Source organism: Afifella sp. IM 167 (genome assembly GCF_020144925.1).
Taxonomy (GTDB): Bacteria; Pseudomonadota; Alphaproteobacteria; order Rhizobiales; family Afifellaceae; genus Afifella.
Genome location: NZ_NSLC01000002.1, coordinates 114,473 through 170,636, shown reverse-complemented (window position 1 = coordinate 170,636; position 56,164 = coordinate 114,473). Strand labels below are relative to the sequence as shown.

At 65.4% G+C, this 56,164-nt stretch carries 52 protein-coding genes and 2 tRNA genes (1 of these 54 only partly in view); 4 read left to right on the top strand and 50 right to left on the bottom strand.

Annotation, left to right across the window (positions count from 1 at the left end):
- Both gltX and gltA read left to right on the top strand, forming a co-directional pair.
- Nucleotides 1-574 carry the final stretch of a glutamate--tRNA ligase gene (gene gltX, locus CLD20_RS03395; protein WP_224405190.1) on the top strand. It extends 842 nt beyond the left edge of the window, so only the last 574 of its 1,416 coding nucleotides appear in the window; the start codon falls outside the window, past its left edge; its stop codon occupies nucleotides 572-574.
- 193 nt (nucleotides 575-767) lie between these two features.
- Nucleotides 768-2,060 (top strand): citrate synthase, encoded by a 1,293-nt coding sequence (gene gltA, locus CLD20_RS03390; protein WP_224405189.1) that lies wholly within the window; start codon nucleotides 768-770, stop codon nucleotides 2,058-2,060.
- A 58-nt stretch (nucleotides 2,061-2,118) separates the two neighbouring features.
- Here the strand turns inward: gltA and lpxB are convergent, their stop codons facing one another.
- The 15 genes from lpxB to dnaE form a co-directional block, all read right to left on the bottom strand.
- The gene (gene lpxB / locus CLD20_RS03385; RefSeq protein ID WP_224405188.1) at nucleotides 2,119-3,288 is read right to left on the bottom strand and encodes a lipid-A-disaccharide synthase; all 1,170 of its coding nucleotides are present in this window, start codon (nucleotides 3,286-3,288) and stop codon (nucleotides 2,119-2,121) included.
- Complete coding sequence (locus CLD20_RS03380; protein WP_224405187.1) at nucleotides 3,285-4,133, bottom strand: LpxI family protein; 849 nt, start codon at nucleotides 4,131-4,133, stop codon at nucleotides 3,285-3,287. Before CLD20_RS03380 ends, lpxB begins: the two co-directional genes overlap by 4 nt.
- The gene (lpxA, locus tag CLD20_RS03375) at nucleotides 4,134-4,934 is read right to left on the bottom strand and encodes an acyl-ACP--UDP-N-acetylglucosamine O-acyltransferase (RefSeq protein ID WP_224405186.1); all 801 of its coding nucleotides are present in this window, start codon (nucleotides 4,932-4,934) and stop codon (nucleotides 4,134-4,136) included.
- Nucleotides 4,935-4,937: 3 nt separating this feature from the next.
- A complete protein-coding gene (fabZ, locus tag CLD20_RS03370) occupies nucleotides 4,938-5,396 on the bottom strand; it encodes a 3-hydroxyacyl-ACP dehydratase FabZ (RefSeq protein ID WP_224405185.1) in 459 nt (152 codons plus the stop codon).
- 36 nt (nucleotides 5,397-5,432) lie between these two features.
- Nucleotides 5,433-6,488, bottom strand: coding sequence for a UDP-3-O-(3-hydroxymyristoyl)glucosamine N-acyltransferase (gene lpxD, locus CLD20_RS03365; RefSeq protein ID WP_224405184.1), 1,056 nt, complete (start codon nucleotides 6,486-6,488; stop codon nucleotides 5,433-5,435).
- A 47-nt stretch (nucleotides 6,489-6,535) separates the two neighbouring features.
- A complete protein-coding gene (gene bamA, locus CLD20_RS03360; RefSeq protein WP_224405183.1) occupies nucleotides 6,536-8,890 on the bottom strand; it encodes an outer membrane protein assembly factor BamA in 2,355 nt (784 codons plus the stop codon).
- A gap of 160 nt (nucleotides 8,891-9,050) precedes the next feature.
- Nucleotides 9,051-10,184, bottom strand: a complete 1,134-nt coding sequence (gene rseP / locus CLD20_RS03355; RefSeq protein ID WP_224405182.1) for an RIP metalloprotease RseP — start codon at nucleotides 10,182-10,184, stop codon at nucleotides 9,051-9,053.
- Nucleotides 10,185-10,228: 44 nt separating this feature from the next.
- Nucleotides 10,229-11,413 (bottom strand): 1-deoxy-D-xylulose-5-phosphate reductoisomerase, encoded by a 1,185-nt coding sequence (gene dxr / locus CLD20_RS03350; RefSeq protein WP_224405529.1) that lies wholly within the window; start codon nucleotides 11,411-11,413, stop codon nucleotides 10,229-10,231.
- Nucleotides 11,410-12,312 (bottom strand): CDP-archaeol synthase, encoded by a 903-nt coding sequence (locus CLD20_RS03345; RefSeq protein WP_224405181.1) that lies wholly within the window; start codon nucleotides 12,310-12,312, stop codon nucleotides 11,410-11,412. Before CLD20_RS03345 ends, dxr begins: the two co-directional genes overlap by 4 nt.
- Nucleotides 12,305-13,060: an isoprenyl transferase gene (locus CLD20_RS03340; protein WP_224405180.1), complete on the bottom strand. Its 756-nt coding sequence runs from the start codon at nucleotides 13,058-13,060 to the stop codon at nucleotides 12,305-12,307. Before CLD20_RS03340 ends, CLD20_RS03345 begins: the two co-directional genes overlap by 8 nt.
- A gap of 163 nt (nucleotides 13,061-13,223) precedes the next feature.
- Complete coding sequence (gene frr, locus CLD20_RS03335) at nucleotides 13,224-13,784, bottom strand: ribosome recycling factor (protein ID WP_224405179.1); 561 nt, start codon at nucleotides 13,782-13,784, stop codon at nucleotides 13,224-13,226.
- A gap of 15 nt (nucleotides 13,785-13,799) precedes the next feature.
- A complete protein-coding gene (pyrH, locus tag CLD20_RS03330; RefSeq protein WP_224405178.1) occupies nucleotides 13,800-14,531 on the bottom strand; it encodes a UMP kinase in 732 nt (243 codons plus the stop codon).
- 90 nt (nucleotides 14,532-14,621) lie between these two features.
- Entirely contained in the window at nucleotides 14,622-15,548 is a 927-nt protein-coding gene (tsf, locus tag CLD20_RS03325; RefSeq protein WP_224405177.1) for a translation elongation factor Ts, read from the bottom strand.
- A 22-nt stretch (nucleotides 15,549-15,570) separates the two neighbouring features.
- Complete coding sequence (locus tag CLD20_RS03320) at nucleotides 15,571-16,764, bottom strand: 30S ribosomal protein S2 (RefSeq protein ID WP_370636791.1); 1,194 nt, start codon at nucleotides 16,762-16,764, stop codon at nucleotides 15,571-15,573.
- A 254-nt stretch (nucleotides 16,765-17,018) separates the two neighbouring features.
- Nucleotides 17,019-20,564 carry a DNA polymerase III subunit alpha gene (gene dnaE, locus CLD20_RS03315; RefSeq protein ID WP_370636790.1) on the bottom strand — a complete coding sequence of 1,182 codons (3,546 nt, stop codon included), beginning with the start codon at nucleotides 20,562-20,564 and terminating at the stop codon, nucleotides 17,019-17,021.
- A 57-nt stretch (nucleotides 20,565-20,621) separates the two neighbouring features.
- Here dnaE and CLD20_RS03310 point away from each other — a divergent pair, with 57 nt between their 5' ends.
- Nucleotides 20,622-21,725, top strand: a complete 1,104-nt coding sequence (locus tag CLD20_RS03310; protein WP_224405175.1) for an esterase-like activity of phytase family protein — start codon at nucleotides 20,622-20,624, stop codon at nucleotides 21,723-21,725.
- Between the two features lie 28 nt (nucleotides 21,726-21,753).
- Here CLD20_RS03310 and CLD20_RS03305 read toward each other — a convergent pair whose 3' ends face one another.
- Nucleotides 21,754-22,200, bottom strand: coding sequence for a MarR family winged helix-turn-helix transcriptional regulator (locus CLD20_RS03305; RefSeq protein WP_224405174.1), 447 nt, complete (start codon nucleotides 22,198-22,200; stop codon nucleotides 21,754-21,756).
- Between the two features lie 146 nt (nucleotides 22,201-22,346).
- On the opposite strand from CLD20_RS03305, the gene CLD20_RS03300 reads away from it, so the two are divergent.
- Entirely contained in the window at nucleotides 22,347-23,378 is a 1,032-nt protein-coding gene (locus CLD20_RS03300; protein WP_224405528.1) for a sialidase family protein, read from the top strand.
- Nucleotides 23,379-23,849: 471 nt separating this feature from the next.
- Here CLD20_RS03300 and CLD20_RS03295 read toward each other — a convergent pair whose 3' ends face one another.
- The 34 genes from CLD20_RS03295 to CLD20_RS03130 form a co-directional block, all read right to left on the bottom strand.
- Nucleotides 23,850-24,551 (bottom strand): ABC transporter ATP-binding protein, encoded by a 702-nt coding sequence (locus CLD20_RS03295; protein WP_224405173.1) that lies wholly within the window; start codon nucleotides 24,549-24,551, stop codon nucleotides 23,850-23,852.
- Nucleotides 24,548-25,774 (bottom strand): lipoprotein-releasing ABC transporter permease subunit, encoded by a 1,227-nt coding sequence (locus CLD20_RS03290; RefSeq protein WP_224405527.1) that lies wholly within the window; start codon nucleotides 25,772-25,774, stop codon nucleotides 24,548-24,550. The genes CLD20_RS03295 and CLD20_RS03290 overlap by 4 nt, the downstream gene beginning before the upstream one ends.
- Before the next feature lie 135 nt (nucleotides 25,775-25,909).
- Nucleotides 25,910-27,235: a proline--tRNA ligase gene (gene proS, locus CLD20_RS03285; protein ID WP_224405172.1), complete on the bottom strand. Its 1,326-nt coding sequence runs from the start codon at nucleotides 27,233-27,235 to the stop codon at nucleotides 25,910-25,912.
- Between the two features lie 372 nt (nucleotides 27,236-27,607).
- Nucleotides 27,608-27,859, bottom strand: coding sequence for a DUF1467 family protein (locus tag CLD20_RS03280; protein ID WP_224405171.1), 252 nt, complete (start codon nucleotides 27,857-27,859; stop codon nucleotides 27,608-27,610).
- A gap of 7 nt (nucleotides 27,860-27,866) precedes the next feature.
- Entirely contained in the window at nucleotides 27,867-28,271 is a 405-nt protein-coding gene (gene mce, locus CLD20_RS03275; protein ID WP_224405170.1) for a methylmalonyl-CoA epimerase, read from the bottom strand.
- A 7-nt stretch (nucleotides 28,272-28,278) separates the two neighbouring features.
- Nucleotides 28,279-29,955 (bottom strand): ribonuclease J, encoded by a 1,677-nt coding sequence (locus tag CLD20_RS03270; protein WP_224405169.1) that lies wholly within the window; start codon nucleotides 29,953-29,955, stop codon nucleotides 28,279-28,281.
- A complete protein-coding gene (locus CLD20_RS03265; RefSeq protein ID WP_370636789.1) occupies nucleotides 29,955-30,698 on the bottom strand; it encodes a biotin--[acetyl-CoA-carboxylase] ligase in 744 nt (247 codons plus the stop codon). The genes CLD20_RS03270 and CLD20_RS03265 overlap by 1 nt, the downstream gene beginning before the upstream one ends.
- Before the next feature lie 90 nt (nucleotides 30,699-30,788).
- Nucleotides 30,789-32,225 (bottom strand): NADH-quinone oxidoreductase subunit NuoN, encoded by a 1,437-nt coding sequence (nuoN, locus tag CLD20_RS03260; RefSeq protein ID WP_224405167.1) that lies wholly within the window; start codon nucleotides 32,223-32,225, stop codon nucleotides 30,789-30,791.
- A gap of 13 nt (nucleotides 32,226-32,238) precedes the next feature.
- A complete protein-coding gene (locus CLD20_RS03255; RefSeq protein ID WP_224405166.1) occupies nucleotides 32,239-33,753 on the bottom strand; it encodes an NADH-quinone oxidoreductase subunit M in 1,515 nt (504 codons plus the stop codon).
- A gap of 6 nt (nucleotides 33,754-33,759) precedes the next feature.
- Nucleotides 33,760-35,805, bottom strand: coding sequence for an NADH-quinone oxidoreductase subunit L (gene nuoL / locus CLD20_RS03250; protein WP_224405165.1), 2,046 nt, complete (start codon nucleotides 35,803-35,805; stop codon nucleotides 33,760-33,762).
- Nucleotides 35,806-35,810: 5 nt separating this feature from the next.
- Nucleotides 35,811-36,119 carry an NADH-quinone oxidoreductase subunit NuoK gene (gene nuoK, locus CLD20_RS03245; RefSeq protein WP_224405164.1) on the bottom strand — a complete coding sequence of 103 codons (309 nt, stop codon included), beginning with the start codon at nucleotides 36,117-36,119 and terminating at the stop codon, nucleotides 35,811-35,813.
- Entirely contained in the window at nucleotides 36,116-36,730 is a 615-nt protein-coding gene (locus CLD20_RS03240; RefSeq protein ID WP_224405163.1) for an NADH-quinone oxidoreductase subunit J, read from the bottom strand. Before CLD20_RS03240 ends, nuoK begins: the two co-directional genes overlap by 4 nt.
- Nucleotides 36,731-36,839: 109 nt before the next feature.
- Nucleotides 36,840-37,328, bottom strand: a complete 489-nt coding sequence (nuoI, locus tag CLD20_RS03235; protein WP_224405162.1) for an NADH-quinone oxidoreductase subunit NuoI — start codon at nucleotides 37,326-37,328, stop codon at nucleotides 36,840-36,842.
- Nucleotides 37,325-37,801, bottom strand: a complete 477-nt coding sequence (locus CLD20_RS03230; RefSeq protein WP_224405161.1) for a GFA family protein — start codon at nucleotides 37,799-37,801, stop codon at nucleotides 37,325-37,327. Before CLD20_RS03230 ends, nuoI begins: the two co-directional genes overlap by 4 nt.
- Nucleotides 37,801-38,025 carry a hypothetical protein gene (locus CLD20_RS03225; protein WP_224405160.1) on the bottom strand — a complete coding sequence of 75 codons (225 nt, stop codon included), beginning with the start codon at nucleotides 38,023-38,025 and terminating at the stop codon, nucleotides 37,801-37,803. Before CLD20_RS03225 ends, CLD20_RS03230 begins: the two co-directional genes overlap by 1 nt.
- A gap of 10 nt (nucleotides 38,026-38,035) precedes the next feature.
- Nucleotides 38,036-39,097 (bottom strand): NADH-quinone oxidoreductase subunit NuoH, encoded by a 1,062-nt coding sequence (gene nuoH, locus CLD20_RS03220; protein WP_224405159.1) that lies wholly within the window; start codon nucleotides 39,095-39,097, stop codon nucleotides 38,036-38,038.
- 7 nt (nucleotides 39,098-39,104) lie between these two features.
- The gene (nuoG, locus tag CLD20_RS03215) at nucleotides 39,105-41,210 is read right to left on the bottom strand and encodes an NADH-quinone oxidoreductase subunit NuoG (RefSeq protein WP_224405158.1); all 2,106 of its coding nucleotides are present in this window, start codon (nucleotides 41,208-41,210) and stop codon (nucleotides 39,105-39,107) included.
- A 25-nt stretch (nucleotides 41,211-41,235) separates the two neighbouring features.
- Entirely contained in the window at nucleotides 41,236-41,934 is a 699-nt protein-coding gene (locus tag CLD20_RS03210; RefSeq protein ID WP_224405157.1) for a hypothetical protein, read from the bottom strand.
- Between the two features lie 26 nt (nucleotides 41,935-41,960).
- On the bottom strand, nucleotides 41,961-43,268 hold the full coding sequence (nuoF, locus tag CLD20_RS03205) for an NADH-quinone oxidoreductase subunit NuoF (protein WP_224405156.1): 1,308 nt from the start codon (nucleotides 43,266-43,268) through the stop codon (nucleotides 41,961-41,963).
- 3 nt (nucleotides 43,269-43,271) lie between these two features.
- Nucleotides 43,272-43,910, bottom strand: coding sequence for a hypothetical protein (locus tag CLD20_RS03200; RefSeq protein ID WP_224405155.1), 639 nt, complete (start codon nucleotides 43,908-43,910; stop codon nucleotides 43,272-43,274).
- Nucleotides 43,911-43,996: 86 nt separating this feature from the next.
- The gene (gene nuoE, locus CLD20_RS03195) at nucleotides 43,997-45,151 is read right to left on the bottom strand and encodes an NADH-quinone oxidoreductase subunit NuoE (RefSeq protein WP_224405154.1); all 1,155 of its coding nucleotides are present in this window, start codon (nucleotides 45,149-45,151) and stop codon (nucleotides 43,997-43,999) included.
- Nucleotides 45,151-46,341 carry an NADH-quinone oxidoreductase subunit D gene (locus CLD20_RS03190; protein ID WP_224405153.1) on the bottom strand — a complete coding sequence of 397 codons (1,191 nt, stop codon included), beginning with the start codon at nucleotides 46,339-46,341 and terminating at the stop codon, nucleotides 45,151-45,153. Before CLD20_RS03190 ends, nuoE begins: the two co-directional genes overlap by 1 nt.
- 71 nt (nucleotides 46,342-46,412) lie before the next feature.
- Nucleotides 46,413-47,021 (bottom strand): NADH-quinone oxidoreductase subunit C, encoded by a 609-nt coding sequence (locus tag CLD20_RS03185; protein ID WP_224405152.1) that lies wholly within the window; start codon nucleotides 47,019-47,021, stop codon nucleotides 46,413-46,415.
- A 9-nt stretch (nucleotides 47,022-47,030) separates the two neighbouring features.
- Nucleotides 47,031-47,609 carry an NADH-quinone oxidoreductase subunit B family protein gene (locus CLD20_RS03180; protein ID WP_370636788.1) on the bottom strand — a complete coding sequence of 193 codons (579 nt, stop codon included), beginning with the start codon at nucleotides 47,607-47,609 and terminating at the stop codon, nucleotides 47,031-47,033.
- On the bottom strand, nucleotides 47,600-47,965 hold the full coding sequence (locus CLD20_RS03175; RefSeq protein WP_224405150.1) for an NADH-quinone oxidoreductase subunit A: 366 nt from the start codon (nucleotides 47,963-47,965) through the stop codon (nucleotides 47,600-47,602). Before CLD20_RS03175 ends, CLD20_RS03180 begins: the two co-directional genes overlap by 10 nt.
- Nucleotides 47,966-48,103: 138 nt before the next feature.
- Complete coding sequence (locus tag CLD20_RS03170) at nucleotides 48,104-48,805, bottom strand: CPBP family intramembrane glutamic endopeptidase (RefSeq protein ID WP_224405149.1); 702 nt, start codon at nucleotides 48,803-48,805, stop codon at nucleotides 48,104-48,106.
- Between the two features lie 98 nt (nucleotides 48,806-48,903).
- The gene (locus tag CLD20_RS03165) at nucleotides 48,904-49,461 is read right to left on the bottom strand and encodes a helix-turn-helix transcriptional regulator (protein ID WP_224405148.1); all 558 of its coding nucleotides are present in this window, start codon (nucleotides 49,459-49,461) and stop codon (nucleotides 48,904-48,906) included.
- The gene (locus CLD20_RS03160) at nucleotides 49,461-50,084 is read right to left on the bottom strand and encodes a cytochrome b/b6 domain-containing protein (protein ID WP_224405147.1); all 624 of its coding nucleotides are present in this window, start codon (nucleotides 50,082-50,084) and stop codon (nucleotides 49,461-49,463) included. Before CLD20_RS03160 ends, CLD20_RS03165 begins: the two co-directional genes overlap by 1 nt.
- 274 nt (nucleotides 50,085-50,358) lie before the next feature.
- Nucleotides 50,359-50,435, bottom strand: a tRNA-Asp gene (locus tag CLD20_RS03155).
- A 184-nt stretch (nucleotides 50,436-50,619) separates the two neighbouring features.
- A tRNA-Val gene (locus CLD20_RS03150) sits at nucleotides 50,620-50,695 on the bottom strand.
- Between the two features lie 133 nt (nucleotides 50,696-50,828).
- Complete coding sequence (locus CLD20_RS03145; RefSeq protein WP_224405146.1) at nucleotides 50,829-51,104, bottom strand: HU family DNA-binding protein; 276 nt, start codon at nucleotides 51,102-51,104, stop codon at nucleotides 50,829-50,831.
- 167 nt (nucleotides 51,105-51,271) lie between these two features.
- On the bottom strand, nucleotides 51,272-53,701 hold the full coding sequence (gene lon, locus CLD20_RS03140; protein WP_224405145.1) for an endopeptidase La: 2,430 nt from the start codon (nucleotides 53,699-53,701) through the stop codon (nucleotides 51,272-51,274).
- 210 nt (nucleotides 53,702-53,911) lie between these two features.
- Nucleotides 53,912-55,192, bottom strand: a complete 1,281-nt coding sequence (clpX, locus tag CLD20_RS03135; RefSeq protein ID WP_224405144.1) for an ATP-dependent Clp protease ATP-binding subunit ClpX — start codon at nucleotides 55,190-55,192, stop codon at nucleotides 53,912-53,914.
- A gap of 149 nt (nucleotides 55,193-55,341) precedes the next feature.
- A complete protein-coding gene (locus tag CLD20_RS03130; protein ID WP_224405143.1) occupies nucleotides 55,342-55,974 on the bottom strand; it encodes an ATP-dependent Clp protease proteolytic subunit in 633 nt (210 codons plus the stop codon).
- Between the last annotated feature and the right edge of the window lie 190 nt (nucleotides 55,975-56,164).

Genomic DNA, 56,164 nt, shown 5'->3' with positions numbered 1-56,164 from the left:
CGAACAGGCCACTGAATGGTTCGACCTCGACGCCATCGGCAAGGGGGCGGCGCGCTTCGACTTCGTCAAGCTGCAGAACGTCAACGGCCACTACATGCGCCTCGCCGAGGACGACCGGCTCGTGCGCGACCTCCTCGCCGTCCTGCCGGAGATGGAGGACAGGCCGGCGATACCCGCCTCGCTGTCGGCCGCCGAGCACGACAAGCTCCTGATGCTGATGCCGGGCCTCAAGGAGCGCGCCAAGACCCTCGTGGAGCTCGGCCATTCGGCCGCTTTCCTCTTCGCCTCAAGGCCCCTCGCGCTCAACGAGAAGGCCGAGAAGATCCTGGACGCGGAGGCGCGCGCCCGTCTCGGCCGGCTCGCCGCGAAGCTGAAGGCCGCCGAATGGAAGATGGAGGCGCTGGAGGAGGCGGTCCGCGAATTCGCCGAGGCCGAAGAGGTCAAGCTCGGCAAGGTCGCCCAGCCGCTCCGCGCCGCGCTGACCGGCTCCAATTCATCGCCCGGCATCTTCGAGGTGATGCTGGCGCTCGGCCGCGAGGAGGCGCTCGCCAGGATCGCCGACCAGGCCGCCTGAGACGGGGCGCGCGGCCCCTCTCCCGCGCGGCATCGCGCCCTGCGGGTGCGACCTCTCGTCTTGCGATGCAGTGCAAAAACCGATAGCAGTCTCCCCAGCCAATACCACGAGGCGTGGGGCCTTTTCCGAGCGGAACACCTGCCCGCTCCCAGGCGAAAAGGCCTCGTGTCGATCCACAACAGGGGTGAAGCGTATGAGCGAGTCGAAGGCGACGTTGAGCATCGGCAATGAGAGCTGGGACTTCCCGGTTCGTCACGGGACCGTCGGCCCGGATGTGGTCGACATCGCCTCGCTCTATCGCCAGACAGGCCGCTTTACCTACGATCCGGGATTCACCTCCACCGCCGCCTGCGAATCCGACATCACCTATATCGACGGCGACGAAGGCATCCTGCTCTATCGGGGCTATCCGATCGAGCAGCTGGCCGAGCACGGCGACTTCCTGGAGACCTGCTACCTGCTGCTCTACGGCGAGCTGCCGACGCAGGCGCAGAAGGACGACTTCGACTACCGCGTCACCCACCACACCATGATCCACGAGCAGGTGTCGCGCTTCTTCGCCGGCTTCCGGCGCGACGCGCATCCGATGGCGATCATGGTCGGTTCGGTCGGCGCGCTCTCGGCCTTCTATCACGACTCCACGGACATCACCGATCCGTATCAGCGCATGGTCGCCTCGCTGCGCATGATCGCCAAGATGCCGACGCTGGCGGCGATGGCCTTCAAGTACCATATCGGCCAGCCCTTCGTTTATCCGAAGAACGACCTCGACTACGCCTCGAACTTCCTGCGGATGTGCTTTGCCGTCCCGGCTGAGGAATATGAGGTCGATCCGGTGCTGTCGCGCGCGATGGACCGCATCTTCATCCTGCATGCCGACCACGAGCAGAACGCCTCCACCTCCACGGTGCGGCTCGCCGGCTCCTCCGGCGCCAATCCCTTCGCCTGCATCGCGGCGGGCATCGCCTGCCTCTGGGGCCCGGCGCATGGCGGCGCCAACGAGGCGGCGCTCAACATGCTGCAGGAGATCGGCACGCCGGACCGCATTCCCGAGTTCATCGCCCGGGCGAAGGACAGCAACGATCCGTTCCGCCTGATGGGCTTCGGCCACCGCGTCTACAAGAACTACGATCCGCGCGCGAAGATCATGCAGCGCACCTGCCACGAGGTTCTGGAGGAAATCGGCGTCAAGGACGATCCGCTCCTCAACGTGGCGATGGAGCTGGAAAAGATCGCGCTGACGGACGATTATTTCCTGGAGAAGAAGCTCTATCCGAACATCGACTTCTATTCGGGCATCACGCTGAAGGCGCTCGGCTTCCCGACGACGATGTTCACCGTCCTCTTCGCGCTCGCCCGCACGGTCGGCTGGATCGCGCAGTGGAAGGAGATGATCGAGGATCCCTCCCAGCGCATCGGCCGTCCGCGGCAGCTTTATACGGGCGCGACGCAGCGCGACTACGTCGATCTCGGCGCCCGCTCGTAAGCCTCAGGCTTCAGACCGAAAAGTCCGACCTTGGCCGCCCCCTCGGGGGCGGCCTTTTTCATGTCCCTGCTGCAGCGTGGGCAAGCACGATCGCGGCAGCGCGCTCGCTCGGCGTGCGTCCGTCATCGGCCACCATGATCGCGTCGAGGCGATCAAAGGCGCGCAGCTGCGCCCGCCGGGCGGGGCCGTCGGCCAGGAGCGGCAAGAGGTTGCCGGCCAGCACTTCGGGAGGCCCCTCTTCATCGATGAATTCGGGCACCGCATTCTCGCCGAGAACCAGATTGGCGAGCACGATCGAAGGCACGCGCAGTAGCCACCTCAGCCGCCGCGCCAGGGGGTCGACCCTGTAGGCCACGACCATGGGGACTCCCGCCAGGGCGAGCTCGAGCGTCACGGTGCCGGAAGCCGCGAGCGCGGCATGGGCGCGCCGGAATGCCTTCAGCTTGTCGGCCTCGCCCAGGACAATCTCCGGAGCGACCGGCCAGGCGGCGGTACGCGCGCGAATCTCGTCCGCAAGATGGCTGACGGCGGGAAGGATGAACCGCGTCTCGGGGCGGTGGCTGGCGATCCGCGCGACCGTCGCTCCAAAAGGCTCCATGAGCCGCTTGATCTCGCTGTGCCTGCTGCCGGGCAGGATGAGGACGACCGGCTCTCTGGCGAGGTCGCCGCGCTCTCCCTCCGCCGGACGGATCTGCGCGCGGCGCTCGATCAGCGGGTGGCCGACATAGGTGCATGGCGGCCCCCCGAGCTTTTCGTGGACCTCGGGCTCGAAGGGAAGCAACGCCAGCACGTGATCGACATAGCGCGTCATGCGCGGGGCCCGGCCCGGATTCCAGGCCCAGACGGAAGGCGAGACGTAGTTCAGCACCGGCAGATCCGGCAGACGCTTGCGCACGCGCTTTGCCACCGAATGGGTGAAGCCGGGGCTGTCGATGATGACGAGGACATCGGGTGCTCCCGCGACGACATGAGCCACCGTCTCGCGGATGCGCCGCAGGATCGTGGGCAGCCGCGCGACGACGGCGACAAAGCCCATCACCGACACGTCCTCTATCGGAAAGAGGCTCTTTACGCCCAGTTCCTCAAGCCGCTCGCCGGCAAGGCCGAAAAATTCCGTGTCGGGGCGTTCCCTGCGGATGGCGGCGACAAGCCCGGCGCCAAGATGATCGCCGGAGGCCTCGCCGATGACGAGGGCAATGCGGAGCGGGCGCGCGCTGCCGTCGCTCACGAGCGGGCCCGGATCCCGTAGAGGAAGAGGCGCGCGCGACGAAAAGCGTCGAGCGTCTCCTCGCGGCCGACCAGCATGGTGCGCCCCGCCTCGCACACGATGCCATCGAGACCGGCCAGAACCGCCCGTTCGACCGTCTCCGGGCCGATTGTGGGAATGTCCAGCCGCGGATCCTGGCTCGGCTTCATGCATTTGGCCATCACCCCGCCCCGGCGCGGGATTCGCCGCATCGTGCGCATCTCGCCGACGCGCTGCAGCAAACCGTTGGTACCTTCCGCGCCCTCCAGCGCCACGACGCGATTACCGCAGGCGACGGCCGCCTGGCCGATATCGAGGTCGCCGATGGCCCGCGCGGCTTCGACTGCCTTGCCGATCTCTTCCTCGTCGATCGGCTCCCTTCCTTCAACGATCAGGCCCGCCGGGCAGGCAAGCTCCGGCGCGACGGAAAGCGGGTCGATGAGCGAGAGACCATGCTCCTCGAAGATGCGGGCGGCCGAGCTGAGCGCGCTGTCGTCGCCGCTGCGGATTGCCGAAATGACGCGCGGCATCAAACGCAGAGCGCCGAAATCGGGGCGGATATCCTTGATTTCCGGGCGCTTGACGGCCCCGACGAAAACGACCTCGCGGCAACCGCTCTCGTTCAACAGGCGTTCGAGCCTGCCGACCTCGCCCCAGCGAATGCGAAACAGCGGAAAGCCACCGGTGTTTTCCTCCTCCGCGTCGCCGGCAAGACCGAAGATGAACGGGCTGCGACCCGCCCGCGAAGCGGCCTCGGCCAGAAGGCCCGGCAGCCTGCCGCTGCCGGCGAGGATTCCGAGCGGCTCGCCCGCCCGTCCCGGCGTCAACTAAACCTCCCGACCACCGCGCGGCGTGCAGATGGCTCGATCTCCTCCGCTCCGGATGAAGGCGACGATCCTCTGCACGTTGACGTCATCCGGGAAGGCCGTATCCACGTCGGCCAGCCGTTCCTTCAGGGTGCCTTCCTGGGCGAAGAGCAGCCGGTAGGCGCGGCGCAGGGCGTGAATCGACTCGCGCTCGAAACCGCGCCGCTTCAGCCCGACGATGTTGAGCCCGCCGAGATTGGCCCGGTTACCAATGGCCGAGCCGAAGGGAATGACGTCGTTTTCAAGGGCCGACATGCCGCCGACGAAGGCGTGCGTGCCGATGCGCACGAACTGGTGGACGGCGGCGCCGCCGCCAACGATGACGAAATCCTCCAGCACCACATGGCCGCCAAGCAGGACATTGTTGACGAGAATGACCTCGTTGCCGATGACGCAATCATGCGCCACATGCGCGCCGACGAGAATCAGGCAGCGCTCGCCGATGCGCGTCACCAGACCCCCACCCTGCGTGCCCGGATTGATCGTGACATGCTCGCGGATGATGCAGTGCGCGCCGATGTCGAGCCGGCTCTCCTCTCCCTGATACTTCTTGTCCTGCGGCGGCAGCCCGATGGAGGCAAAGGGAAAGATCGTCGTGCCCTCGCCCACCGTGGTCGTGCCCTCGACGCATACGTGCGAGCGAAGCGAGACGCCGGCGGAAAGCTTCACATGAGGACCGACGACACAGAACGGACCGATCTCGACGTCGTCAGCAATCTCGGCTTCGTCCGCGACAATGGCAGTCGGGTGGATGGAGGTCACGCGCTACTCGTCCAGGACCATGGCGCTCACCTGCGCCTCGGCCACTTTCTTTCCGTCCACCTCGGCGACGGCAGCGTATTTCCAGATCGTGCCGCGCCGCTTCATCTTGGTGACGTGATATTCGACCGTATCGCCCGGAATGACCGGGTGGCGGAACTTGGCCTTGTCGATCGTCATGAAGAAGACTCGCTTGGGCACTGAGGTCGCCGAGGCGAGCACGCAGAGCGCGGCCGCCGTCTGGGCCATTCCCTCGATGAGCAGTACGCCCGGCATGATCGGGAAGGAAGGGAAATGACCGACAAAATGCGGCTCGTTCATGGTCACGTTCTTGATGCCGACACCGCTCTCGTCACCGCGAATATCGCGGATGCGGTCGACCATCAAAAAAGGATAGCGGTGCGGGAGGGCTTTCAGAATCGCATGGATGTCTGCCGCTTCCAGCCGCGTCGGCGTCTCGTTCATCGACCTCTCCGGTACCGGCCCCCCAGCGAGGTGCCGTCAATCCTTATCGTCCAGACCCAGTTCGCGCCGCGCCATGCGAATCATGACCATCTCTTCCCGAAGCCAGTCCTTCGCCGCCCTGGCAGGCACTCCGCCCCAGCGCACACCTGGCGGAACGTCGCTGTGTACAACGCTGACCGAGGCGATCTGGGCGCCGTCACCGATGGTGACATGGCCGTTTATGCCTGTTTTGCCGCCAATCGCAACATAGTCGCCAAGCTTGGCGGAGCCGGAAATCCCGACCTGCGCGACGATGACGCAATGACGACCGATCTCCACATTGTGCCCGATCTGCACCTGGTTATCGATCTTGGTGCCTTCACCGATGACGGTGTCTCGGTTGGCGCCCCGGTCGATCGTGGTGTTGGCGCCGATTTCCACGTCGTCCTGGATGATGACGCGACCGATCTGTGCGACCTTCAGATGGCCGCCGGGGCCCATGGCGAAGCCGAAGCCGTCCTGGCCGACCTGAACGCCAGGATGAATCATGACGCGGTTGCCGATCAGGGCGTGCTGGATGGTCACGTTCGGCGCGATGCGGCAGCCGCGCCCGACGGCAACCGCCCTGCCGATGACGGCGCCCGCGCCGATCAACGTGCCGGAGCCAATCTCCGCGAGCGGGCCAATGACAGCGCCGGCTTCCACACGCACCCCGTCTTCCAGCCTCGCAGTCGGGTGGACGGTGCCCGCGATCGCAGCGTCTTCCGCGGCTGAGCCAAAGCCCGTCGGCGCGACGGCCTCGGGAAAGGCACCGGCGAGAACCCGGGCGTAGGCGCGGTAGGGTTCAACGGACTGCAGAAGCATGAGGCCGTCCGGCACCTTGGCGGCATATTTCGGCGCGCAGAGGCAGGCAGTCGCCTGCGTCGTCTGGAGGTGCCTGGCGTATTTGGGGTTGTCCAGGAAGGTGAGATCGCCCTCCCCGGCCTGCTCGATCGGCGCAACGCCCGTGATCTCGGCGGATGGATCGCCGCGGACGAGTTCCGCGCCGGAAAGCCTTGCGACCTCGTCGAGGCGCAACGAGGCGAAAGACGGAAAGAAGCGCGACCTATCCATTGGACCCAGCAAGAACGCGGGGCCGGCCCGAGGGCCGGCCGGCAGGATCAGAAGCGCGTGCCGCCACCGATGCGGAAGAACTGCTGCTTGTCGTAGTCCTCCGAGGTCAGCACGTAGGCGAAGTCGGCCCGGATCGGTCCGAGCGGCGAGGCCCACAGCAGGGAGGCACCGACGGAGGAGCGAAGGGTCGCATTATCGTTCACGGTGACGCCCGGAATCTTCGTCGCATCCGTTTCCCAGGCAGTGCCCGCGTCGGCGAAGAGGCCGGCGCGAAGCCCGAGCTCGCGCGGCAGGACCGGGAACGGGAAGATCACTTCCGCCGTACCTGCGATGAAGTAGTTGGCGCCGAGCGCATCGCGGGTGGAGGCGTCACGCGGGCCGATGCCGGAGGGCTCGAAGCCGCGGATCGTCTCGCCGCCCTTGTAGAAGGCGTCGAGCAGGCGGACGTCTTCACCGATACCGGTGATGTTGCCGCCCTGGACCTTCAGCATGCCGACGACTTCCTGGTCGACCCACAGCTCGCGGTAGGCCGCAGCCATGAAGGTGGAGCGCAGGAAGGAGACGTCGCCACCGACACCGGTGAACTCCTGCGTGAACTTGGCATACATGCCGTCGCGCGGGTCACGCTTGTTGTCGAGCGTGTCGTAGATGAGGCTCCAGACCGCGGTCGACAGGATGGCATCGCCTTCCGCCTGACAGACGGCGCGCGACACGTTGGTCGGGCAGCTCGTCAGACCCTGGGTCTTCAGGTCGAAGCCGGGGACGTTGATCTCCTGCTTTTCGATCTGGTAGCCGAGCTGGACCGTAAAGTCCTCGGTGATCGGAAGGCCGAAGGTGATGCCGCCGCCGTTCGTCTCGTAGTCGTAGGAGCGGTAGTCGTTGTCGTCATACGTCTTGCGGTAGATGTTGAAGCCCGCAGAAATGCGACGTCCCAGGAAATAGGGGTCCGTGAAGGCGAATTCGTAGGTCCTCGACGACTCGCCGCCGCCAACGGCTGCGCGCACATAATAGCCGCGTCCGAGGAAGTTCCGCTCCGTCAGCGACACGTCGCCGATGATGCCTTCGCTCGTCGAGTAGCCGGCGCCGAAGGAGAACTCGCCCGTCGCCTTTTCGGTGACCGCCACGTTGACGACGACGCGATCGGGCGCGGTGCCCGGCTCGGCGCTGATGGCGACCTTCTCGAAATAGCCCAGGTTGTTCAGACGACGCTCGGCGCGGTCGATCAGCACGCGATTATAGGCGTCGCCCTCGGCGATATCGAACTCGCGGCGGATGACATAGTCGCGGGTCCGGTCGTTACCGGTGATCTCGATCCGCTCGATGTAGGCGCGCGGACCTTCGTCGACGACGTAGGTGACGCCGATCGTCTGATTGACCGGATCTCGGTCAATACGAGGACGGACCTGCGCGAAGGCGTAGCCGGAGCCCGCAAGCTCGATGGTGATCGCCTCCATCGACTTCTCGACGTCCTCGCTGGAATAGACGCGGCCCTCGTGACTGACCGCTAGGCGGCGCAAGGCCTGCGGATCGATGCCCGGGATGATCGTGTCGACGTCGATGGCGCCGAAGCGGTACTGCTGACCCTCGTCGATCGTGTAGGTGACGAAGAAGGCGTTCCGCTCGCGGTCGAGATCGGCGATCGAGGAGACGATGTTGAAGTCGGCGTAGCCGTGATTGAGGTAGAAGCGGCGCAGGCGCTGCTCGTCCGCGGACAGCTTGTCCGGATCGTAGGTGTCGCTGGAGCGCAGGAAGCTCAAAAGGCCCGTCTCGCGCATCTCCACGACGTTGCGCAGGCGCCCGTCGGAAAAGCTCTTGTTGCCGATAAAGGTGATGCGCGAGACGCCCGTCTTCGGACCTTCGGAGATCTCGTAGACGAGGTTCACGCGATTCTGCGGCAGGTTGATCGTCTTCGGCGTCACCGAGCCCTGGAAGCGTCCGGCGCGCCGGTAGAGCTCAAGGATTCGCTGGACGTCGGTCTGCACCTTGGCGCGCGTGAAGACGCCGCGCGGCCTGGAGGTGACGGCGGAGCTGAGCTGCTCGTCCTTGTACTTCTTGTTCCCCTCGAAGGAGATCCGATTGATGATCGGGTTTTCCTCGACGGTGACGACGAGCGTGCCGCCGCGCTGGTTGATCTGCACGTCGGAGAAGAGGCCCGTCTCGAACAGGGCCTTCAGGGATTCATCCACGTCCTCGGCGGAGAAGCTGCGTCCGGGCTTGACCAGAAGGTAGGCGCGAACGGTTTCGGCATCGACGCGCTCGTTGCCCTGCACGGCGATCGAACTCACCACCGCCGCATGGGCCGGCGTCACGCTCGCCTGCACCGAGAATACCGCGACCGCGAGGATCGCCAGCAGCGCGAGGGTCCTGACGCGGATCGTACCCGCCGAAATACTATGTCTCATATGCCGTTGCCCGGTCTCTTGTGTGCGGTGACCGCCCCAAAACACAGAGGCGGCCCTTGGAGTCGCATCGTCCGTATCGCAATCTTTCCTGACCCACGCAACCAGACACCCCCGGCCCGATGGCGTTTTTGCTGGTCAAGTGGCGATTCGGCAACGACGCTCAAATGCCCGTCATTCTTACGATATCGTTGAACGTGACGAGCACGAACAACATGATCACGAGGGCGAATCCGATGCGGAAGCCCATCTCCTGAGCCCGTGCCCCGAGCGGTCGCCCGCGGGCCGCCTCGATGGCGTAGAAAACGAGATGCCCGCCGTCGAGCATCGGCACCGGGAAGAGGTTGAGGAGCCCGATGCTGACGGAAAGGATGCCGACGAGATGGATGAGGCCGATCGCCCCGCCCGACTCGGCAACGATGCCGGAGACCTGCGCCACCCGCAGCGGGCCGCTCAGCTGGTCCGTGGTCTCGCGGCCCGCAAAGAGGCGCCCGACATAGGTGAGCGTGCGCTCGATGATCGTGTAGGTCTCCCTCACGCCTTCCACGACGGCGCCGCCAGGGCCGTAGCGCTCCAGCTTCATGTCGGCGGAGCGCGAGACGCCGAGGACGCCGACCCGCTGGGTGCTGCCGAGCCCGTCCGGTATCTCCTGGCGCCGCGGCGTGGCGACGAGGTCGACCGTGCTGCCGCCGCGCTCGACGGTGAAGGTGAGCTCGGTACCGGAAGCCAGTGCCACGACACGCTGCACGTCGGTGAAGGTGGAAACGGCATTGCCGTCGATGGCGAGAATCGTGTCGCCCGGCTGAAAACCCGCCTCCTCCGCGGCACTGCCAGGATTGACCACCTCCACCGTCGGCGTCGTCACCGGCTTGCCGACAAAGCCGAAGATCGCGGCGAAGACGACGATGGCGAGGATGAAATTGGCGACCGGGCCGGCGACGACGACGAGTGCGCGCTTCCAGACCGGGGCAAAATGGAAAAGGCCGAAACGCTCTTCCGGCGGCGTCTCCTCCAGCATCTCCGCATCGGGAATGGAGGCGCCATTCTCGTCGCCGACAAACTTCACGTAACCGCCGAGCGGGATGAGGCTGACGCGCCAGCGCGTGCCGCGCCGGTCGAAGAAACCAAAGAGTTCGCGCCCGAAGCCGATCGAGAAGGTCGCGACGCGGATGCCGCACCAGCGTGCGACGAGGAAATGGCCGAGTTCGTGGATGAAAACGACGACGGTGAGGACGATCAGGGCCGGAACCGCGTAGCCGATGAGGCCCCCACCCGTAGAGGTCAGGAATTCCAGCATGTGTTCGGCTTCCTTCTCTGTCCCTGCGCCCTTGTGCGAGCCCTTCAGGCCGCCTTCAGGCGCCGCCTGGCGAGCGCACGTGCCTCGCCATCCAGCCTTAATGCCGACTCAACGCTTTCCGGCTCATTAAGCAGGCCAGCCTTGTCCGCATCTTGCAGCACGTCTTCCACGAGGGCCGGTATCGCCATGAAGGCGATCTGACGGCCGAGGAAGGCGGCGACGGCGATCTCGTTGGCCGCATTGAGCACGGTCGTCGATCCCCTGCCCGCCGCAAGCGCTTCCTGCGCCACCCTCAGGGCCGGAAAACGCCGCAAATCCGGCTTTTCAAAGGTGAGCGTGCCGATTTCGGCAAGGTCGAAGCGGCTCGTCGCCGTCTCGGCCCGGTCCGGCCAGTTCAGACAATAGGCGATCGGGCGGCGCATGTCAGGGGCGCCGAGTTCGCCGTGCCAGGAACCGTCCTTGAAAACCACGAAAGCATGCACCTTCGACTGGGGATGGATGAGGACGTCGAGCTGCTCCATCGGCACCGCAAAGAGATGATGCGCCTCGATCAGTTCCAGCCCCTTGTTCATCAGCGTCGCCGAATCGATGGTGATCTTCGGGCCCATGGACCAGGTCGGATGGCAGAGCGCTTCCTCCACCGTCACCCGCTCCAGCTCCGCCGCGCTCTTGGCGCGGAAGGGGCCGCCGGAGGCCGTCAGGACGATCTTTTCGATCGCGGACGTCTCGTTGCCGTGCAGGAGCTGGTGGACGGCGTTGTGCTCCGAATCGACGGGGAGAATCTCCACACCGTATTCGCGCGCCAGCGACATGAAGGCCTTGCCGGCGCAGATGAGGCATTCCTTGTTGGCGAGCGCGATGGTGTTGCCGGCGCGGATGCCGGCGGCCGTCGGGGCGACACCCGCGGCGCCGACGATCGCCGAGATCAGGCGATCGGCGGGCTCGGCGGCGGCTTCGCACACGGCCTCCTCACCCGCGGCGACGCGGATGGAGGTGCCGGAGAGCGCTTCCTTGAGGTCGCCGTAACGTGCCTCGTCGCTGATCACGGCGAGCTTTGCATCGAGGCGCCGGGCGACGGCGGCGAGTTCCATCGCCTTGCTGCCGGCGGTGACCGCATGCACGCGGAAGCGGGCACCGTCGCCGAGCCCGCGATCGCGCTCAAGGATATCGGCGGCGCTGTCACCGATCGAACCGGTGGCGCCCAGAATCGAGACTGTTCGCAAGATCAGGAGACCCAGTCGGGCAGTGGAGCGCCGAGGCCGAGGAAAGCGAGGATGAGGGCAAGGATGGCCGCGGCGTAGAGGCCGTCGACGCGATCCATGAAGCCGCCATGGCCCGGGATGAGCGAACCGGTGTCCTTCACGCCAAAGCGCCGCTTTAGCCAGGATTCGCCGAGATCGCCCGCCTGCGCCGCGACGGAGAGAAGGAGCGCCGCGAAGATGGAGGCGAAGAAGCCGGCCGAGGTGGCGATCGAGAAGATCACGCCCATGACCAGAGCTGCGCCAAGGCCGACGAGCGCACCGGAAACCGTCTTCGACGGCGAGATCGCCGGGGCGAGCTTCTGGCCGCCCAGCGCCCTTCCGCCGAAGAAGGCGGCGATGTCCGTCACCCAGACGACGAGCAGAACGAAAAAGATGGCGAGGAGGCCGTGGGCCTCATCGGCGCGGATCGCCAGAAGCGCCGCACTCGGCAGCCCGGCATAAAGGACGCCGAAGGCGAGCCAGCGCGGGCGCGGATCGGATTTGGGATCGGCAAGCCCCTCTTCGAAGACGACCGTCCCGGAAGAGACGAGAGGGATGGCGAGAAGAGGCAGGAGGCAGATGATGAGTGCGCCGGCGAAAAGGCCGCCGGAAGCGACGATCAGCGCGAAAGCGAGGAGAGCGCCCATGCCGATGCGCCACGCCATCGGCTCCTCGGCACCCGTAAGCCGGGTCCATTCCACATAGACGAGCGCGGCAAGAGCCAAAACGAGCGCCAGAAACCAGATGCCGCCGAGCCAGGCGGGAATGATGGCCACTGGAAGGAGAAGAAGAGCGGAGATGACGCGCGTCTGCACGTCCTGCGGGCGCGGGGCGGTGGTTGCGCCCTCTTCCGGCTGGGCCAGCGCCGGGTCTGTTTCCTCAACCATGGAAAAGTCCTCCGAAACGGCGTTCTCGGCTGTGGAACTCGGCAATGGCCGCATCGAATGCCGCTTCATCGAAGTCCGGCCAGCAGACCGGCAGGAAGACAAATTCGGTGTAGGCGAGCTGCCACAGCAGGAAATTGGAGATCCGCGCCTCACCAGAGGTGCGGATCAGAAGGTCCGGATCACTCACTCCGGCGGTATCGAGGTGCTCCTCGAAAACCTTCTCGGAGAAATCCGCGGGATCGAGCTCGCCGGCAAGCATTTTCTCGCCGACGCGGCGAACTGCCCTGACCAGCTCGTCGCGTCCGCCGTAGTTGAAGGCGACCTGCAGGATGAGGCCGTCGTTATGCGCGGTTTCGGCCTCGGCGGAGCGCACCAGATCGAAGATGTCGCGCGGCAGCCCCTCCCGGCGGCCGATCACCTTGATCCGCACGCCGTTCGCCTTGAGCTGGGCAAGGTCGTTGCGGATGAAGAAGCGCAGGAGGTTGAAGAGGTCGTCGATCTCCGATTTCGGGCGCGACCAGTTCTCCGAGGAGAAGGTGAAGAGGGTGAGGACGCGGATGCCGCGCTCGCCGGCGTGGCGAACCGTGCGGCGGACCGATTCGACGCCGCGGCGGTGGCCTTCGATGCGCGGAAGCCCGTGGCCCGCCGCCCAGCGGCCGTTGCCGTCCATGATGATCGCCACATGAGCCGGAATCTCGCAGCCGGATTCGGCAAGCGGCAACGATTCGATCTGCGCTACTTTGCCCATCGCCTTCCCTGCCGCCTCCGGGCGCGCTCGAACGCGCCTTATCGTAGAGCGATTTCCGCCCGGATAGGTCCCTCTCATTGACGCACCGCCAAGCGCGGCGCGGGGCCGGATCGCCGGCCGCGCAGGTCCTGAATGTCTGCGCCGCAGTGGCCGCGGGCGCCGCTCAGACCTGCATGATCTCCTTTTCCTTCTGGGCGAGCATCTCGTCGATCGCCGAGATGTGCTCATCCGTCAGGCCCTGGATCTTCTCGCCCTCGGCATGGCTCTCGTCCTGGCTGACGCCGCCTTCCTTCTCGTGCTTCTTCAGCGATTCCATGCCGTCGCGGCGCACATGGCGGACCGCCACGCGGGCGTTCTCGGCGTATTTGTGGGCGATCTTGGCCATCTCCTGGCGCCGCTCGGCGTTGAGCTCCGGAATCGGGATGCGCAGGAGGTTGCCCTCCATGATGGGATTGAGACCGAGGTTGGAATCGCGAATCGCACGGTCGACGGCGTTGACGAGGGACTGGTCCCAGACCTGGACCGAAAGCATGCGCGATTCCGGCACGCTGACGGTGCCGACCTGGCTGATCGGCATCTGCGAGCCGTAGGCCGGGACCGTGATCGGATCGAGAAGGTTCGGAGAGGCCCGGCCGGTGCGCAGTCCCGCCAATTCGGTGCGCAAGACAGATACGGCGCCGTCCATCCGCCGCTTGATATCCTTGAAATCTACGCCTTCACTCATGTTTCGTCCCCGAGATCAGCCCGGGTCGCCGTCGGAGACAAGCGTCCCGACGGGCTCACCCGCAATAATGCGAGCGAGCGCCCGTGGCTCATGGATGTTGAATACGATTATCGGCAAGCGGTTATCACGGGCAAGGGCGAAAGCCGCCGTGTCCATGACGGCAAGGTTCTTCTCCAGAACCTCCTTGAAGCTCACCCGCTTGTAGAGGGTCGCATCCGGCACTTTGCGCGGATCGGCCGAATAGACGCCGTCGACCTGGGTCCCCTTCAACAGGGCGTCGCATTCGAGTTCGAGCGCGCGCAGCGCCGCACCCGAATCGGTCGTGAAGAACGGATTGCCGGTGCCGCCGGCCAGGACCACCACCCTGCCCTCGTCCATGTGCCATGCGGCGCGGCGGTGGATGTAGGTCTCGCATATGGACGGCATCTCGATGGCCGACATGGCGCGTGCCGGTATGCCGAGACGCTCCAGGGCCGCCTCGACGGCGAGCGCGTTCATCACGGTCGCCAGCATGCCCATATGGTCGCCGGTGACCCGGTCGCCGCCCTTGGCGGCGATGGCAACGCCGCGAAAGATGTTGCCGCCGCCGATGACGAGAGCGATCTCGGTGCCGTCGTTGCGGACCGCCGCGATCTCCTCGGCGAAACGGCGGACCGTGTTGTCGTCGATGCCGAAGGCCTGATCGCCGATCAGGGCCTCGCCGGAAAGCTTCAAAAGGATACGCTTGGGTCGCGGCCTGCCGGTCATGAGTGCTCTCGTCCTTCTCGCGGCATCCGCGTCAGCACCTTAAGCCCCCACTTTTCAGGCAGCGCCCGTCAGGCCCGCACCGGGCGCTTTTCAGCGCCCGCCTGCTGCAGCCGCCACTTCGGCGGCGAAGTCTTCTTCCTCACGCTCGACACCTTCGCCGAGACGGAAGCAGACGAAACCGGTGATCGCGATCGCCGCGCCGGCATCCTTCTCGGCCTCGGCCATCGCAGCCTCCACCGAGTGGTCCGGATCAATGACGAAGGCCTGCTTCAGCAGCACCGATTCCTCATAGAACTTGCGCATGCGGCCATCGACCATCTTCTCGATGATGTTCGCCGGCTTGCCGGACTCGCGCGCCTGCTCGGCGAAAACGGCACGCTCGCGCTGCACCGTCTCGGCGTCGAGGCCGTCGACATCGACGGAGAGCGGGTTGGCCGCGGCGATATGCATCGCCACCTGCCGGCCGAAAGCCGCAAGCTTGGCCTTGTCGCCGTTCGACTGCAGCGCCACGAGAACCCCGATCTTGCCAAGGCCGGGCGCTGCCGAGGCGTGCGCATAGCTCGCCACGACACCGGGTTCGGCGGAAAGCATCGCCGACCGGCGCAGGATCATGTTCTCGCCGATGGTGGCGACCGCGTCGGTCAGCGCCGTCTCGACATTCTTGTCGGAGCCGGCCATGGAAGCCGCCTTCACCGCATCGACCGAACCGTCCGTGGCGAGCGCCGCCTTGGCGATCTCCAGAACGAGCGACTGGAACCGCTCGTTGCGGGCGACGAAATCGGTCTCGGAGTTGACCTCGACCAAAGCCGCTTTGCCATCGGCCTCGGCGATGCCGATGAGGCCTTCGGCCGCGACGCGGTCGGCCTTCTTGGCAGCCTTCGAAAGGCCCTTGGCGCGAAGCCAGTCGACCGCGGCCTCCATGTCGCCATCTGTCTCTTTCAGCGCGGTCTTGCAGTCCATCATGCCGGCGCCAGTCTTGTCGCGCAGCTCCTTCACCATCTGGGCTGTGACAGCCATCGGTCCGTCCTCTTTATCTGTCTCAGGCGGCCTTGGAGGCGGCCTTCTGTTCCTTCACGAGCGCCTTGGCCTGGGCAACCCAGTCCTCGCGCTCAACGCGTCCCTTGGAGCCGAGCGCGTCGTTGAGGCGCTCGATCTCGGCCTTCTTCAGGCCGGCGACCTGGGCAAACTGGGTGATTCCGAGCGCGTTGAGGCGCTCCTCCACCTTCGGCCCGACGCCGGTAATCTTCTTCAGGTCGTCCGCATCGCCTTCCGGGCGCTCGAAGAGAGGCGCGTCGACGTCTGCCTCGCCAGCACCGGCCTGCGGCTCGCCTTTCGCCGGGGACGGCGGCGCCTTGTCGGCCTGCACGCCCGATTCCGGATCCGGGTTGGCCGCCTCTGCCTCGGCGGCCTGGAGCGTCTCGCTGTTGGCGGCGCTCTCCTCGGTGACGGCGCTCGCTTCCGGAGCGGCCTCGAAGGCCGGCTCGTCGTCGAGCGCGGCCTCGGTCACCTCCTCGGCGGCCCCGATATCGACACCGATATCGCCCTGACCGCGGGAAATGCCGTCAAGCACGGCGCGCGCCACGAGATCGCAATAGAGCGCCAGCGCGCGGCCGGCGTCGTCGTTGCCCGGGATCGGGAAGGAGATGCCTTGCGGATCGGAGTTCGTGTCGACGATGGCGGCCACCGGAATGTTCAGGCGGCGTGCCTCGGCGACGGCGATCGATTCCTTGTTCGTGTCGATGACGAAGAGGAGGTCGGGGATGCCGCCCATGTCCTTGATGCCGCCCAGCGCCCGCTCAAGCTTCTCGCGCTCGCGCGTCAGCGACAGGAGCTCCTTCTTGGTGAGGCCCTGCACGCCCTGCTCGACCATCTGCTCCAGCGTCTTCAGGCGCTGGATGGAATTGGAGATCGTCTTCCAGTTGGTCAGCATGCCGCCGAGCCAGCGGGAATTGACGTAGTACTGCGCCGAACGTCGCGCCGCGTCGGCGACGACCTCGGAGGCCTGCCGCTTGGTGCCGACGAAGAGAACGCGTCCGCCCTGGGACACGACATCGCTGACGGCCTGCAGCGCGCGATAGAACATCGGCACCGTCTGGGCGAGATCGATGATGTGGATGTTGTTGCGCTCGCCGAAGATGAACGGAGCCATCTTCGGATTCCAGCGGTGAGATTGATGACCGAAATGAACGCCAGCCTCGAGCAGCTGACGCATAGAAATATCAGGAAGCGCCATTTTCGTCTCCGGTTATGCCTCCGCAGGGTAGGACGGGAACCGCCACCGGATGCTCCACGTGGAGCAAGAGTTTCCCTGCGTGTGTGATGGGCGGCCGTATAAGTGGAAGGCCGCAGGATTGCAACGTCCAAATGGTGCGGCGCGGCAATGACCGCAAGCTCGCTACCCCGGAACGGCACCCGTACGCCCGGCCTATGCACCCGGGCGCGCACTCGGTTCCTCTTCGCGGCGGGCGCCTTGCGAGTGTCTTCCCGCTACTGAAGTTCGACGTGAACCACGCCCGGCATTGCCTTGATCGCACTGGCGATCTGGGGCGTCACCTGATAGTGGCCGGGCAGCCGTATCTCGATCTCACGCCTTTCGGCGCGGCGCATCAGCACGAGCGAGACGTTCGCCTCCCCTTCGGATCCGAGCCGGCCGGCGACCCGGTCCACCGGGCCGCTGTCCTCCAGATAGACGGTGAGGGAGCGCGACAGGCGCGCCGCCGCATCCTCCAGCGGCTCGATGCCAAGGACGCGGGTTCGCAGGTCGTCGGTCTCGTCTTCCATCTCGGCGGAGAGGCGGAAAAGGTAGGAATGGCCGGGTTCCAGCCGGTCGCGCCATTCAAAAAGGCTCTCCTGGTAGAGGACCGCTTCGTACTGGCCGGAAGGATCGGAGAGCGTCAGGATGCCGATGCGTCCGCCCGAGCGGGTGCGCTTTTCCTGCTTCCTGACGAGCGTCGCCGCCACCAGGCCCGCCTCCGCGCCGAGCCGGCGCACCGAATGGGCAAATTCTTCCCAGCTCTTGCCGCCCTTCTTGCGCACGACATCGGTATAGGCGTCGAGCGGATGGCCGGAGAGATAGGCGCCCACGGCCGCGAGCTCGCGCATCAGCTGTTCCGGCTTCGGCCATGATTCGGCGGGAAGCAGCGTCAGATCCGGCGCGTCGGTCGGCGCGGCGAAGAGATCGACGACGCCCGCCTCGCGGCGGGCATGATGCTCGGAGCCGGAACGCACCATGCGCCCGACATTGGCGAAGAGCGTGGCGCGGTCGAGTCCCATGCAGTCGAAGGCGCCGGCCTGGATAAGGCACTCAAGCGCGCGCCGGCCGATGAGGCGCGGATCGGTGCGGGCGACGAAGTCGGCCAGGCCCTCGAAGGGGCGATCGCCGCGCCGCTCCACGATATGCTCCACCACCTGGTGGCCGACGCCCTTCAGGGCGGAGAGCGCGTAGACGATGTCGCCATCCTCCACGTCGAAGACGATGCCGGAGCGGTTGATGTCCGGCGGCAGCACGGAAATGCCGAGGCGCTTCGCATCCAGGCGGAATTCACCGAGCTTGTCGGTGTTGCCCATGTCGAGGGTCATGGAGGCGGCCAGGAACTCGGCCGGATAATTCGCCTTCAGATACGCCGTCTGGAAGGCGACGAGCGCATAGGCGGCGGCGTGGGACTTGTTGAAGCCGTAGGAGGCGAATTTGGCGACGAGGTCGAAGACGGTGGCGGCGTCGGCGGCCTTGACGCCGCGGTCCTTGGCGCCCTCCACGAAACGCTCGCGCTGGGCGTCCATCTCCGCCTTGATCTTCTTGCCCATGGCGCGGCGCAGCAGATCGGCCTCGCCGAGCGAGTAGCCGGAGAGGGTCTGCGCGATCTGCATCACCTGCTCCTGGTAGATGATGACGCCGTAGGTCTCCTTCAGCGTCGGCTCCAGCTCCGGCAGCAGATAGTCGGGCTCCTCCTCGCCGTGCTTGCGGCGGTTGTAGGTCGGGATGTTGTCCATCGGGCCCGGCCGGTAGAGGGCAACAAGCGCGATGATGTCCTCGAAGCGGTCGGCGCGCATGCCGACAAGGGCGCGGCGCATGCCCTGGCTTTCCAGCTGGAAGACGCCGACCGTCTCGCCGCGGGCGAGCATCTGGTAGGTCGCCGGATCGTCGAGCGGCAGGGCGGAGAGATCGCAGGCGATGCCCCGCTTGGCGAGAAGCCGGATCGCCTTGTCGAGGACGGTCAGGGTCTTGAGGCCAAGGAAGTCGAACTTCACCAGGCCCGCCTGCTCCACCCATTTCATGTTGAACTGGGTGACGGGCAGCGGCGAGCGCGGATCGCGGTAGAGCGGCACCAGTTCATGCAGCGGCCGGTCGCCGATGACGATGCCGGCAGCGTGCGTGGATGCGTGGCGGTAGAGCCCCTCCAGGCGCGTGGCGATATCGAGGAGCCGTTCGACGACCGGCTCGCGCTCGGCCTCCTCGGCAAAGCGCGGCTCGTCCGCGACGGCCTGCTGAAGCGTCACGGGGTTGGCGGGATCGGCCGGCACCAGCTTGCAGAGCCGGTCCACCTGACCGTAGGGCATCTCCAGGACGCGCCCGACATCGCGCAGGGCGGCACGCGCCTGCAGCGTTCCGAAGGTGATGATCTGCGCCACCTGCTCGCCGCCGTAACGCGACTGCACGTAGGCGATCACCTCGTCGCGCCGCTCCTGACAGAAGTCGACGTCGAAATCCGGCATGGAGACGCGTTCGGGATTGAGGAAGCGCTCGAAGAGCAGGTTGAAGCGGAGCGGATCGAGGTCGGTGATGGTGAGCGACCAGGCGACGACGGAGCCGGCGCCCGAGCCGCGGCCCGGCCCGACCGGGATGCCGCGATCCTTCGCCCATTTGATGAAGTCGGCGACGATGAGGAAGTAGCCCGGAAACTTCATGCTCTCGATGATGGAGAGCTCCAGGGCGAGGCGGTCCCGGTAGTCCTTTTCCTCGCGTCCGGGAGCGGTGCCGAGCTTTTCGAGCCGGCGCGTCAGCCCCTCCTCGGCCTGGCGGCGCAGTTCGCCCGCCTCCTCGGCCTCGGCGGCATGCTCGTCCGCCACTTCCCCGGCGACGAAGCGCGGCAGGATCGGAGCCCGCGTCTTCGGCCGCGTGTGGCAGCGCATCGCCACCTCGACGGTGTTTTCCACCGCCTCCGGCAGATCGGCGAATCGCGCGGTCATCTCGGCCGGCGACAGGAAGGCGTGGTCCGGCGTCAGCTGGCGGCGGTCGTCTTCCGAAAGCACCCTGCCCTCGGCGACGGCCAGCAGCGCGTCATGCGCTTCGTAATCGTCGGCGGCGGCGAAGAAGGGCTCGTTGGTGGCCACGATCGGCAGGCGCTCGCCATAGGCGAGTTCCAGCACGCCCGCCTCCCCGATCCGCTCGGCCCTCATGCCGTGGCGCTCGACGGAGACGTAGAGCCGATCGGAAAAGATGCGCTTCAGGCAAAGCAGGTGCTCGCCGGCTTCCTCCCCCCTTCCCTCCGCGAAGGCGCGGTAGAGGATGCCGTCATGGCCGCCGGTCAGCGCTATGAGGCCCGCCCCGTGCTCGGCCAGAAGCTCCGGTGTCAGCGGCAGGCCGCCGCCCTCGGCGCCGAGATAGTGCCGGGTGACGAGGGCGACGAGATTCTGCCAGCCCTCGTCGGTGGCCGAAAGCAGGAAGATGTGCTCGCGCGGCGCAATGCGCGTCGTCTCGTAGCGCCCGCTCGCCACCGGCGGGGCGAAGGCGACGGGCAATTTGCAGCCGACGATCGGCTGGATGCCGGCGTCGGCCGCCTTTTCGGAAAATTCGAGCGCGCCGAAGAGGTTGGCGCTGTCCGTCACGCCCACGGCCGGCATCTCGGCCTTCGATGCCAGGTCGATCAGCTTCTTGACGGGAAGCGCGCCTTCCAGAAGCGAATAGGCCGAATGGCAGTTGAGATGGATGAAGCTGGGAGCCAAGAAGCACGATCCTCCTTTGCCCAGAGTACCGAGTCGCACCGACCAGCGACAGCGCGAATGCCCCTCGTCCCCGTCATTCGGGCCCGTCATCTGGAAGAGCGTTCAGCCCCGGCGCATTCCCGCCGCCGGTTTGCTAGGTTGCCGGCCATGAGTCAGCAATGCCGCCGCCGAGTGCCCCTACTCGCCTTCCTGGCGGCGCTCGTGCTCGCCGCCTTTCCAGCCGTGGGCGCGGAGGTGCCGGCGCAGCCGCGGCTCATCGGCAGCTTCATCGTACCGCCGGATGCGGGCGGCGAGGACGCGACCTTCGGCGGCATTTCGGGCCTCGACTACGATGCCGGGCGCGACGTCTTCTACGCCATTTCGGACGACCGGTCGGAGGAAGGCCCGGCCCGCTTCTACACGCTGCGCCTCGTCGCCGATGCCGAGGGCCTTCATGACATCGAGGTCGTGGCGACGACTTCCCTCCTGGGCAAGGACGGCAAACCCTTCGGTAAAGGCCGGATCGACCCGGAGGCCCTTCGTTTCGATGCGGCGAGCCAGCATATCTTCTGGACCAGCGAGAGCGGCGATCTCGGCAAGCCCGCGATCGCCGAGAGCGACCTTTCAGGGCACCTCCTGCGCAGACTGCGGCCGCCGCGCGCGGTCCGCTGGGGCAATGGCGGCAAAGAGGGGGTTGCCGACAATCTCGGCTATGAAGCGCTCGCGATCGTGCCTGAAAGCGGCCGGATCCTGGCGGTGACGGAGAACGCGCTGAAACAGGACGGCCCGCCCGCGAGCGCCACGGCCGGCAGCCTTTCGCGCATCGTGCTGATGGAACCGGACCGGCCACAATCCTACACCGAATATGCCTACGAGACCGATCCGGCGCCTTCGGGCGCCCTGGCGTTCTTCGCCGAGAACGGGGTCAGCGAGGCACTGGCCCTGGACGCGGAACGCTTCGTCTTCATCGAGCGTGCCTTCGCGCTCGGCCAGGCGCGCCGCATCGCGTTCTACGTCGTGACGCTCAAGGGCGCAGAAGAGGTCACCGGGCTTGCCTCGCTGAAGGGACGCGACGTAACGCCGGTCGAAAAACGCCTCTGGTTCTCGCTGGGCGCCGGCGCGTTCGGTATCGAGCCCGACAATATCGAGGCCGCGAGCTGGGGCCCGAAGATCGGCGGCGAGAGGACGCTGCTCGTCGCTGCCGACGACAATTTCGGCACGTTCGGGCAGAAGAACCAGTTTCTGCTCTTTGCCGTGCCCGGCATGCCGTGACGCCGCCAACTAGAAGCGATCCGCCCCCTTACGAGAGCGAGAGAAGATCGGCCCGCAGGCGGTCGGCATCGCCGCAGGCCAAGAGCCCCTCGATCACGGCATGCTCCCGGCGCCAGATCGGCACGGCCTCTGCAAGCAGCGCTCGGCCTTCCTTCGTCAAACGAAGCAATCTCCGGCGCCGGTCCCCCTCCCCGACCGCTACCGAAACGAGACCGCGGCGTTCCAGCGGCTTGAGGTTGGCCGTCAGGGTCGTTCGGTCCATGGCGAGGAGTTCGGCGACATCGCCCATGGCGGGCGGCGCCGGCCGGTTGAGCGACATCAGCAGCGAGAACTGCCCGTTGGTCAGATCGAGAGGCCGCAGAGCCGCATCGAAGCGGCGAGCAAGCGAACGCGCGGCGCGCTGCACGAAGAGGCAGAGGCAGGTGTCGCGCACTTCCAGCGTCGTCGCGTAGGTGGGGTCTTCTGCTTTTGACATGACCGAATTACGTTGATATCAATTTATCATGACCTGTCGTCAGGGTCGAGGCGCGCGGCAGCCGGTGGCGGAATGCCGCGATGCGGGGAGGAATCGATTTGACCCGGATCACCCTTCTAATCGGAACCACCAAGGGCGCCTTTCTCATGGAAAGCGACGCCAGCCGCGAGACATTCGATCTGCGCGGGCCGTTCTGCGAGGCATGGCCGATCAACCATGTTGTCGGCGATCCGGCAACCGGCGTCATTTACGCAGCCGGCGGGCATCCCTGGGTAGGTACGGATGTGTGGAGGTCGCCGGATCTCGGCAAGAGCTGGACCCGCTCGGGCAAGGGTCTTGCCTATCCGGAAGGGTCGGAGCCCATCCAGTCGGTGTGGAGCCTGGCGGTTGCAAACGGCCATCTTTATGCCGGGGCAAAGCCGGCCGGCATCTTCCGCAGCCACGACGGAGGCGAGAACTGGGAGCATTTGCCGGCGCTTGCCAACCATCCGACAAGGCCAAGCTGGAATCCCGGCGGCGCGGGTCTGACGCTGCACTCGATCGTCGTCCACCCGGAAGCCCCGAGGGAGCTGTGGGTCGGCATCTCAGCGGCGGGCGTCTTCTACTCGCCCGACGGCGGCGAGAGCTGGGAGCCGCGGAACGGCGGCACGCGCGCGGATTACATGCCGGAGGACCAGCGATATCCGGAAGTCGGCCAGTGCGTCCACAACATCGCCCCGGCGGCCGGCGCGGGAGGCCGGCTCTACCAGCAGAACCATTGCGGCATGTATCGGAGCGACGACGGCGGCCGGAACTGGGAAAGCATCGAGGCGGGCCTGCCCTCCGATTTCGGTTTTCCGGTTGCGGCCCATCCGCGCGATCCGGAAACTGTCTTCCTCCTGCCCCTCAACGGCGCGGAAAAAGGCCGCTTCGTTCCGGACGGTGCGGCGGCCGTGTGGCGCTCGCGCGATGGCGGCCAGACCTGGCAGGACCTGCGCGAGGGCCTGCCCCAGTCACACGCCTATTTCGCGGTTCTCCGCCAGGCCATGGCGACGGACCGCATGGATCCGGCCGGCGTCTATTTCGGCACCAATACCGGCTCGCTCTATGCGAGCTTCGATGAAGGCGACAGCTGGCGCCGGCTTGCCGAACACTTGCCGACCATCTTTTCGGTCGAAACGCTGACCCTGCAGGCGTGACAAGGTCGAACGACCTCAGATCGGCGCAAAGAGACCGAGGCTGATGAGGTAGAGGCTGCCGGTGAAGACGGCGGTGGCGGCGAAGGACAAGGCCTCGGAAGCGAAAATGTTCATCGTTGTCTCCCTCTCTGTTCCCTTAGTGTTCTCTTTTGCGCCTTTTCTGTCAAGTGCCCAGTTTCAGCGAGGCTATCAGGCGCCGATGGTGCGGGGCTTGTGTCCTTAGCCGGCTTGGCTTGCTGCTTAAGGGATGCTGGGAACGGCACGCGGGCGCGCCCGCCCGATACGTCGGCGAGACTCCGGTACGGGAAAAGGCCGCAACGCGTGCGGCGGCGGGCGTGCGCAAGCTTGAACCGCGCCTGTGGGCGATGCCTGGGAATTTTCGGCGACCCGCCTTCCCGGCACGAGACCCTTTCAGGCCGATGCGAGAACTGCGTACAGGCGGCTCGGCTTCCGTCGCTCAGCCCGCCCGGCTCAACCCTCTTCGTAAGGAACGACGAGCCCGTCCTTGAGCGTCACCGTGCGGTCCATCCGCCTGGCGAGAGCGAGATTGTGGGTGGCGACGAGCCCGGCAAGCTCCGTTTCGCGCACCAGAGTCGTCAGGGCTTCGAAGACGTGATCGGAGGTCTTCGGATCGAGGTTGCCCGTCGGTTCGTCGGCGAGGAGAAGGCGGGGCGCATTGGCAAAGGCGCGGGCGATCGCGACGCGCTGCTGTTCGCCTCCCGAGAGCTCGGCCGGCCGGTGGTCGGCCCGCTGGTCGATCCTCAGATAGGCGAGAAGCTGGCGTGCACGCTCGGTCGCCTCGCCGCGCGTGAGGCCGGCGATCATCTGCGGGATGATGCAGTTTTCCAGCGCCGAGAATTCCGGCAGGAGGTGGTGGAACTGATAGACGAAGCCGATCTCGGTGCGCCGCAGGCCCGTTCGCGCCTGATCGTCGAGGCTGCCGGTCGCGACGCCGCCGATAAAGACTTCGCCGCGGTCCGGCTTTTCCAGAAGCCCGGCCATGTGCAGGAGCGTCGACTTTCCAGCCCCCGATGGCGCGACGAGCGCGACGAGCTCTCCCGGGCGAATCGCAAGCTCGGCCCCCTTCAGCACCGGCAGCTCGCTCGCGCCGCTCACATAGACGCGCTCCACCTTGTCGAGATGAAGCACAGCATCTTTGGCTGGCGCGCTCATTCGTATCGCAGCGCCTCGACCGGATCGAGCCGGGCCGCCCGCCAGGCCGGATAGAGCGTGGCGAGGAAGGAAAGGAGGATCGCCATGATGACGATGGAAGCCGTTTCGCTCACATCCATGTCCGCCGGCAGCCGGGAGAGATAGTAGAGCTCGGGCGAGAAAACCTCCGTGCGGGTGATCCAGGTGACGAACTCGCGAAGGCTCTCGATATTGAGACAGACGAGTGCGCCGATCAGGAAGCCGGAGATGGTCCCGACCACGCCGATCGAGGCGCCGGTGATGAAGAAGATCCGCAGGATCGCGCCGCGCGTCGCGCCCATGGTGCGCAGGATGGCGATGTCGTGGCCCTTGTCCTTCACCAGCATGATGAGGCCGGAGATGATGTTGAGGGCGGCAACGAGCACGATCAGCGTCAGGATAATGAACATGACGTTCCGCTCCACCTGCAGGGCGGAGAAGAAGGTGACGTTTCGCTGTCGCCAGTCGGAGGAGAAGATCGGCCGGTCGGCCGCCTCCTCGATCGTGGCCCGCATCTCGCCGACCTTGTCGGGATCGTCGAGATAGACCTCGATCGCGCCGACCTCCTCGCCCTGGTTGAAATAGGCCTGCGCCTCGGGCAGCGGCATGAAGACGAAGGTGGAATCGTACTCCGACATGCCGATCTGGAAGATCGCCGTCACCCGGTAGGCCTTGACCCGCGGTGCCACGCCCATCGGCGTCACTGCTCCGCGCGGCGAGACGAGTGTCATGTTGTCGCCGACGAAGATGCCGAGCGACTGCGCGAGGCGCGAGCCGATCGCAATTCCGCCGGCGGTGTCGAAATCGTCGAGGCTGCCCGACTGGATGTTGCCGGACACGCCCGGCACCTTGTCGAGGTCGGCGCCGCGGATGCCGCGCACGAGCACGCCTGTGCCGCCGGGCGCAGCGCCCGAGGCCAGCGCCTGGCCCTCCACGAGCGGTATCGCGGCGCGCACGCCCGGCACCGCCGAGACGCGCTTTGCAACCGCGTCGTAATCGGTCAGCGGCGTATCAACCGGCTGCAGCACGAGATGGCCGTTGATGCCGAGGATCTTGTCGAGCAGTTCGGCGCGAAATCCGTTCATCACCGCCATGACAATGACCAGGGTCGCCACACCGAGACAGATGCCGAGGAAGGAGAAGCCGGCGATGACGGAGATGAAGGCTTCCTTGCGGCGCGGGCGCAGATAGCGCAGCGCCAGCATCCACTCGAAGGCCGAAAAGGGGCGTGTGGCGGCCGCCGCGCTCGCTTGCGGCCGCGCTCCGCCATCGCCCGCCGTTTCCGGCCTGCCCGCGGCTGCGCCCGCCCCGTCGCTCTCGGCTGTCTCCACGCCCGCTCCTCAGCCCTTCTCGTGGACGAGGCGGTTGACGGCCTCGTCGAGCGACAGGGTTTCCTTGGCGCCCGTGGCGCGATCCTTGACCTCGACCTCGCCGGCGGCCGCTCCGCGCGGTCCGACCACGACCTGCGTCGGCAGGCCGATGAGGTCCATGGTGGCGAATTTGGCGCCGGCGCGCTGGTCGACATCGTCATAAAGGACCTCGACGCCCGCCCTTTCGAGCCGCACCACCAGGCCTTCGGCGATCTCGTCGGTGCGCTCGTCGCCCGGCTTCAGGTTGACGACGCCGAGATCGAAGGGTGCGACGGATTTCGGCCAGATGATGCCCGCATCGTCATGACTCGCCTCGATGATGGCGGCGACGACGCGGGTCGGGCCGATGCCGTAGGAGCCCATATGGACAGGGACCATCTCGCCTTCCTGATTCGCCACAAGCGCGCGCATCGGTGCGGAGTATTTGGTCCCGAAGTAGAAAATATGGCCGATCTCGATCCCGCGGGCCGAAACGCGCCGGTCCTGCGGCACGTCCTCGAAAGCTGCCGCGTCATGCATGTCGTCGGTCGCCGCATAGGCGCCCGTCCAGGCTTCGATGATCGGCGACAGGTCGCCCATGAAATCAGTGTCCTCGCCGGGAATCGGCAGGTCGAGTAGCGTGCGGTCGCAGTAGACCGCGCTCTCGCCCGTATCGGCAAGGACGATGAATTCGTGCGAGAGGTCGCCGCCGATCGGTCCCGTCTCGGCACGCATCGGAATCGGCTGCAGACCGAATCGCGAGAAAGTCCGCAGATAGGCGACGAACATGCGGTTGTAGGCCGCCCGCGCGCCCTCGTAGTCGAGATCGAACGAATAGGCGTCCTTCATCAGGAATTCACGCGAGCGCATGACGCCGAATCGGGGGCGCACCTCATCGCGGAACTTCCACTGCAGGTGATAGAGGTTGAGCGGAAGGTCCCGGTACGAGCGCACATGGGAGCGGAAGATGTCCGTCACCATCTCCTCGTTGGTCGGACCGTAGAGCAACGCCCGGTCGTGCCGGTCCTTGATGCGCAGCATCTCCTGGCCGTAGTCGTTGTAGCGGCCGCTCTCGATCCACAGATCCGCCGACTGGATCGTCGGCATCATGATCTCCTGCGCGCCGGCGCGATTCTGCTCCTCGCGGATGATGGCGTTGACCTTGTCGAGGACGCGCTTGCCGAGCGGCAGCCAGGAATAGATGCCCGCCGATTGCTGGCGGATCATGCCGGCGCGCAGCATCAAACGGTGGGAGACGATTTCCGCCTCCTTGGGGTCTTCTTTCAGGATAGGCAGGAAGTATCTGGAGAGCCGCATTTCTTGCGATCCGGGCTGGACAAAGAGGGGCACACAAACCGTATCGCGTCTCGATTGGCAAGCGCGGCGGAAGCCTTTCGACCCCGCTCATTTGCATGCAACGCTTTTGTGCAGATGCCGATGAAAAATGACGCAAATTGTGTGGAAGGCTGGTGACAAGCGGTTGGCGCTCGGATAGGGTACTCCCTGCCTCATGTGGTGAAACACCGCAGACATGGCGGCCGGTCTAGGAAGGAAACGGGAACAAGGCTCCTCCGCTCAAGAGAGGAAAGCCAAAGGCGAAAGCCAACTCAAGTTCAAGGCAGGGCTGCGGCCTTGCCTTTTTTATTTGCTTTCTAATCAAGCTTTCGTCCCGAGCAGAGGGCTCTTCGTCTAGACGACGAGATCCTCCAGGGAGATGTGGAAGACGTTGATCGCCGCGTAGATCAGGGCGAAAAGTATCGCTGCCACCAGCGAATTCACCAGAAGTTTCCTGCCCATCCGGTGTGCCGCCGGCGCCGCACGATCCGTGCCGAGCGTGATGTCGCCCTCCTCCTCCTGGGTGCGAATTCCCCATGGAAGGACGGCGAAGAGACAGAGCCACCAGATCACGAAGTAGACGGCTAGCGCGGCGAACCAGGACATGGCGATCTCAGGCCTGTTCCAGCTCGATGAGCGTGCCGCCGAAATCCTTCGGATGCAGGAAGAGGACCGGCTTGCCGTGGGCGCCCGTCTTGGGCTCGCCGCTGCCGAGAACGCGCCTGCCCTCCGCCAACATCCGGTCGCGGGCGGCGAAGATGTCCTCCACCTCGTAGCAGATGTGATGGATGCCGCCGGCCGGATTGCGCTCGAGGAACGCCGCGATCGGCGAATTGTCCCCTAGCGGCGCGAGAAGCTCGACCTTGGTGTTCGGCAGTTTGACGAAGACGACGGTCACCCCGTGCTCCGGCAGGGCGTCGGGCTCCGAAACCTCGGCGCCCAGCGTGTCACGATAAAGGGCGGTCGAGGCGTCGAGATCCGCGACGGCGATGGCGATGTGATTGAGACGTCCCAGCATGGCGCGTTCAGATATAGCTGACGGTGACCGCCACGGTAGGCTTCTTGCCCCAGATCTGCGAGACCTGAGAGCGGACAGCACGCCGCACCGCTTCGCTCAGGCTCGTCTCGTCGCGGCGTTTCGCCTTGGGCAGCTGTTCGATCGTCTCGTCGACGATATCCTCCAGAAGCGCCTGCATTGGCTCTCCCTCCGAATCGCGATTCGGCAGACCGAGGAGAACAAGCTCGGGATCGTCGGCGATGGCGCCGCTGTCCCTCATGACGAGAGAAACGAAGACGGCACCGGCAAAAGCGAGCTTGCGGCGCGCCTCGACGCCACTCCTCTCCGGCTCCAGCAGCAACCGTCCGTCACGGTAGAGCTGGCCGGCGCCAATCTTGGAAATGACCTCCGAAGGCCCCGGCCAGAGGCGCGCGAGATCGCCATTGCGCAGCTCCAGCACCTCGGAAATCCCGGAAGCGCGGCCGAGCTTGGCGTGCTCGTGCAGGTGCAGCGCCTCGCCGTGGACAGGCACGAGCACCTTGGGCTTCGTCAGGGCATAGAGGCGCTTCAGCTCCTCACGCCGCGGATGCCCCGAGACATGGACAAGACCAAGCCGGTCGGTGACGACTTCGGCGCCGATATTGATGAGGCCGTTGATGATGGCATTCACCGGACGCTCGTTTCCCGGAATCGTGCGCGAGGAAAAGATCACCATGTCGCCCTTGGAGATGGCCACGGCCGGATGATCGCCTGACACGATGCGGGCAAGCGCGGCGCGCGGTTCGCCCTGGCTTCCGGTCATCAGAGCCACGACCTTGTCGCGTGGCAGGTAGCCGTAGGCATCCTGACGCAGAAAGGGCGGCAGACCGTCGAGGTAGCCGAGTTCGGTGGCGACCTCGACGGCGCGCTGGATCGCCCGCCCGACGATGACCACCTCACGCTCGGCGGCCAGCGCGGCCTCGGCGACGGAACGCAGGCGGCCGACATTGCTGGCGAAGGTGGTGACGCAAACGCGCTGGCTAGCGCGGGCGATGATGTCCTTCAGGACCTCCGCGACGTCGGCCTCGCTCGGGCTCTCGCCCTCCCGCAGCGCATTGGTCGAATCGCAGACGAGGGCATGTACCCCCTCCTCTCCGATGGCGGCGAGGCGCGCCTCGTCGATCGGCACGCCGATGCCCGGCGTCGGGTCGATCTTCCAGTCGCCGGTGTGCACCACCGTTCCCGCGGCAGAGCGGATGACGAGCGCGTTGGGCTCGGGGATCGAATGAGAGACCGGGACGAATTCGACCTCGAAGGGGCCGGCGGCGACCCGGTCGCCCTGCTTGACGACCTTGACCGGGATATCCGGCGAACCTGCCTCCCCGGCCCCCTTCGCCTCCAGCAGCCCCGCCGCGAAAGGCGTCATGTAGACGGGCGCCTTCAGTCTCGGCCAGAAATCGAAGAGCGCGCCGAAATGGTCCTCGTGCGCATGCGTGATGAAGATGCCTTCCAGCCGGTCGGCCCGCTCCTCGAGCCAGGAAATGTCCGGGAGCACGGCTTCGATGCCCGGCAGGTTATCGTGGCCGAAGGCGACGCCCATATCCACGGCGATGTAGCGCCGGCGTCGGCCCGCCCCGATGCCGTAGACGGCCAGGTTCATGCCGATCTCGCCGACACCCCCGAGCGGGACAAAGGTGAGGTCGCCGTCAGCCCCCTCGCCGGCCATCAGGACCTCGCCGTGGCGGCGGCCGCAAAATGCACCTCGCCGGCCGTGATCGGGTAAAGCGTTCCGGCTTCCGTGCGCACCATCAGGCGGCCATCCTCATCGATTGTGTCAAAGGTACCTCGTATCACTTCTTCGCCCAGCTGTACGGCGACGGGTTCGCCGACGCCGGAAGCGCGTTCCAGCCAGGCCCGACGAATCGCTGAAAAGCCACGTCCGCCGGCCCAGAGCGATTCTTCCTCGACCCAGGCATCCGACAGAGCGGCAAAAAGATCCTGCGGCGTGACGGCAGCGCCCTCCCCTGCAAGCGAGCTCGTTGGGTATGGCAGGCCCTCGGGCCTGTGGGCAACGTTGACGCCGATGCCGATGACGACGGCCGTCAGACCCTCGCCGAGCGTGGAGGCCTCCAGGAGGATCCCCGCGATCTTCCCGCCACCCAGTAGCACGTCGTTCGGCCATTTGAGCGCGAGCCGCCCGCGCTGGCCCTGTCCGCCAACCGAAGCGGCATCGAGGCCGACGGCAAGCTCGATCCCAGGCGCAACGGCAAGGAGCGCACGATGCAGCGCAAGGCCGGCGACGAAGCCGAGATTGGCGGCGCTCGCCGTGCGCGGCACGACCATGAGAAGGCTCGCCGCGAGATTGCCCGCCGGCGTCGTCCAGGGCCTTCCGCGGCGGCCATGCCCGGCCGTCTGCTCGCTCGCCACGACCCAGAGACTGCCCGGATCGCCACCGCGGGCGCGCCGCATCGCTTCGGCGCTGGTGGAGTCGATACTGGAGAACGAAGCGAGACGATGACCTTCCGCGGCGGCTCTTCGGCCCAGGACGAAATCCATCTCCTAAAAGAGGCTGGCTGCGGCGGCTGCCGCGGCGTCGACGATCGGAGAGGCGAAGAACAGGAAGGTGATCAGGAAGACCCCGGAAAGGGTGAGGACGGTCTTCAACTCGGTCGGCATCGCCTCGAAGCTGCCCTCCGGCTCATCGAAGTACATGAGCTTGACGATCCTCAGATAATAGAAGGCGCCAACGACGCTGCTGACGACGCCGATGACGGCGAGCGCGTAGAGGTTCGCCTCGATCGCGGCCAGGAAGACATAGTACTTGGCGAAGAAGCCGGCGAGCGGCGGAATGCCGGCAAGCGAGAACATGATCGCGGCCAGCAGGAAGGCCGTCATCGGCTGGGTGCGGGAAAGGCCCGCGAGTGAACCGATATCCTCCACCATCTGTCCACGCCGCCGCATCGCCAGGATGCAGGCAAACGCGCCGAGCGTCATCGGCACGTAGATGACGAGGTAGAGGATGACGCCCTGCACGCCCTGGGGCGAGGCCGCGGCGAGTCCGACCAGCGCAAAGCCGACATGGCCGATGGAGGAATAGGCCATCAGCCGCTTGATGTTGTTCTGCCCGATCGCGGCAAAGGCGCCGAGCATCATCGAAGCGATCGAGATGAAGGCGATGATCTGCTGCCAGTCGGCTGCGATCGGCGCGAAGGCATCGAAAACGACCCGCATCATCAGCGACATCGCCGCGATCTTCGGCGCCGCAGCGAAGAACGCCGTCACCGGTGTCGGAGCGCCCTCGTAGACGTCCGGCGTCCACATATGGAAGGGCACGGCGGAAATCTTGAAGGCAAGGCCCGCCATGACGAAGACAAGGCCGATGACGAGGCCGATCGAGCGGCCGTTCTCGGCCAGCACGGCGGCGATCTGCGGAAAGCCGGTATGGCCCGTGAAGCCGTAGACCAGCGAGGCGCCGTAAAGGAGCATGCCGGAAGAGAGCGCGCCAAGGACGAAGTATTTGAGGCCCGCTTCCGTCGAGCGCACGGAATCGCGGTGGATGGCGGCGAGCACGTAGAGCGACAGCGACTGCAGTTCGAGGCCGAGATAGAGGCTGATGAGATCGTTGGCCGAGATCATCATCAGCATGCCGAGCGTGGCGAGCACGATCAGCACCGGATACTCGAACCGCTGGAAGCCGGCCTGGCGCGCATAGCCGACCGACATGACGATGGCAAAGCCCGACGCCAGAAGCGTCAGCGCCTTCATGAAGCGGGCGAAGCTGTCCTGGACAAAGGCGCCGTTGAAGGTCTCGCCGTCCGTGCCGGCAAACAGAACGAGAAGGATGGCGAGGCCGAGAAGGCCGATCGACATGCCCGTGACGGTGGGCGCGGAACGCTCGCCGGCAAAGACGCCGAACATCAACAGCATGAGCGCGCCCGCGGCGAGAGCGATCTCGGCCATGAGCGGCGTCAGCGTCGGCAGGGTGGCAAGCTCCATCAACGTGCTCTCCTTACTCGCCGAGCATCGCCGCGGAAGTGCCGCCCGAACGGGCCGCCTCAACCTGCGTGACGAGGTTCTGCACCGACGCAGCGGTGACATTCATGATCGGCTGCGGATAGACGCCGAAGAAAATGATCAGGACGATCAGCGGAACGAGAAGCACCTTCTCGCGCCGCGACAGGTCCAACATGGATTTCAGGCTCTCCTTCTCCAGGCGGCCGAAAGCGATCCGGCGATAGAGCCAAAGCGCATAGCAGGCCGAGAGGATGACGCCGCTCGCCGCGAAGAAGGCGACCCAGGTGTTGGCGCGGAAGGCGCCGAGCAAGGTCAGGAATTCGCCGACGAAGCCCGAGGTGCCCGGCAGGCCGACATTGGCCATGGTGAAGACCATGAAGGCCAGGGCGTACCAGGGCATGCGCTCCACCAGACCGCCATAGGCGTCGATCTTGCGCGTGTGCAGGCGGTCGTAGACGACGCCGACGGAGAGGAAGAGAGCGCCCGAGACGAGGCCATGGGAAAGCATCTGGAAGATGCCGCCCTGCACGCCCTGCGACGTGACGGTGAAGATGCCCATCGTGACGAAGCCCATATGGGCGACGGAGGAATAGGCGATCAGCTTCTTCATGTCCTCCTGCACCAGCGCGACGAGCGAGGTGTAGATGATCGCGACGATGGACAGCGCATAGACGAACGGCGCGTAGTCGGCGCTCGCCAGCGGGAACATCGGCAGCGAGAAGCGCAGGAAGCCATAGCCGCCCATCTTCAGAAGGATTGCCGCCAGCACGACCGAGCCGGCGGTCGGCGCTTCCACATGCGCATCCGGCAGCCAGGTGTGCACCGGCCACATCGGCATCTTCACGGCGAAGGAAGCGAAGAAGGCGAACCAGAGCCAGCCCTGCATGGAGGGCGGGAACGGGTAGTTGAGAAGCTCGGGGATCGAGGTCGTGCCGGCCTCCCAGTACATCCCCATCAGCGCCAGCAGCATCAGCACCGAGCCGAGCAGCGTGTAGAGGAAGAACTTGAAGGCGGAATAGACCCGGCGCTGCCCGCCCCATACGCCGATGATCAGGAACATCGGGATGAGGCCGCCCTCGAAGAAGAGGTAGAAGAGGACCAGATCGAGCGCACAGAAGACGCCGATCATAAGCGTCTCCAGCACCAGGAAGGCGATCATATATTCCTTGACGCGGCTCTTCACCGATTCCCAGCTCGCCAGGATGGCGAAGGGCATCAGGAAGGTCGTCAGGATCACGAACAGCATGGAGATGCCGTCGACGCCCATCCGGTAGCTCATATAGCCGCCAAGCCATCCCGATTGCTCGGTGAACTGGAAGCCCGGGTTTTCGGGGTCGAAACCTGTCCACAGAAGCAGCGAGACGAGGAAGGTCACGACCGTCACGCCGAGGGCGACGTGGCGGATGTTGCGGCGGTGCACCTCCTCATCCCCATGGATGAACAGGAAGATGATCCCGGCGCCGACGAGCGGCAGGAACGTGATCGTGGAAAGGATCGGCCAGTTCATCATTGCTCGTTACCCAGCAAACATCATCCAGGTGACGAGCACGGCGACACCGATCAGCATCACGAAGGCGTAGTGGTAGAGGTAGCCCGACTGCAGCTTGACGACCCTTCCGGTGATATCGACGACGCGGGCGGAAATGCCGTCCGGCCCCAGCCGGTCGATCGTGCCCTCGTCGCCCCGCCGCCAGAGAAAGCGGCCAAGGCCGAGAGCCGGCCGCACGAAGATCGCGTCATAGAGCTCATCGAAGTACCACTTGTTGAGAAGGAAGCGGTAGAGAGCGCCCATTCTGCTGGAGAGAGCCTTCGGCGTCTCCGGCTTGAGCACGTAGAAGAAGAGAGCCGTAAGGAAGCCGAGCACCATGGCGATGAACGGCGCCGCCTTCACCCATGACGGCACATGGTGAATCTCTTCCAGAATCTCGTTGCCATGGGCTGTGAAGATCGCGCCCTTCCAGAACTCGGCCGTGCTCTCCGCACCGATGAAGGCGGCGCTGAAGAGCAAGCCGCCGAAGAGCGCGCCGGCCGCCAGCACATAGAGCGGGATCAGCATCACCTGCGGGCTTTCGTGCATGTGGCTCATCACCTCGGTGGATGCCCGCGGCTTGCCATGGAAGGTCATGAAGACGAGGCGCCAGGAATAGAAAGAGGTGAAGGCCGCGGCGACGACGAGCATGACAAAGGCGAAGCCGGCCATGACGTTGTGGCCCATGAAGGAGGCCTCGATGATGGCGTCCTTGGAGAAGAAGCCGGCCGTCATCGGAAAGCCCGTCAGGGCGAGCGTGCCCGCCAGCATCATGGCGTATGTGATCGGGATCTTTCTCCACAGCCCGCCCATCTTGCGCATGTCCTGCTCGTCGGAGACGGCATGGATGACCGAGCCCGCGCCCAGGAAGAGCAGCGCCTTGAAGAAGGCGTGGGTGAAGAGGTGGAAAATGCCGATCGAATAGGCGCCGACGCCGAGCGCGACGAACATGTAGCCAAGCTGCGAACAGGTCGAATAGGCGATGACGCGCTTGATGTCGTTCTGCACCAGGCCGACCGTCGCCGCGAAGAACGCGGTCGCCGCGCCGATGAAGGTGACCACGGTCAGCGCCGTCGTTGAATGCTCGAAGACGGGAGACATGCGCGCCACCATGAAGACGCCGGCCGTGACCATGGTCGCGGCGTGGATCAGGGCGGAAACCGGGGTCGGGCCCTCCATGGCGTCCGGCAGCCAGGTATGCAGCGGCAGCTGCGCCGACTTGCCCATGGCGCCCATGAAGAGAAGCAGGCAGACGACGGTGAGCGCGCCCTGGCCGGTCCAGACGGAGCCGAACATGTCGAGCGCGGCGCCCTCGCCTTCGGCCACCGCGCCCGCATTGGCGAAGATCGTGTCGAAGGAGATCGAGCCGAACAGTACGAAGAGGCCGAAGATGCCGAGCATGAAGCCGAAATCGCCGACCCGGTTGACGATGAAGGCCTTCATCGCGGCCGCGTTCGCCGAGGGGCGCTGATACCAGAAGCCGATGAGGAGGTAGGAGGCGAGACCGACGCCTTCCCAGCCGAAGAACATCTGCAGGAGGTTGTCGGACGTCACCAGCGCCAGCATGGCGAAGGTGAAGAAGGACAGATAGGCAAAGAAGCGCGGCCGGTGCGGATCGTGGCTCATATAGCCGATCGAATAGACGTGCACGAGCGCGGAGACCGTGGTGACGACGACGAGCATGACGCCCGTCAGCGCGTCGATGCGCAGTGTCCAGTCGGCTGTGAGATCGCCGGATTGCAGCCAGGAAAGCACCTGCACGGTGAAACCGGGCCTTGAGCCGAGCGCGATGTCGAAGAAGGCGACCCAGGACAGCACGGCGGTGATGACGAGGAGGCTAGAGGTGATCACCTCCGCCGCCCGCGAACCGGCGGCCGCGTGATGGTGGTGGTCGCCCTGGTGGGCCTCTTGGGTGGCCCCGCCCCGACGCTCGCGGACCGGCTCCGCCGGATGGCGGCCCGCCGCGCCGAAGAGCGAGATCAGGCCCGCAATGATCGCTCCGAGCAGCGGGAGGAAGACGATTGCCGTGTACACGCCGCTCAGCCCCGCATCATGTTGATGTCTTCCACCGCGATGGAATGACGGTTGCGGAAGAAGACGACGAGGATCGCCAGGCCGACGGCCGCTTCGGCCGCCGCGACCGTCAGGACGAAGAGCGCGAAGATCTGTCCGACGAGGTCGCCGAGGAAGGAGGAGAAGGCGACGAAGTTGATGTTGACGGCCAGCAGCAGCAGTTCGACCGACATCAGGATGATGATGACGTTCTTGCGGTTGAGGAAGATGCCGAAGACGCCGAGGGTGAACAGCACCGCGGCGACCGTCAGATAATGGCCGAGACCGATGGTCATATTCCCTGCCCCGTTTTGACTTTCACGAGCTCCACGGCAGCCTCGCGCGAGCGACCGACCTGGGCGGAGATGTTCTGCCGCTTCACCCCTTCCTTGTGCCGGAGGGTCAGCACGATGGCGCCGATCATCGCAACGAGGAGGACGAGCCCGGCCATCTGAAAGAAGAGGATGTACTTGGTGTAGAGGATCGAGCCGATGGCGGCGATGTTGGTCATCTCCGAGAGCGGCGGGATCGGCTGGGCAACCTGCGCGGCCGTCTCCGGCGAGACGAAGGCGCCGCCGAGGACGACGATCAGTTCGGCAAGCAGGACGAGGCCGACCAGCGCGCCGACCGGAAGGTATTGCAGGAAGCCCTGGCGCAGCTCGACGAAATCGACGTCCAGCATCATCACCACAAAGAGGAAGAGGACGGCCACCGCGCCGACATAGACGACGACCAGGATCATCGCCAGAAACTCCGCGCCGAGCAGGACGAACAGGCCCGCGGCGTTGAAGAAGGCGAGAATCAGGAACAACACCGAATGGACCGGATTGCGCGCGGATATGACCATGAAGGCCGAAGCGATGGTCACGGCTGAGAAGAGGTAGAAGAAGAGCGGCTGAAGGATCATCTGGTCCGGGCTGCTGTGCGGTGCGGCAAGTGTTTAGCGAAGGCCCGCCGGAGCGTCCAGCCGTGGCCGGGCGGATTTGGCAAAAGCCGGTGAAAGCCGTTCATCGCCCTTAGCGATACGGCGCGTCGAGAGCGATGTTGCGAGCGATCTCCCGCTCCCAGCGGTCGCCGTTATCCAGAAGCTTGTTCTTGTCGTAGTAGAGCTCTTCGCGCGTCTCCGCGGCGAACTCGAAATTCGGGCCTTCCACGATGGCATCCACCGGGCAGGCCTCCTGACAGAAGCCGCAGTAGATGCACTTCACCATGTCGATGTCGTAGCGCACGGTACGGCGGGTGCCGTCGTTGCGGCGCGGGCCGGCTTCGATGGTGATGGCCTGCGCCGGGCAGATGGCCTCGCACAGCTTGCAGGCGATGCAGCGCTCCTCGCCGTTGGGATAGCGGCGCAAGGCATGCTCGCCGCGGAAGCGGGGCGACAGATGCCCCTTCTCGTGCGGGTAGTTGAGCGTCGTCTTCGGCGCAAAGAAATAGCGCATCGCGAGCACGGTCGCGGATACGAACTCCCTGAGCAGCAGCGAATTGGCGGCCTGCCCGATGCTCATCTGCGCATCCTTCCTGATTCCTCGCCGCCGGCAGAACCGCCGGCCAGCCTCTTGCGGGAGCTCGTCTCCAACCTCTCCGCGTTGTCTTCAATATGCAGCCACGGCAGGCGCCGCGAATCGTAGCTGTGGAGCTGCGGCTCCATCTCGCCCGCCTGGTCGAGAATGCCGAGCGGAACGTAGACCTGCCCCGGCAGATAGTCGAAGCGCGAGGCGAGCGGCGAACCGCATTCAGCGCAGAACGAGCGTCTCACGCCCGGCGCCCCGGGAGCCGCGCGCCCCTCGTCCGGCTCGAAGCTCAGATGGCCTTCCGCAAAGCCCGCGAAAGCGGCGGCCGGCGCGCCTGTGACCCGCCGGCAATCGTCGCAATGGCACCAGGCCACGACCTCGGGTGCACGCATCGCACGCACGGCGACCGCACCGCAATAGCAATGGCCGGTGATCGGCGCCGTCGCGGCCTCCGCCCGCCCTTCCATCATTGGCCTCCAAAGCTGCTGTAGAGCAGCGGACCGACGAACCAGCCGACTATCGGAAATAGAACCAGCTGCAGCTTCCTGGCGAAATCGAGCGCGCCCATGCCGGAGCTGCGCTCGCCGCGCTGGCGCGCGCGGTCGACGATCACGCCGAAGAGGACATAGTCGGCGATGGCGAAGGCAAGTCCCACCGCCCCGCCGATCCAGGAAAGCTGGCTCTCGGTCATGACCGGCGCCTCACGTGGCCGCCGGCACGCCGCCCCAGCCCGTGAGCTGGAGGATGAAGGCGACGATGACGACGGCGGCGATGGAGAGCGGCAGGAAGACCTTCCAGCCGAGGCGCATGAGCTGGTCGTAGCGGTAGCGCGGCACGATCGCCTTCACCATCGAGACCGCGAAGAACATGAAGCAGAGCTTCAGCGTGAACCACACGACGCCGGGGATCCAGGTGAAGGGCACCACGTCGACCGGCGGAAGCCAGCCGCCGAGGAAGAGCGTCGTCGCCAGCGCGCAGATCACCGTGATGGCGACGTACTCGCCGAGCATGAACATCATGTACGGCGTGGAGCCATATTCGACCATGAAGCCCGCGACGAGCTCCGATTCGGCCTCCGGAAGGTCGAAGGGCGGCCGGTTCGTCTCGGCGAGGCCCGAGATGAAGAACATCACGAAGAGCGGGAAGAGGGCCAGCCAGTGCCAGTCCAGAAGGCTGCTCGGCAGGCCGAGCATGGTTCCCGGGCCCTCGGTCTGGGCCATGACGATGTCGGAGAAGTTCAGCGAGCCGACGCACAACAGCACCGTGATGATGATGAAGCCGATGGAGACCTCGTAGGAGACCATCTGCGCGGCGGAACGGAGCGAGCCGAGGAAGGCGTATTTGGAGTTCGACGCCCAGCCGCCCATGATGACGCCGTAGACCTCGAGCGAAGCGATGGCGAAGACGTAGAGAACGCCGACATTGATGTCGGCGACCGCCCAGCCCGCATCTACCGGGATGACCGCCCAGGCGGCGAGCGCCAGCGTCGTGGACAGAAGCGGCGCCAGCAGGAAGATCGTCTTGTCGGAAGGCGCCGGAATGACCGGCTCCTTGAGGACGAACTTCAAAAGGTCGGCGAAGGACTGGAAGAGCCCCCAGGGGCCGACGACGTTCGGGCCCCGGCGCATCTGCACGGCCGCCCAGATCTTGCGGTCGGCATAGAGCAGATAGGCGACCCCGATGAGCAGGACGACCAGGAGCAGGAGGCTCTGGCCGACCATGATCGCGCCCGGGATCAGATAGGTGTGAAGGAAACCGTCCATGTCTCGCCTACTCCGCCGCTTCCGCACGCGGTCCGAGGCGGAGCGCGGAGCATTCGGCCATCACCGCGGAGGCGCGGGCAATGGGATTTGTCAGGAAATAGTCCTTCACGGGGCTTGCGAAAGGCGCGTCGCCAAGATCGCCGCCCTTGCCGGAAGCGAGCCTCTTCAGCCCGTCGAAGGAGGTCTCGGGGATCGTGTCGAGCGCCATGAAACGCGGGTCGGCCTCGTAGAGGCGCGCGCGCAACTCCGGCAGCGAGTCGAAGTGCAGCTTGACGCCGAGGATTTCTGAAAGCGCCCGCAGGATCGACCATTCCTCGCGCGCCTGTCCCGGCGGGAATACGGCGCGGTTGCCCATCTGGATGCGACCCTCCGTGTTGACGTAGGTGCCGGATTTTTCCGTGTAGGCCGCACCCGGCAGGATGACGTCCGCCCGGTGGGCGCCACGGTCGCCATGGCTGCCGATATAGACGACGAAGGTCTCGCCGAGCTTGTCGAGCGGCGCCTCGTCCGCCCCCAGGAGGAAGAGGACGTCGAGCGGCGCCGCGCCCTCCAGCCCAAACATCTCGGCGGTCGAGCAACCGCCCTCGCCCGGCACGAGGCCGAGATCGAGGCCGCCGACGCGCGCGGCCGCCGTGTGCAGGATGTTGAAGCCGTTCCAGTCGTCGGCAAACGCGCCAACCTTGTCGGCAAGGCTCGCCGCGGCCGCCAGCACCGCGCCTCCGTCGGAGCGGGAAAGCGCCCCCTGCCCCAGAATGATCATCGGGCGCTCCGCCTCCTGCAGTACCTGCAGGAAGTCGTTCTCGCCTTTGGCAAGCGCGGCGAGCGAGGCCGGCCCCGCACCGAGATGGTCATAGGCGTAGGTGAGGTCCGCCGCCTCGCCGATCACGCCGATCCGCGCCCGGCCGGCGCGCCAGACCTTGCGGATGCGCGAATTGAGAACCGAGGCCTCGACGCGCGGATTGGTCCCGATGAGAAGGATCGCATCGGCATCCTCGATACCCGCAATGGACGAGCCGAAAACATATCCGGCGCGGCCGTGTTCGGGATGGAGCGCCGAATAGGGTTCGCGGCAGTCGATGTTGGGGCTGCCGAGCCAATGCATCAGGCTCTTCAGGGCGAACATCTCCTCGACCGTCGACAGATCGCCGGCGATGGCGCCGATCTTGCCGGCGCGCGTCTGCTTAACCTTGTCGGCGATGGCCTTGAAGGCTTCCGGCCAGGTGGCCGCGCGCAGCTTCCCGTTCTCGCGCACATAGGGGCGATCGAGGCGCTGGGTCCTGAGGCCGTCGAAGATGAAGCGCGTCTTGTCGGAGATCCACTCCTCGTTCACCAACTCGTTGGTGCGCGGCAGGACCCGCATCACCTCGGTGTTGCGGCTGTCGACGCGGATCGCCGAGCCGAGAGCGTCCATGACATCGATCGATTCGGTCTTCAGCAGCTCCCATGGCCTTGCCTTGAAGGCGTAGGGCCGCGAGGTCAGCGCCCCAACCGGACACAGGTCGATGACGTTGCCCTGCAGCTCGGAGGTCATGGCGCTTTCGAGGAAAGTCGTGATTTCCATATCCTCGCCGCGCCCGGTCGCGCCGAGTTCGGAGACGCCGGCGACCTCGGTGGTGAAGCGGACACAGCGCGTGCAGTGGATGCAGCGCGTCATGATGGTCTTCACCAGCGGGCCGATATACTTGTCCTCGACGGCGCGCTTGTTCTCCTGAAAGCGCGAAGAATCGACGCCGTAGGCCATCGCCTGGTCCTGCAGGTCGCATTCTCCGCCCTGGTCGCAGATCGGACAGTCGAGCGGGTGGTTGATGAGCAGGAACTCCATCACCCCCTCGCGGGCCTTCTTGGTCAGAGGCGAGCGGGTCAGCACCTGCGGCGGCTCGCCGTTCGGGCCGGGCCGGCAGTCGCGCACGGCCCAGGCGCATGAAGCGACGGGCTTGGGCGCGCCCTTCAGTTCCACCAGGCACATGCGGCAATTGCCGGCGATCGACAGCCGCTCGTGGAAGCAGAAGCGCGGAATCTCCGCGCCGGCCGCCTCGCATGCCTGCAGGAGCGTGTAGGTCGCGGGAACCTCGACCTCCACGTCGTCAATGATGAGCGTTCGTGTATCTGCCATGTCCTGTCCTGCGCGCCAGCCGCTATCAGCGGCCGGCCGCCATCCGTTTTTCCGCCTGTTCCTGCCAGTGGCATCGCTCCACCTGGCGGGTGAAGCTGAGGTAGTCGTTGATCCAAGCGATCTCCGCCTCGCTCCAGGCGGCGATCTGGTCGTAATGATAGATGCCGAGATCGTTGAGCACGATCTCGAGCGCCGCGCTGATGCCCGCGATTCGTTTCAGATCGTCGGGCCGTCCCTCGCGTGGGAACTCAAGCCCCTCGGGCCTTTTCGCGCGCGCCGGCAACCCGGCGCGCTTCGGCTTTGTGCGATCGACCTTCTTTGCCCTGGCCGGCTCCTTCGCCGCGATCGGCTGAAAACCCCTGGCCTGCGGCGCGGCATCCTCGGCCTCCGCCTCGGCCCTCGCGGCAGCTTCCTCTTCCTCGGCCCGTTCCATCACCGCGTGAAGGATCGGGCGGGCAAGCGCCTCCACCGGAGGGGCGGCGAGATCGACCGGCGCAACGTCTTCCGCGACGGGGGCGGCCTCGGCCGAAGGCCTGGCGGGCGCCGCTTCCCGGCGCGGCGCGCGCAGATCCCGGCGGCGCTCAAGGATGCCCTTGATTCCGATGGCGGTGCCGAGCGTGACAGCCGCGCCGAGCGTGAGAAAGGCCAGCGAATGCGACACGGCCGCAATCACCATCTTCTCGCCGGTGCTGGAGCCTGCCATCGGCCGCTCGTCCTCGCTCATCGTCTCAGATCCCTCGTCGCTCGCGTCTATTCCGCAGCTTCCAGGACGACACGATTCTCCGTCCGGGGATTGGCGGAATAGCTGTCGATGCGCTTTTCGATCTCCGGCCGGAAATGGCGGATGAGGCCCTGGACGGGCCATGCCGCGGCATCGCCGAGCGCGCAGATCGTATGGCCTTCGACCTGATAGGTGACTTCGAGCAGCATGTCGATCTCGCGCTTTTCGGCCTCGCCGCGCGCCATGCGCTCCAGAACGCGCCACATCCAGCCCGTGCCCTCGCGGCACGGCGTGCACTGTCCGCAGCTCTCATGCTTGTAGAAATAGGCGATGCGGGCAATGGCCCGCACGATGTCCGTCGACTTGTCCATGACGATGACGGCCGCCGTGCCGAGACCGGATTTGAGAGCGCGCAGCGAATCGAAGTCCATCGGGCAGTCGATGATCTGCTCGGCCGGCACGCAGGGCACCGACGAGCCGCCCGGAATGACGGCGAGGAGGTTGTCCCAGCCGCCACGGATACCGCCGCAATGGCGCTCGATCAGCTCGCGGAACGGGATCGACATCGCCTCTTCCACCGTGCACGGCTGATTGACGTGCCCGGAGATGCAGAAGAGCTTGGTGCCGGTGTTGTTCTCCTTGCCGATGCCGGCGAACCAGCCACCGCCGCGACGCAGGATCGTCGGCGCCACGGCGATCGATTCCACGTTGTTGACCGTGGTCGGACAGCCGTAGAGGCCGACATTGGCCGGGAAAGGCGGCTTCAGGCGCGGCTGACCCTTCTTGCCTTCAAGGCTTTCCAGGAGGGCCGTCTCCTCGCCGCAGATATAGGCGCCGGCGCCGTGCGCGATGAAGACGTCGAAATCCCAGCCGCAGAGGTTGTCCTTGCCGATGAGACGGGCCTCATAGGCCTCGTCTATGGCGCGCTGCAGCGCCTCGCGCTCGCGGATGTATTCGCCGCGAATGTAGATGTAGCAGGTGTGCGCGGCCATCGCGAAGGAGGCGATGAGGCAGCCTTCCACGAGGGTATGCGGGTCGTGACGCATGATCTCCCGGTCCTTGCAGGTACCGGGTTCCGATTCGTCGGCGTTGACGACGAGATAGTGCGGGCGGCCGTCGGATTCCTTCGGCATGAAGGACCATTTGAGGCCGGTGGGAAAGCCCGCCCCTCCCCGGCCCCGCAGGCCCGACTTCTTCATCTCGTCGATGATCCAGTCGCGGCCCTTGGCGATGAGGTCCTTGGTGCCGTCCCACTGGCCGCGCTTCTGCGCAGCTTTGAGGCCCGGATCGTGCAGGCCATAGAGATTGGTGAAGATGCGGTCTTTATCGGCGAGCATGCCTCAGCTCTCTCGGTCTTTGCGGACGAAACCCGCAATCTTCTCAAACAAAAGGCCCGTGCCGGCCATGAGCACGAAGGCCTGAAGCGCCATCACCAGCGCCGCGGAGAGATCCTCGCGCTGGAAACCGTCATTGAAGACGCTCTGCAGGCCCCATTCGATGCCCATGATCGTCTGCGGATCGATGAAGGTCGTGTAGAGGAAGCACAGGAGGCCGGCGGCAACCCCTGCCGTGAAGGCCCGCGTGCGCAGGGTCCGCGTACGGACGAGATGGACCGATTGCACCATCTCGCGGATGCCCCTGAGGGCCAGGAAGCCAAAGCCGGCGGCGAACAAGGGCAGCATGGCGAGCGAGACCGGATGGGCGAAGCCGCGCTCGGAGATCGCATAGGCGAGCGCGAAGCCTGCGAAGGCGACCGCGCCGTATTTCGGCCAGTGCCGCTCGATGTGCGAGCCATGGAAGGTAGGCCGCTCGCTCTCTCCCGGTCGGTAGATGGTGTTGCGGCTGGCCATCTTCCGCCCGGCGCCGCTTTCCGGCGGCACATGAGCGCTGCCGTGATCGACAGACCCCGCATAGATGTTCAGCGAGCCCGCGCCCTTATCGCCGCCGCGACGCCCGAATGCCTGCCGATCGTTGCTCATGAAAGCAACCCCCCGCTCAAGCCATGCAAGCCGGGTACCAACACAAGCATCCGATAGCCTTACCGGCCGCAGGCTGATTGCAGGCATCAGCTCTTGCCCCGACCTGCGGAGAAGGATTTCGCCTGACCGATCCAGTCGTCGCGCTCGATCCGGCCCGGGAAGGACAGAAACGTGCCGACCCAGGCGACTTCCTCATCGCTCCAGGCGGCGATCTGGTGAAAGTGCCAGATGCCGAGGCCGTGGAGTTTTTCCTCCAGCACCGGCCCGACACCCGATATCTTCTTCAGGTCGTCTTTTTCGCCTTCCGGCTCGGCGAGCGCCTTCGGCCGACTTCCGACCTCGTCGGCAGCAGCCTGTGCGCTGGAGGCCGCGTCGGAGGGATCGGAGCGGGCCGCTTCCTCGTCGGCGCGACCGCTGCGGGACGGACGCGCCGCCTTTTCGGCCTTGCTGTTCTTCGCCGCCGACTTCTCAGAGCCCTTCACGTCCTGCTGGGGTTCCTCGGGGGCACCGCCGGCGGTCGTCTCGTTGGCCGGATGCGGCTCCTTCTCACCGACGGAGGCCTTGCCCTCGGGCTGCGCCGGCTGGGCGTGCGCCGGTGCGGGGCTCGCCTTCCATTCGCGCGGCGAGCGGTCCGAGCCACCTTCCACATCGTTCAACGTGGTCGGGCCGGAAAGCGGGGCGCCGAACTGGCGATCGTTCTGGGGACCGGGCGTCGGCGTCTCGCCACGCGCGAAGGCGTCCAGCACCGCCCCAAAACTCTCCGGCGTCAGATCCTCGTAGGTGTCGGAGAAGATCTGCACCATCGGCGCGTTCACACAGGCGCCGAGGCACTCGACCTCCTCCCAGGAAAAGTCTCCGTCCGCGGAAACCTCGTGCGGATCGTGCGCAATGCGGTTGCGGCAGACCTTCTTGATATCCTCCGCGCCGCGCAGCATGCAGGGCGTGGTGCCGCAGACCTGCACATGCGCCTTCCTGCCCACCGGAGCGAGATGGAACATCGTGTAGAAGGTCGCGACCTCCAGCACCCGGATCTTCGGCATGTCGAGCATGTCCGCGACAGTCTCGATCGCGGGCTCCGACACCCAGCCTTCCTGCTCCTGCGCCCGCCACAGCAGCGCGATCACGGCCGAGGCCTGCCGGCCGGGCGGGTATTTGGCGATCTCGCGCTCGGCCCAGGCGCTGTTGTCCTGGCTGAAGGCGAAATTCTCGGGCTGAACTTCAGCGAGACGACGGACGGCCATCAGCGATCCACCTCTCCAAAAACGACATCGATCGAGCCGAGGACGGACGACATGTCCGCCAGCATGTGGCCCCGCGAAATGGAATCGAGACCGGCGAGATGGACGAAGCCCGGCGGCCTGATCTTGCAGCGATACGGCTTGTTGGTCCCGTCGGAGACGAGATAGACGCCGAACTCGCCCTTCGGCGCCTCGACCGGCGCGTACACCTCGCCCGCCGGCACGTGATAGCCCTCGGTGTAGAGCTTGAAATGGTGGATGAGCGCCTCCATCGAGCGCTTCATCTGGCTGCGGCGCGGCGGCACGACCTTGCCTTCCTGCGCCGAGATCGGGCCCGCCCCTTCCGGCGAATTCAGCCTCTCGCAGCACTGCTTCATGATGCGCACGGACTGGCGCATCTCGTCCATGTGCAGCAGGTAGCGGTCGTAGACGTCGCCGTTCTTGCCGACCGGAATGTCGAAATCATAGGTCTCGTAGCCGTCATAGGGCTGGGATTTGCGCAGATCCCAGCGGGCGCCGGCGCTTCTGAGGACGATGCCTGAAAAGCCGCGCCGCCAGGCTTCGTCGAGCGTCACGACGCCGATATCGACGCAGCGCTGCTGGAAGATGCGGCTACCGGTCAGAAGCCCCTCGAGGTCGTCGCAGACCTGAATGAGCGGATCGCAGTAATTGTAGATGTCCTCGATGAGCTGCGGCGGCAGATCCTCATGCACCCCGCCCGGCCGGAAATAGGCCGCGTGCATGCGCGCGCCCGAAGCGCGCTCGTAGAAGCACATCAGCACTTCGCGGGCCTCAAAGCCCCAGAGCGGCGGGGTCAGGGCACCGACGTCGAGGGCATGCGTAACGACGTGCAGGAGATGGGAAAGGATACGCCCGATCTCCGAATAGAGGACGCGGATGATCTGGCCGCGCTTGGGCGCCTCGATGCCGAGAAGGCGCTCGGTCGCCAGCGCGAAGGCGTGCTCCTGGTTCATCGGCGCGACGTAGTCGAGCCGGTCGAAATAGGGCACCGCCTGCAGGTAGGTCTTGTGCTCGATCAGCTTCTCGGTGCCGCGATGCAGGAGGCCGATATGCGGATCGACGCGCTTGACGACCTCGCCGTCGAGCTCAAGCACCAGGCGCAAAACACCATGCGCCGCAGGATGCTGCGGCCCGAAGTTCACGTTGAAGTTGCGAATATCAGCTTCGGACATCGGCTCCGGTCCACACGTTCGGGCGGCGAGGACCGGCTCCCCTCACCCAATCACTCTTCACGATTTGCAACTCACGAGCTCGCTTTCTCGTCCCCGGGCAGGTTGTATTCCGGCCCTTCCCAGGGAGAGAGGAAGTCGAAGTTGCGGAATTCCTGCTGCAGCTTGACCGGCTCGTAGACGACGCGGCCGAGATCGTTGTCGTAGCGGACCTCGACATAGCCGGTCAGCGGAAAGTCCTTGCGCAGCGGGTGACCCTTGAAACCGTAATCCGTCAGGATACGGCGCAGGTCCGGATGGTTCGCAAAGAGGATGCCATAAAGGTCGTAGGCCTCGCGCTCGAACCAGTCCGCGCCCGGGAACACCTCCACCGCCGACGGCACCGCCGTATTCTCGTCGGCCTCGACCTTGACGCGGATGCGCGCGTTCTGGCGCGGGCTGAGGAGATGGTAGACGACGTCGAAGCGGCGCCTGCGGGAAGGATAGTCGACGCCGCAGACATCGATGATGCAGACGAACTGCAGCCTGGCATCGTCACGCAGGAAGCGAAGTGTCTGGACGATATCGACCGGATCGACCGTGATCGTCAGCTCGCCATAGGCGATGACGGAATTCTGCACGCGGTCGCCGAGATGTCCGGCAATGTGGGAGGCGAGGTCCTCCAGGCTCTCGGTATCAGCCATGTCGCGCTCTCACCGCTCGATCGTGCCGGTGCGGCGGATCTTCTTCTGCAAGAGCATCACGCCATAAAGGAGAGCCTCCGCCGTCGGGGGGCAGCCCGGCACGTAAATGTCTACCGGGATGACGCGATCGCAACCGCGCACGACGGAGTAGGAATAATGGTAGTAGCCGCCGCCGTTGGCGCAGGAGCCCATGGAGATGACGTAGCGCGGCTCGGGCATCTGGTCGTAGACCTTGCGGATGGCGGGCGCCATCTTGTTGGTCAGCGTCCCGGCGACGATCATCACGTCCGACTGGCGCGGCGAGGCGCGCGGGGCGAAGCCGAAGCGTTCCGCATCGTAGCGCGGACCCGACATCTGCATCATCTCCACGGCGCAGCAAGCGAGCCCGAATGTCATCCACATGAGCGAGCCGGTACGCGCCCAGTTGATCAGCTCGTCCGTGGAGGTGACCAGAAAACCCTTGTCGGCGAGCTCGTTGTCGATCTCGCTGTAGAAGGCGTCGCCGTCGGCCGGAGGACGGGAGGAATATTGTTCGTCGGGCCGAGGATGGAAATCGTCGACGCGCGGCGGCGTCCCCGTCAATCCCATTCCAGAGCTCCCTTCTTCCATTCGTACACGAAGCCGATCGTCAGAACGGCCAGAAAGAGCATCATCGACCAGAAGCCGAACCAGCCGATGGAGTGAAACGCCACCGCCCACGGAAACAGGAACGCCACCTCAAGGTCGAAGATGATGAAGAGGATGGCAACCAGATAGAAGCGCACATCGAACTTCATGCGGGCATCGTCGAAGGCGTTGAAGCCGCATTCGTAGGCGGAGAGCTTCTCCGGGTCCGGCGCCTTGTGGGCGACGATGAACGGCGACACCAGTAGCGCAAGGCCGATGACCAGCGCGATAGCGATGAATACGACGATGGGCAGGTAGCTGAGTAGAAGCTCGTTCATGCTAAGGCCGGCGCGTCCGGTACCCGGTATCTATCGGCGCTCGGGGGAGCGTCAATGGGTTGCAGCGAGATCGGCCGAAGGAGGTTCCGCTCGGCCTTCGGTCAGTTAGACCGACGCCAGTCCGCGCGCAACCCTCACTCATCCCCCGGCGCTCAGATAGAAGTACCTCCCCAGGCCGACGGTGAAGGCAAGGTTGCCGTAGAGCGCATGTTCCAGCCAGATCGGCCAGAAGGCCCTGCCCCGCTCAAAGCGCCAAGCGAGCAAAAGGCCGAGGCCGAAAGCGCCTGCCACGGAGACCCAGCTTCCGAAAATGACATGGGCGAAGGCGAATAGACTCGCATTGGCCCCGATCGCGACCGCCGGGTGCGGCCCGAACAGGGGCCGGAAGCGCTGGAAGAAGAGCACCCGGTAGAGAAGCTCCTGCGGCAGCGCCGAGACGAACGGGTAGAAGCAGACGATCATCGCCCACAACTCCGGCCGGGTTCGCGGCAGCGAGAGGAAGGCGTGCGGGAGGACAAGCCAGGTGCCCAGGGCAATCAGCGGCGCGAGGACGAGGAACGTCGCGCCGACCGCGCGCAGGCGCCCAGCGGTGCCCTCAAGGCGCAGGATACGCCGATCGAAGCGACCATCCAGCCAAAGGGCGAGCAGGAGGAACGGGAGCGCAAGCGCGAGGAGCGCAAACACGCGCATCTGCCAGTTGACGACGGCGTAGTGGATGGCGAGCGGCGCGCCGAGATAGACAAGCGCGGCCTCGCCCGCCAGCCGCACGCGGCGGCGGGCGTTTCCGATGCGGGATGCCACCGGCTCGGTCTCCGCCCCTTCCCTTTCCCGGTACTGCATCATGGTTCCCGTGAAGGCTCGGCGCCGTCCTGGGCGCATGCGCGATATAGAGGATGGCATGCCGCGCTCAAAAGTGGTCCGGAGACCAACTTTTTGCTTCAGCCGGCGCGATCACGCTCCCTGCTGGAACGCGCATGCCCTTCCAGACCGGGCATCGGCCCGGCGAGCAGGTCCTCGATGAACAGGGACACCAGCTGGGCGCGGCCCGAGACGCCCGCCTTCGCATAGATGTGCGCGAGCTGCGCCCGCACGGTGCCGGGCGCGGATCCCCGCATCTCGGCGATATCGCCGAGATCGACACCTTTCAGGGCGAACAGCGCCACCTCCGATTCGGCTGGCGTCAGCGCCCATTCGTGAAAATAGTTCTGTATGAGATCGCCTAGTGCGCCGGAGGCGGCGGAAAAGGCCGCCTCGCTGCGCCGTGCCCGTTCCATGGCGCGGCGCATCTCCAGACCTCCGAAGATCACGCCAAGGACCAGCGCGAAGGAGACGGCGGCCTCGAAAATCGTGTGAAGCCCCGCCCCGCCCAGACTGAAATCGGCGATGACGTCGGAGACGAAGAACACCGCCGCAAAAGCCTGGACGGCGAGAAGCGCGGCCAGGACGACCGGCTGACGATCGCCTGCGCCGAAAAACGCTCGCCGCCCATGCTGCATCAAAGAGAGTCCGAGCGGGTGCCCGTGACCATGCCCCTTACGAAACCGGTCCCGAAACGCCGGGTCTCGAAGGCAACGCCCGCCACATGCAGGGCAGCCAGGACAAGGAGAAGATTCGCAGCCACTTCATGCACCTCCTTCAGGACGCCACCTTCCTCTCCATCACGCTCGCCGCGATTCTCGCCCGCCTCATCATGCTCGGCGAATGTGGCGGCAACCTCCTGGCGCGGTTCGAGCGTCTTCAGCGGAGAGCCCGCCATGGCGATGCCCGTTCCCGTGACGACGATGAGCGTTCCCCACAGAGCATATACCATGAGCGCCCCGAGCGGATTGTGGGAGCGGTGCTCGCTGTTCTCGCCCTTCGCCATTTCCCTGGCGTAGCCGAGAGCGGCGGCGGGACGAGGCGGAAAGGCGGAAAAGCGCGCCTCCTCCGTTCCGATGAGGCCCCATACGAGACGCAACGCCAGAAGCGAGAAGGCGCCGTATCCGAGCCAGATATGCAGGGCCGAGCCTCCCTCGTCGAGGAGCCCGTTGACGAGGACGACCGCAGCGATGCCCCAGTGGGTAAGGCGCACGAGCGGGTCCCAGCCGCGCACACGCCCTTCTCGCACGGCAGCGCTCATCGGAGTTCCCCCTTTGCAATCGTCGCGGCAGACGCAGTGACGTCGATATCCAGCATTGGCCTTTCCCTTCTTCAGCACCGGCGTGAATCGCCTGCGGAAGATGAACTGGACCGCGCTATCGCCCCCGGCCATCGGCGAAGCGCTTAGGAAGGTGCGAATAAGCAGATGCTGACGGTGAAACGAGCGCTATTGGCGGAACGGGCGCGAAGGCCGAAACGCAAAAAGGCCGGTCAAATGACCGGCCTCGTCGGACCAAGATTGGCCGAGAAGAAAATGGCGGGAGTGACGGGGCTCGAACCCGCGACCTCCGGCGTGACAGGCCGGCACTCTAACCAACTGAGCTACACCCCCGCGGGTGGCGCGATTGCGCTGTCTGGCAAAACCGACTGCGCTCGGCGCGTCGGCGAGATAGGTCAGCCAGAAGACCCTGTCAAGCGAAGCGAGGGGCCCGACGACAAGTTCGTCGCAATAGGCCTCATCGTGTCGCGGCGGATGCACCAAATCCCCCTGTCAGCATGAAGCTCCCAGGCAGACATGGTGGGCGGTGACAGGCTCGAACTGCCGACCCTCTCGGTGTAAACGAGATGCTCTACCAACTGAGCTAACCGCCCGCCTCATCCGTCTATAAGGCAGGTTCGCCGCTGACAAGCGGCAGGGCTCTGATGGGCTGGGTGAAAAGGAATGCCCCGCCTTCAGGCGGAGCGGGAGAGGCCGGGGGGCCGACCTCCCGTCCGGCGGTGCGGGCTAGCCGTTCACCGCGTCTTTCAGGCCCTTGCCGGGCTTGAACTTGGCCTGCTTGGAAGCCTTGATCTGGATCTTCTCGCCCGTCTGCGGATTGCGGCCCGTGCTCGCGGCGCGCTGGGAGATGGAGAAATTTCCAAACCCGAGAACGCGCACTTCCTGGCCCTTCTTCAGCGCATCGGTGATGCAGTCGAAAACCGCGTCAACCGCTTCACCGGCCTGCGCCTTCGACAGATTGGTCTGATCGGCCACAGCGGCAGCCAGTTCGCCTTTATTCATCATATATCTCCCTTCAATGGACCAGCGATTCGAGGCGGCACCTTAGCATCGCAGCTAACGATCCCGCGCGGAAAAAGGTCGAAATCCTCAAGAAAACAGCGCGTTTTAGCCTCTTTGAACGGCAAACGGCCCGGAAGGTTCCGGGCCGTTTGGGATCAAAGGTGCACTTAGTGCGCAATCATGCCGGAAGAGGCTTCTTCGTCGGCGACATCGGAGCGTTTCGGCTCGTCCTTCACCTCGCTCCATTCGATCGCCACCGGCTCACGCACCAGGGCATGACGGAGCACCTCGTCCATGCGAGCAACCGGGATGATCTCCAGCCCACTCTTCACGTTGTCCGGGATCTCGGCGAGATCCTTGGCGTTGTCCTCGGGGATCAGCACCATCTTGATGCCGCCGCGGAGCGCCGCCAGGAGCTTCTCCTTGAGACCGCCGATGGGCAGGACGCGGCCACGCAGCGTGATCTCGCCGGTCATGGCGACGTCGCGGCGGACCGGAATGCCGGTCATGATCGAGACGATCGCCGTCACCATCGCAATGCCCGCCGACGGGCCATCCTTCGGGGTCGCGCCCTCCGGGACATGCACATGGATGTCCTTGCGGTCAAAGAGCGGCGGCTCGATGCCGAAATCGACGGCGCGCGAGCGGACATAGGAGGCCGCCGCCGAAATCGATTCCTTCATCACGTCGCGCAGGTTGCCCGTGACGGTCATCTTGCCCTTGCCGGGCATCATGACGCCTTCGATCGTCAGAAGGTCGCCGCCGACTTCCGTCCAGGCCAGGCCGGTGACGACACCGACCATGTCCTCACGCTCCGCCTCGCCGAAGCGATAGCGCGCCACGCCGAGGAAGTCAGACAGATTGTCGGCCGTCACAGCGATCGACTTCTCTTCGCCCGTCAGGAGCTTCTTGACCGCCTTGCGGGCGATGGTCGCAAGCTCCCGCTCCAGATTGCGGACGCCGGCCTCCCGCGTATAGCGGCGGATCATGGTCCTCAGCGCCTCATCGTCGATGGAGAACTCGCCCTTGCGCAGGCCGTGGTTCTTCTCCGACTTCGGCAGCAGGTGCCGGCGGGCGATCTCGATCTTCTCGTCTTCGGTGTAGCCGGCGATACGGATGATCTCCATGCGGTCCATCAGGGCCGGCGGGATGTTCAGCGTATTCGCCGTCGTCACGAACATGACGTCGGAAAGGTCGTACTCCACCTCCAGGTAGTGATCCATGAAGGAGGAATTCTGCTCCGGATCGAGGACCTCCAGCAGAGCGGATGAGGGATCGCCGCGGAAATCCATGCCCATTTTGTCGATCTCGTCGAGCAGGAAGAGCGGGTTGGACTTCTTTGCCTTGCGCATCGACTGAATGACCTTGCCCGGCATGGAGCCGATATAGGTCCGCCGATGGCCCCGGATTTCCGCTTCGTCGCGCACGCCGCCGAGCGACATCCGGACGAAATTGCGTCCCGTCGCCTTGGCGATCGACTTGCCGAGCGAGGTCTTGCCGACGCCGGGAGGTCCGACGAGGCACAGGATCGGTCCCTTCAGCTTGTTGGCGCGGCTCTGCACGGCGAGGTACTCGACGATGCGCTCCTTCACCTTCTCCAGACCGTAGTGATCGGTCTCGAGAACGGATTCGGCATTGGCGAGGTCGTTCTTGACGCGCGTGCGCTTGCCCCAGGGAATGCCGAGCAGCCAGTCCAGATAGTTGCGAACGACGGTGGCCTCGGCCGACATCGGGCTCATCTGGCGGAGCTTCTTCATCTCCGCATCGGCCTTCTCGCGCGCCTCCTTGGAGAGCTTGGTCTTGGCGACGCGCTCTTCCAACTCGCGCAGTTCGTCACGGCCATCCTCGGAATCGCCGAGTTCCTTCTGGATCGCCTTCATCTGCTCGTTGAGATAGTACTCGCGCTGCGTCTTCTCCATCTGGCGCTTGACGCGCGAGCGGATGCGCTTTTCCACCTGCAGGACGGAGATCTCGCTCTCCATCAGGCCGAGGACCTTCTCCAGCCGGTCGGTGGCGGAGGTGAGCGCGAGGATCTCCTGCTTCTCCGGAATGCGGATCGCCAGATGCGAGGCGACCGTATCGGCGAGCTTGGCGTAATCCTCGATGTTGGCGATCGCGGTCAGAACCTCGGGGCTCACCTTCTTGTTGAGCTTCACGTAGTTCTCGAACTCCGCCACGACGGAGCGCGACAGCGCCTCGACCTCGACCTCGTCGCCAACCGTCTCAGGGATTTCCTCGGCCTCGGCCTCGAAAATGTCCTTGCGATCGGAAAAGCGCTTGATCTCGGCGCGGCTCTTGCCCTCCACGAGCACCTTCACCGTGCCGTCCGGCAGCTTGAGGAGCTGCAGCACGGAAGCCAGCGTTCCGACCTCGTAGATGCGCTCAGGCGACGGGTCCTCGTCGCCCGCATCCTTCTGGGTGGCGAGCAGGATCATCTTGTCCGCCCGCATCACCTCTTCCAGCGCATTGATCGACTTTTCCCGCCCGACGAAGAGGGGAACGATCATGTGCGGAAAGACGACGATGTCGCGAAGTGGAAGGACCGGGTAAATCCCGCCTCCTTCAGCCGATCCGAGGAAACCAGTGGATTCTGTCATAGGGATTCCTTCGCGTTCGCCGGTGGGTCCGACGAATCTGAGTTTAGTGGATGCTCGCTCCCGCGACCACTGCCGCGATGGAAAGCCCGGCCGCGCGGCTGTCAGCCGCCCACGGAAGACGAGCGTCTTGCGTTGCCTGGTAGGTGGAGAGCAGGACCCGCAATGTCAACCTGACGGGTCCTGCTTGCGCTGGGCTTGAAAGCGCCGAGATCAGGCGGAACGGCCTGCGTTCTGCGTCTCGCTGTGGCGCTCGGAGTAGATGTAGAGCGGTCGTGCGCTGCCGCTGACGACATCGGCGGAGATGACGACCTCTTCCACGCCGTCAAGGCCCGGAAGATCGAACATCGTCTCCAGAAGAATCGCCTCCATGATGGAGCGCAGGCCGCGGGCGCCGGTCTTCCGCTCGATCGCCTTCTTGGCGATCTCGGTCAGGGCGTCCTCGTGGAAGGTAAGTTCCACATTCTCCATCTCGAAGAGCCGCTGGTACTGCTTGACGAGAGCGTTCTTCGGATCGGTGAGGATGGAGACGAGCGCGGGCTCGTCGAGGTCCTCCAGCGTCGCGACGACCGGCATGCGGCCGACGAACTCCGGAATGAGGCCGAACTTCAACAGGTCCTCCGGCTCCACCTGGCGGAAGAGCTCGCCGATCTTGCGATCGTCAGGACCGGCGACCTTGGCACCGAAGCCGATGGAGGTCTTGCGTCCGCGATCGGAGATGATCCGGTCGAGGCCCGCGAAGGCGCCTCCGCAGACGAACAGGATGTTCGTCGTGTCGACCTGCAGGAATTCCTGCTGGGGATGCTTGCGGCCACCCTGCGGCGGCACCGAAGCGACGGTGCCTTCCATGATCTTCAGAAGCGCCTGCTGCACGCCCTCGCCCGACACGTCGCGGGTTATGGACGGGTTGTCGGACTTCCTGGAGATCTTGTCGACCTCGTCGATGTAGACGATGCCGCGCTGCGCCCGCTCGACGTTGTAGTCGGCCGACTGCAGGAGCTTCAGGATGATGTTCTCCACATCCTCGCCCACATAGCCGGCTTCCGTCAGCGTCGTGGCGTCGGCCATTGTGAAGGGAACATCGAGGATGCGGGCGAGCGTCTGGGCAAGAAGGGTCTTGCCGCAGCCGGTCGGTCCGATCAGCAGGATGTTCGACTTCGCCAGTTCCACGTCGTTGTTGCGAGCGGCGTGGTTGAGGCGCTTGTAGTGGTTGTGGACGGCCACGGAGAGCACCTTCTTGGCGCCCGTCTGGCCGATCACATAATCGTTCAGGACGTTGTAGATCTCCTGCGGCGTGGGCACGCCGTCGCCGGACTTCACCAGCGAGGATTTGTTCTCCTCGCGGATGATGTCCATGCACAGCTCGACGCACTCGTCGCAGATGAAGACCGTCGGGCCCGCAATCAGCTTGCGCACCTCGTGCTGGCTCTTGCCGCAGAAGGAGCAATAGAGGGTGTTCTTGTTGTCCCCGCTGCTACCGCTGATTTTGCTCATCGGTCACCTCATCCGGCGTGCCAACTGGGTTCGATCGCCGGCTGGCGCCGTCTTTTGCCGCACTGCGGCAGATTGCATTCATCGAACCATCATTGGCCATTCGGTTTCAAGATAAACTTAATGGCTTCCAACCTTTGGCGAACCTTGCGTCACCCCTCACCGCCGGATTCGATGATCGCGCGGTTGGTCAGCACCTTGTCGATCAGGCCAAACTCCTGAGCCTGCTCGGCAGTCATGAAATAGTCACGATCGAGGGTCCGCTCAACGGTCTCGTACTCCTGACCCGTGTGCTTCACGTAAATTTCGTTGAGGCGACGCTTCATTTTGATGATGTCCTCCGCATGCCGCTCGATGTCGGAGGCCTGGCCCTGGAAGCCGCCGGAAGGCTGGTGGACCATGATGCGCGCATTGGGAAGGGCAAAGCGCATGTCCTTCTCGCCGGCGCACAGAAGCAGCGAGCCCATCGAAGCCGCCTGGCCGACGCAGAGCGTGGAAACGGCCGGCTTGATGAACTGCATGGTGTCGTACATCGCGAAGCCGGAGGTCACCACGCCACCCGGCGAATTGATGTAGATGGCGATCTCCTTCTTCGGGTTCTCCGCTTCCAGGAACAGGAGCTGAGCGCAGACGAGGGTCGCCATATGGTCCTCGATCATGCCCGTGATGAAGATGATCCGCTCCTTCAGGAGGCGCGAAAAAATGTCGTATGCGCGCTCGCCCCGGTTGGTCTGCTCGACCACCATCGGCACGAGGTTCATGTAGGTCTCGATCGGGTCTTTCATGAAAGGCCTTCGCTTGGCCCGCAGATGCGGGAATTGGGGATCCGACTCGGCATATCTAGGGAGTCATAGCAATCTGCCAAAGGCGCGTACAACATGGCAGGGCTTCGAGCACACAAAAGGGCACCGCCCTTCCCCGCTGCCGCGGTCGGATGACGCAGCGGCCCGAAGGCAAAAGCCGGCGGCGAGCCGC

What these genes read in the sequence shown, in the direction of transcription:
- gltA (WP_224405189.1), top strand. Translation starts at nt 768, where the DNA reads ATGAGCGAGTCGAAGGCGACGTTGAGCATCGGCAATGAGAGCTGGGAC.
- fabZ (WP_224405185.1), bottom strand. Translation starts at nt 5,396, where the DNA reads ATGAACGAGACGCCGACGCGGCTGGAAGCGGCAGACATCCATGCGATT.
- lpxD (WP_224405184.1), bottom strand. Translation starts at nt 6,488, where the DNA reads ATGGATAGGTCGCGCTTCTTTCCGTCTTTCGCCTCGTTGCGCCTCGAC.
- bamA (WP_224405183.1), bottom strand. Translation starts at nt 8,890, where the DNA reads ATGAGACATAGTATTTCGGCGGGTACGATCCGCGTCAGGACCCTCGCG.
- rseP (WP_224405182.1), bottom strand. Translation starts at nt 10,184, where the DNA reads ATGCTGGAATTCCTGACCTCTACGGGTGGGGGCCTCATCGGCTACGCG.
- CLD20_RS03345 (WP_224405181.1), bottom strand. Translation starts at nt 12,312, where the DNA reads ATGGTTGAGGAAACAGACCCGGCGCTGGCCCAGCCGGAAGAGGGCGCA.
- CLD20_RS03340 (WP_224405180.1), bottom strand. Translation starts at nt 13,060, where the DNA reads ATGGGCAAAGTAGCGCAGATCGAATCGTTGCCGCTTGCCGAATCCGGC.
- frr (WP_224405179.1), bottom strand. Translation starts at nt 13,784, where the DNA reads ATGAGTGAAGGCGTAGATTTCAAGGATATCAAGCGGCGGATGGACGGC.
- pyrH (WP_224405178.1), bottom strand. Translation starts at nt 14,531, where the DNA reads ATGACCGGCAGGCCGCGACCCAAGCGTATCCTTTTGAAGCTTTCCGGC.
- tsf (WP_224405177.1), bottom strand. Translation starts at nt 15,548, where the DNA reads ATGGCTGTCACAGCCCAGATGGTGAAGGAGCTGCGCGACAAGACTGGC.
- CLD20_RS03320 (WP_370636791.1), bottom strand. Translation starts at nt 16,764, where the DNA reads ATGGCGCTTCCTGATATTTCTATGCGTCAGCTGCTCGAGGCTGGCGTT.
- dnaE (WP_370636790.1), bottom strand. Translation starts at nt 20,564, where the DNA reads ATGACGGGCCCGAATGACGGGGACGAGGGGCATTCGCGCTGTCGCTGG.
- CLD20_RS03310 (WP_224405175.1), top strand. Translation starts at nt 20,622, where the DNA reads ATGAGTCAGCAATGCCGCCGCCGAGTGCCCCTACTCGCCTTCCTGGCG.
- CLD20_RS03305 (WP_224405174.1), bottom strand. Translation starts at nt 22,200, where the DNA reads ATGTCAAAAGCAGAAGACCCCACCTACGCGACGACGCTGGAAGTGCGC.
- CLD20_RS03300 (WP_224405528.1), top strand. Translation starts at nt 22,347, where the DNA reads ATGGAAAGCGACGCCAGCCGCGAGACATTCGATCTGCGCGGGCCGTTC.
- CLD20_RS03295 (WP_224405173.1), bottom strand. Translation starts at nt 24,551, where the DNA reads ATGAGCGCGCCAGCCAAAGATGCTGTGCTTCATCTCGACAAGGTGGAG.
- CLD20_RS03290 (WP_224405527.1), bottom strand. Translation starts at nt 25,774, where the DNA reads ATGCTGGCGCTGCGCTATCTGCGCCCGCGCCGCAAGGAAGCCTTCATC.
- proS (WP_224405172.1), bottom strand. Translation starts at nt 27,235, where the DNA reads ATGCGGCTCTCCAGATACTTCCTGCCTATCCTGAAAGAAGACCCCAAG.
- CLD20_RS03280 (WP_224405171.1), bottom strand. Translation starts at nt 27,859, where the DNA reads ATGTCCTGGTTCGCCGCGCTAGCCGTCTACTTCGTGATCTGGTGGCTC.
- mce (WP_224405170.1), bottom strand. Translation starts at nt 28,271, where the DNA reads ATGCTGGGACGTCTCAATCACATCGCCATCGCCGTCGCGGATCTCGAC.
- CLD20_RS03270 (WP_224405169.1), bottom strand. Translation starts at nt 29,955, where the DNA reads ATGGCCGGCGAGGGGGCTGACGGCGACCTCACCTTTGTCCCGCTCGGG.
- CLD20_RS03265 (WP_370636789.1), bottom strand. Translation starts at nt 30,698, where the DNA reads ATGCGGCGCGCCCGCGGTGGCGATCCGGGCAGTCTCTGGGTCGTGGCG.
- nuoN (WP_224405167.1), bottom strand. Translation starts at nt 32,225, where the DNA reads ATGGAGCTTGCCACCCTGCCGACGCTGACGCCGCTCATGGCCGAGATC.
- CLD20_RS03255 (WP_224405166.1), bottom strand. Translation starts at nt 33,753, where the DNA reads ATGATGAACTGGCCGATCCTTTCCACGATCACGTTCCTGCCGCTCGTC.
- nuoK (WP_224405164.1), bottom strand. Translation starts at nt 36,119, where the DNA reads ATGACCATCGGTCTCGGCCATTATCTGACGGTCGCCGCGGTGCTGTTC.
- CLD20_RS03240 (WP_224405163.1), bottom strand. Translation starts at nt 36,730, where the DNA reads ATGATCCTTCAGCCGCTCTTCTTCTACCTCTTCTCAGCCGTGACCATC.
- nuoI (WP_224405162.1), bottom strand. Translation starts at nt 37,328, where the DNA reads ATGAGCATCGGGCAGGCCGCCAATTCGCTGCTGCTCAGGGAGTTCGTA.
- CLD20_RS03230 (WP_224405161.1), bottom strand. Translation starts at nt 37,801, where the DNA reads ATGGAAGGGCGGGCGGAGGCCGCGACGGCGCCGATCACCGGCCATTGC.
- CLD20_RS03225 (WP_224405160.1), bottom strand. Translation starts at nt 38,025, where the DNA reads ATGACCGAGAGCCAGCTTTCCTGGATCGGCGGGGCGGTGGGACTTGCC.
- nuoH (WP_224405159.1), bottom strand. Translation starts at nt 39,097, where the DNA reads ATGGACGGTTTCCTTCACACCTATCTGATCCCGGGCGCGATCATGGTC.
- nuoG (WP_224405158.1), bottom strand. Translation starts at nt 41,210, where the DNA reads ATGGCAGATACACGAACGCTCATCATTGACGACGTGGAGGTCGAGGTT.
- CLD20_RS03210 (WP_224405157.1), bottom strand. Translation starts at nt 41,934, where the DNA reads ATGAGCGAGGACGAGCGGCCGATGGCAGGCTCCAGCACCGGCGAGAAG.
- nuoF (WP_224405156.1), bottom strand. Translation starts at nt 43,268, where the DNA reads ATGCTCGCCGATAAAGACCGCATCTTCACCAATCTCTATGGCCTGCAC.
- CLD20_RS03200 (WP_224405155.1), bottom strand. Translation starts at nt 43,910, where the DNA reads ATGAGCAACGATCGGCAGGCATTCGGGCGTCGCGGCGGCGATAAGGGC.
- nuoE (WP_224405154.1), bottom strand. Translation starts at nt 45,151, where the DNA reads ATGGCCGTCCGTCGTCTCGCTGAAGTTCAGCCCGAGAATTTCGCCTTC.
- CLD20_RS03190 (WP_224405153.1), bottom strand. Translation starts at nt 46,341, where the DNA reads ATGTCCGAAGCTGATATTCGCAACTTCAACGTGAACTTCGGGCCGCAG.
- CLD20_RS03185 (WP_224405152.1), bottom strand. Translation starts at nt 47,021, where the DNA reads ATGGCTGATACCGAGAGCCTGGAGGACCTCGCCTCCCACATTGCCGGA.
- CLD20_RS03180 (WP_370636788.1), bottom strand. Translation starts at nt 47,609, where the DNA reads ATGGGATTGACGGGGACGCCGCCGCGCGTCGACGATTTCCATCCTCGG.
- CLD20_RS03175 (WP_224405150.1), bottom strand. Translation starts at nt 47,965, where the DNA reads ATGAACGAGCTTCTACTCAGCTACCTGCCCATCGTCGTATTCATCGCT.
- CLD20_RS03170 (WP_224405149.1), bottom strand. Translation starts at nt 48,805, where the DNA reads ATGCAGTACCGGGAAAGGGAAGGGGCGGAGACCGAGCCGGTGGCATCC.
- CLD20_RS03165 (WP_224405148.1), bottom strand. Translation starts at nt 49,461, where the DNA reads ATGCAGCATGGGCGGCGAGCGTTTTTCGGCGCAGGCGATCGTCAGCCG.
- CLD20_RS03160 (WP_224405147.1), bottom strand. Translation starts at nt 50,084, where the DNA reads ATGAGCGCTGCCGTGCGAGAAGGGCGTGTGCGCGGCTGGGACCCGCTC.
- CLD20_RS03145 (WP_224405146.1), bottom strand. Translation starts at nt 51,104, where the DNA reads ATGAATAAAGGCGAACTGGCTGCCGCTGTGGCCGATCAGACCAATCTG.
- lon (WP_224405145.1), bottom strand. Translation starts at nt 53,701, where the DNA reads ATGACAGAATCCACTGGTTTCCTCGGATCGGCTGAAGGAGGCGGGATT.
- clpX (WP_224405144.1), bottom strand. Translation starts at nt 55,192, where the DNA reads ATGAGCAAAATCAGCGGTAGCAGCGGGGACAACAAGAACACCCTCTAT.
- CLD20_RS03130 (WP_224405143.1), bottom strand. Translation starts at nt 55,974, where the DNA reads ATGAAAGACCCGATCGAGACCTACATGAACCTCGTGCCGATGGTGGTC.